This window comes from Marinilactibacillus sp. 15R, from assembly GCF_001895285.1.
In the GTDB taxonomy this organism is placed as follows: Bacteria; Bacillota; Bacilli; order Lactobacillales; family Carnobacteriaceae_A; genus Marinilactibacillus; species Marinilactibacillus piezotolerans.
In genome coordinates this window covers 1441784-1496131 of the sequence record NZ_CP017761.1, presented here as the reverse complement: position 1 = coordinate 1496131, position 54348 = coordinate 1441784, and the positions used below count along the sequence as shown (strand labels likewise).

The 54348-nt window shown below is 35.9% G+C and carries 83 protein-coding genes and 1 pseudogene (2 of these 84 only partly in view); 2 read left to right on the top strand and 82 right to left on the bottom strand.

The window, feature by feature from the left end; genetic code table 11:
* A protein-coding gene (locus tag BKP56_RS07425) for a DDE-type integrase/transposase/recombinase (RefSeq protein WP_072693377.1) crosses the window boundary here: on the top strand, window positions 1-972 show its 3' portion. 480 nt of this gene lie to the left of the window's left edge; only the last 972 of its 1452 coding nucleotides appear in the window; its start codon lies beyond the left edge, outside the window; the stop codon is at window positions 970-972.
* A gap of 400 nt (window positions 973-1372) precedes the next feature.
* On the opposite strand, the gene BKP56_RS07420 is transcribed toward BKP56_RS07425, so the two are convergent.
* The 24 genes from BKP56_RS07420 to BKP56_RS07305 form a co-directional block, all read right to left on the bottom strand.
* Window positions 1373-1657 carry a post-transcriptional regulator gene (locus tag BKP56_RS07420; protein WP_232226859.1) on the bottom strand — a complete coding sequence of 95 codons (285 nt, stop codon included), beginning with the start codon at window positions 1655-1657 and terminating at the stop codon, window positions 1373-1375.
* 38 nt (window positions 1658-1695) lie between these two features.
* Window positions 1696-2040 carry a preprotein translocase subunit YajC gene (yajC, locus tag BKP56_RS07415; protein WP_072694474.1) on the bottom strand — a complete coding sequence of 115 codons (345 nt, stop codon included), beginning with the start codon at window positions 2038-2040 and terminating at the stop codon, window positions 1696-1698.
* Window positions 2041-2231: 191 nt separating this feature from the next.
* Window positions 2232-3377, bottom strand: a complete 1146-nt coding sequence (tgt, locus tag BKP56_RS07410) for a tRNA guanosine(34) transglycosylase Tgt (RefSeq protein ID WP_072694473.1) — start codon at window positions 3375-3377, stop codon at window positions 2232-2234.
* 33 nt (window positions 3378-3410) lie between these two features.
* On the bottom strand, window positions 3411-4448 hold the full coding sequence (queA, locus tag BKP56_RS07405) for a tRNA preQ1(34) S-adenosylmethionine ribosyltransferase-isomerase QueA (protein WP_072694472.1): 1038 nt from the start codon (window positions 4446-4448) through the stop codon (window positions 3411-3413).
* A gap of 34 nt (window positions 4449-4482) precedes the next feature.
* The gene (ruvB, locus tag BKP56_RS07400; RefSeq protein WP_072694471.1) at window positions 4483-5502 is read right to left on the bottom strand and encodes a Holliday junction branch migration DNA helicase RuvB; all 1020 of its coding nucleotides are present in this window, start codon (window positions 5500-5502) and stop codon (window positions 4483-4485) included.
* A gap of 50 nt (window positions 5503-5552) precedes the next feature.
* Window positions 5553-6164: a Holliday junction branch migration protein RuvA gene (gene ruvA, locus BKP56_RS07395; RefSeq protein ID WP_072694470.1), complete on the bottom strand. Its 612-nt coding sequence runs from the start codon at window positions 6162-6164 to the stop codon at window positions 5553-5555.
* Between the two features lie 94 nt (window positions 6165-6258).
* Complete coding sequence (gene msrB, locus BKP56_RS07390) at window positions 6259-6699, bottom strand: peptide-methionine (R)-S-oxide reductase MsrB (RefSeq protein WP_072694469.1); 441 nt, start codon at window positions 6697-6699, stop codon at window positions 6259-6261.
* Window positions 6700-6774: 75 nt separating this feature from the next.
* A complete protein-coding gene (gene mutL, locus BKP56_RS07385; protein WP_072694468.1) occupies window positions 6775-8736 on the bottom strand; it encodes a DNA mismatch repair endonuclease MutL in 1962 nt (653 codons plus the stop codon).
* Between the two features lie 39 nt (window positions 8737-8775).
* The gene (gene mutS, locus BKP56_RS07380) at window positions 8776-11394 is read right to left on the bottom strand and encodes a DNA mismatch repair protein MutS (RefSeq protein ID WP_072694467.1); all 2619 of its coding nucleotides are present in this window, start codon (window positions 11392-11394) and stop codon (window positions 8776-8778) included.
* Between the two features lie 56 nt (window positions 11395-11450).
* Window positions 11451-12254, bottom strand: a complete 804-nt coding sequence (locus tag BKP56_RS07375) for a TIGR00282 family metallophosphoesterase (RefSeq protein WP_072694466.1) — start codon at window positions 12252-12254, stop codon at window positions 11451-11453.
* 399 nt (window positions 12255-12653) lie between these two features.
* Complete coding sequence (locus BKP56_RS07370) at window positions 12654-12896, bottom strand: hypothetical protein (protein WP_072694465.1); 243 nt, start codon at window positions 12894-12896, stop codon at window positions 12654-12656.
* Entirely contained in the window at window positions 12896-13075 is a 180-nt protein-coding gene (locus BKP56_RS07365; RefSeq protein WP_072694464.1) for a hypothetical protein, read from the bottom strand. Before BKP56_RS07365 ends, BKP56_RS07370 begins: the two co-directional genes overlap by 1 nt.
* A complete protein-coding gene (locus BKP56_RS07360) occupies window positions 13035-13583 on the bottom strand; it encodes an IbrB-like domain-containing protein (RefSeq protein WP_072694463.1) in 549 nt (182 codons plus the stop codon). The genes BKP56_RS07365 and BKP56_RS07360 overlap by 41 nt, the downstream gene beginning before the upstream one ends.
* A complete protein-coding gene (locus BKP56_RS07355; protein ID WP_198033934.1) occupies window positions 13580-14860 on the bottom strand; it encodes a phosphoadenosine phosphosulfate reductase in 1281 nt (426 codons plus the stop codon). The genes BKP56_RS07360 and BKP56_RS07355 overlap by 4 nt, the downstream gene beginning before the upstream one ends.
* Entirely contained in the window at window positions 14829-16016 is a 1188-nt protein-coding gene (locus BKP56_RS07350; RefSeq protein WP_083540509.1) for a helicase-related protein, read from the bottom strand. The genes BKP56_RS07355 and BKP56_RS07350 overlap by 32 nt, the downstream gene beginning before the upstream one ends.
* 59 nt (window positions 16017-16075) lie before the next feature.
* Window positions 16076-16459, bottom strand: coding sequence for a hypothetical protein (locus BKP56_RS07345; RefSeq protein ID WP_072694460.1), 384 nt, complete (start codon window positions 16457-16459; stop codon window positions 16076-16078).
* A gap of 9 nt (window positions 16460-16468) precedes the next feature.
* Window positions 16469-16975 carry a hypothetical protein gene (locus tag BKP56_RS07340; RefSeq protein WP_072694459.1) on the bottom strand — a complete coding sequence of 169 codons (507 nt, stop codon included), beginning with the start codon at window positions 16973-16975 and terminating at the stop codon, window positions 16469-16471.
* Between the two features lie 157 nt (window positions 16976-17132).
* Complete coding sequence (locus tag BKP56_RS07335) at window positions 17133-17450, bottom strand: helix-turn-helix domain-containing protein (protein ID WP_072696067.1); 318 nt, start codon at window positions 17448-17450, stop codon at window positions 17133-17135.
* A 31-nt stretch (window positions 17451-17481) separates the two neighbouring features.
* On the bottom strand, window positions 17482-17709 hold the full coding sequence (locus BKP56_RS07330) for a hypothetical protein (protein ID WP_072694458.1): 228 nt from the start codon (window positions 17707-17709) through the stop codon (window positions 17482-17484).
* Window positions 17710-17852: 143 nt separating this feature from the next.
* A complete protein-coding gene (locus BKP56_RS07325; RefSeq protein WP_072694457.1) occupies window positions 17853-18920 on the bottom strand; it encodes an N-acetylmuramoyl-L-alanine amidase in 1068 nt (355 codons plus the stop codon).
* Window positions 18920-19213 carry a phage holin gene (locus tag BKP56_RS07320; RefSeq protein WP_232226858.1) on the bottom strand — a complete coding sequence of 98 codons (294 nt, stop codon included), beginning with the start codon at window positions 19211-19213 and terminating at the stop codon, window positions 18920-18922. The genes BKP56_RS07325 and BKP56_RS07320 overlap by 1 nt, the downstream gene beginning before the upstream one ends.
* 28 nt (window positions 19214-19241) lie before the next feature.
* The gene (locus BKP56_RS07315) at window positions 19242-19925 is read right to left on the bottom strand and encodes an AP2 domain-containing protein (RefSeq protein ID WP_138473249.1); all 684 of its coding nucleotides are present in this window, start codon (window positions 19923-19925) and stop codon (window positions 19242-19244) included.
* 100 nt (window positions 19926-20025) lie between these two features.
* Entirely contained in the window at window positions 20026-20340 is a 315-nt protein-coding gene (locus BKP56_RS07310) for a hypothetical protein (protein WP_072694455.1), read from the bottom strand.
* Window positions 20337-20747 carry a hypothetical protein gene (locus BKP56_RS07305; protein ID WP_072694454.1) on the bottom strand — a complete coding sequence of 137 codons (411 nt, stop codon included), beginning with the start codon at window positions 20745-20747 and terminating at the stop codon, window positions 20337-20339. The genes BKP56_RS07310 and BKP56_RS07305 overlap by 4 nt, the downstream gene beginning before the upstream one ends.
* A 119-nt stretch (window positions 20748-20866) precedes the next feature.
* Between BKP56_RS07305 and BKP56_RS07300 the strand changes: the two genes are divergently transcribed.
* The gene (locus tag BKP56_RS07300) at window positions 20867-21094 is read left to right on the top strand and encodes a hypothetical protein (RefSeq protein ID WP_072694453.1); all 228 of its coding nucleotides are present in this window, start codon (window positions 20867-20869) and stop codon (window positions 21092-21094) included.
* Window positions 21095-21119: 25 nt separating this feature from the next.
* Here the strand turns inward: BKP56_RS07300 and BKP56_RS14130 are convergent, their stop codons facing one another.
* From BKP56_RS14130 to BKP56_RS07025, 58 genes and pseudogenes are all read right to left on the bottom strand, one after another.
* On the bottom strand, window positions 21120-21251 hold the full coding sequence (locus tag BKP56_RS14130; RefSeq protein ID WP_257786575.1) for a hypothetical protein: 132 nt from the start codon (window positions 21249-21251) through the stop codon (window positions 21120-21122).
* Between the two features lie 33 nt (window positions 21252-21284).
* Window positions 21285-21536, bottom strand: coding sequence for a hypothetical protein (locus BKP56_RS07295; RefSeq protein ID WP_072694452.1), 252 nt, complete (start codon window positions 21534-21536; stop codon window positions 21285-21287).
* Window positions 21536-21838 carry a hypothetical protein gene (locus BKP56_RS07290; protein ID WP_072694451.1) on the bottom strand — a complete coding sequence of 101 codons (303 nt, stop codon included), beginning with the start codon at window positions 21836-21838 and terminating at the stop codon, window positions 21536-21538. Before BKP56_RS07290 ends, BKP56_RS07295 begins: the two co-directional genes overlap by 1 nt.
* Entirely contained in the window at window positions 21835-25143 is a 3309-nt protein-coding gene (locus tag BKP56_RS07285; RefSeq protein ID WP_072694450.1) for a phage tail protein, read from the bottom strand. The genes BKP56_RS07290 and BKP56_RS07285 overlap by 4 nt, the downstream gene beginning before the upstream one ends.
* Window positions 25144-25158: 15 nt before the next feature.
* Complete coding sequence (locus tag BKP56_RS07280) at window positions 25159-26013, bottom strand: phage tail domain-containing protein (RefSeq protein ID WP_232226857.1); 855 nt, start codon at window positions 26011-26013, stop codon at window positions 25159-25161.
* 5 nt (window positions 26014-26018) lie between these two features.
* Window positions 26019-30014 (bottom strand): tape measure protein, encoded by a 3996-nt coding sequence (locus tag BKP56_RS07275; RefSeq protein WP_072694449.1) that lies wholly within the window; start codon window positions 30012-30014, stop codon window positions 26019-26021.
* Between the two features lie 11 nt (window positions 30015-30025).
* Window positions 30026-30289 carry a hypothetical protein gene (locus BKP56_RS07270; RefSeq protein WP_083540508.1) on the bottom strand — a complete coding sequence of 88 codons (264 nt, stop codon included), beginning with the start codon at window positions 30287-30289 and terminating at the stop codon, window positions 30026-30028.
* A gap of 50 nt (window positions 30290-30339) precedes the next feature.
* The gene (locus tag BKP56_RS07265) at window positions 30340-30813 is read right to left on the bottom strand and encodes a tail assembly chaperone (RefSeq protein ID WP_072694447.1); all 474 of its coding nucleotides are present in this window, start codon (window positions 30811-30813) and stop codon (window positions 30340-30342) included.
* Between the two features lie 63 nt (window positions 30814-30876).
* Complete coding sequence (locus tag BKP56_RS07260) at window positions 30877-31446, bottom strand: phage major tail protein, TP901-1 family (protein WP_072694446.1); 570 nt, start codon at window positions 31444-31446, stop codon at window positions 30877-30879.
* 18 nt (window positions 31447-31464) lie between these two features.
* On the bottom strand, window positions 31465-31797 hold the full coding sequence (locus BKP56_RS07255) for a hypothetical protein (RefSeq protein ID WP_072694445.1): 333 nt from the start codon (window positions 31795-31797) through the stop codon (window positions 31465-31467).
* Window positions 31798-31837: 40 nt separating this feature from the next.
* Window positions 31838-32179 (bottom strand): HK97-gp10 family putative phage morphogenesis protein, encoded by a 342-nt coding sequence (locus BKP56_RS07250; RefSeq protein ID WP_072694444.1) that lies wholly within the window; start codon window positions 32177-32179, stop codon window positions 31838-31840.
* Window positions 32176-32457: a hypothetical protein gene (locus BKP56_RS07245; protein ID WP_072694443.1), complete on the bottom strand. Its 282-nt coding sequence runs from the start codon at window positions 32455-32457 to the stop codon at window positions 32176-32178. The genes BKP56_RS07250 and BKP56_RS07245 overlap by 4 nt, the downstream gene beginning before the upstream one ends.
* A gap of 4 nt (window positions 32458-32461) precedes the next feature.
* The gene (locus BKP56_RS07240; RefSeq protein WP_072694442.1) at window positions 32462-32815 is read right to left on the bottom strand and encodes a phage head-tail connector protein; all 354 of its coding nucleotides are present in this window, start codon (window positions 32813-32815) and stop codon (window positions 32462-32464) included.
* 27 nt (window positions 32816-32842) lie between these two features.
* Window positions 32843-33910 carry a major capsid protein gene (locus BKP56_RS07235; protein WP_072694441.1) on the bottom strand — a complete coding sequence of 356 codons (1068 nt, stop codon included), beginning with the start codon at window positions 33908-33910 and terminating at the stop codon, window positions 32843-32845.
* An 18-nt stretch (window positions 33911-33928) separates the two neighbouring features.
* Complete coding sequence (locus BKP56_RS07230; RefSeq protein ID WP_072694440.1) at window positions 33929-34291, bottom strand: hypothetical protein; 363 nt, start codon at window positions 34289-34291, stop codon at window positions 33929-33931.
* Window positions 34292-34309: 18 nt separating this feature from the next.
* A complete protein-coding gene (locus BKP56_RS07225) occupies window positions 34310-34999 on the bottom strand; it encodes a capsid assembly scaffolding protein Gp46 family protein (protein WP_072694439.1) in 690 nt (229 codons plus the stop codon).
* 238 nt (window positions 35000-35237) lie between these two features.
* Window positions 35238-35444, bottom strand: coding sequence for a hypothetical protein (locus tag BKP56_RS07220; protein ID WP_072694438.1), 207 nt, complete (start codon window positions 35442-35444; stop codon window positions 35238-35240).
* A gap of 64 nt (window positions 35445-35508) precedes the next feature.
* On the bottom strand, window positions 35509-35724 hold the full coding sequence (locus tag BKP56_RS07215; RefSeq protein ID WP_072694437.1) for a hypothetical protein: 216 nt from the start codon (window positions 35722-35724) through the stop codon (window positions 35509-35511).
* A 15-nt stretch (window positions 35725-35739) separates the two neighbouring features.
* Window positions 35740-36693 carry a minor capsid protein gene (locus BKP56_RS07210; RefSeq protein ID WP_072694436.1) on the bottom strand — a complete coding sequence of 318 codons (954 nt, stop codon included), beginning with the start codon at window positions 36691-36693 and terminating at the stop codon, window positions 35740-35742.
* Window positions 36635-38215: a phage portal protein gene (locus tag BKP56_RS07205; RefSeq protein WP_072694435.1), complete on the bottom strand. Its 1581-nt coding sequence runs from the start codon at window positions 38213-38215 to the stop codon at window positions 36635-36637. The genes BKP56_RS07210 and BKP56_RS07205 overlap by 59 nt, the downstream gene beginning before the upstream one ends.
* A gap of 12 nt (window positions 38216-38227) precedes the next feature.
* Window positions 38228-39613, bottom strand: a complete 1386-nt coding sequence (locus tag BKP56_RS07200; RefSeq protein WP_072694434.1) for a terminase — start codon at window positions 39611-39613, stop codon at window positions 38228-38230.
* The gene (locus BKP56_RS07195; RefSeq protein ID WP_072694433.1) at window positions 39606-40046 is read right to left on the bottom strand and encodes a transposase; all 441 of its coding nucleotides are present in this window, start codon (window positions 40044-40046) and stop codon (window positions 39606-39608) included. Before BKP56_RS07195 ends, BKP56_RS07200 begins: the two co-directional genes overlap by 8 nt.
* 126 nt (window positions 40047-40172) lie before the next feature.
* Window positions 40173-40331: a hypothetical protein gene (locus BKP56_RS13795; protein ID WP_156849234.1), complete on the bottom strand. Its 159-nt coding sequence runs from the start codon at window positions 40329-40331 to the stop codon at window positions 40173-40175.
* Window positions 40332-40466: 135 nt separating this feature from the next.
* Window positions 40467-40877 carry a DUF722 domain-containing protein gene (locus BKP56_RS07190; RefSeq protein WP_072694432.1) on the bottom strand — a complete coding sequence of 137 codons (411 nt, stop codon included), beginning with the start codon at window positions 40875-40877 and terminating at the stop codon, window positions 40467-40469.
* 53 nt (window positions 40878-40930) lie between these two features.
* Complete coding sequence (locus tag BKP56_RS07185; RefSeq protein ID WP_083540507.1) at window positions 40931-41389, bottom strand: hypothetical protein; 459 nt, start codon at window positions 41387-41389, stop codon at window positions 40931-40933.
* A complete protein-coding gene (locus tag BKP56_RS07180) occupies window positions 41390-41671 on the bottom strand; it encodes a hypothetical protein (RefSeq protein ID WP_232226856.1) in 282 nt (93 codons plus the stop codon).
* Window positions 41661-42287, bottom strand: a complete 627-nt coding sequence (locus tag BKP56_RS07175; protein ID WP_072694431.1) for a helix-turn-helix domain-containing protein — start codon at window positions 42285-42287, stop codon at window positions 41661-41663. Before BKP56_RS07175 ends, BKP56_RS07180 begins: the two co-directional genes overlap by 11 nt.
* A 1-nt stretch (window position 42288) precedes the next feature.
* Window positions 42289-42576 (bottom strand): hypothetical protein, encoded by a 288-nt coding sequence (locus tag BKP56_RS07170; RefSeq protein WP_072694430.1) that lies wholly within the window; start codon window positions 42574-42576, stop codon window positions 42289-42291.
* Window positions 42573-42806: a hypothetical protein gene (locus tag BKP56_RS07165; RefSeq protein WP_156849233.1), complete on the bottom strand. Its 234-nt coding sequence runs from the start codon at window positions 42804-42806 to the stop codon at window positions 42573-42575. Before BKP56_RS07165 ends, BKP56_RS07170 begins: the two co-directional genes overlap by 4 nt.
* Before the next feature lie 45 nt (window positions 42807-42851).
* On the bottom strand, window positions 42852-43346 hold the full coding sequence (locus BKP56_RS07160; RefSeq protein WP_072694428.1) for a Holliday junction resolvase RecU: 495 nt from the start codon (window positions 43344-43346) through the stop codon (window positions 42852-42854).
* A gap of 206 nt (window positions 43347-43552) precedes the next feature.
* Window positions 43553-44041: a hypothetical protein gene (locus BKP56_RS07155; RefSeq protein WP_072694427.1), complete on the bottom strand. Its 489-nt coding sequence runs from the start codon at window positions 44039-44041 to the stop codon at window positions 43553-43555.
* A gap of 3 nt (window positions 44042-44044) precedes the next feature.
* Window positions 44045-44215: a hypothetical protein gene (locus BKP56_RS13900; RefSeq protein WP_198033932.1), complete on the bottom strand. Its 171-nt coding sequence runs from the start codon at window positions 44213-44215 to the stop codon at window positions 44045-44047.
* Entirely contained in the window at window positions 44212-44394 is a 183-nt protein-coding gene (locus BKP56_RS07150; protein ID WP_072694426.1) for a hypothetical protein, read from the bottom strand. Before BKP56_RS07150 ends, BKP56_RS13900 begins: the two co-directional genes overlap by 4 nt.
* Window positions 44391-44642, bottom strand: a complete 252-nt coding sequence (locus BKP56_RS07145) for a hypothetical protein (RefSeq protein ID WP_072694425.1) — start codon at window positions 44640-44642, stop codon at window positions 44391-44393. The genes BKP56_RS07150 and BKP56_RS07145 overlap by 4 nt, the downstream gene beginning before the upstream one ends.
* Before the next feature lie 2 nt (window positions 44643-44644).
* On the bottom strand, window positions 44645-44869 hold the full coding sequence (locus BKP56_RS07140) for a hypothetical protein (protein ID WP_072694424.1): 225 nt from the start codon (window positions 44867-44869) through the stop codon (window positions 44645-44647).
* Entirely contained in the window at window positions 44859-45089 is a 231-nt protein-coding gene (locus BKP56_RS07135; protein ID WP_072694423.1) for a hypothetical protein, read from the bottom strand. Before BKP56_RS07135 ends, BKP56_RS07140 begins: the two co-directional genes overlap by 11 nt.
* Complete coding sequence (locus BKP56_RS07130; protein ID WP_072694422.1) at window positions 45086-45316, bottom strand: hypothetical protein; 231 nt, start codon at window positions 45314-45316, stop codon at window positions 45086-45088. Before BKP56_RS07130 ends, BKP56_RS07135 begins: the two co-directional genes overlap by 4 nt.
* Window positions 45313-45522, bottom strand: a complete 210-nt coding sequence (locus BKP56_RS07125; RefSeq protein ID WP_072694421.1) for a hypothetical protein — start codon at window positions 45520-45522, stop codon at window positions 45313-45315. Before BKP56_RS07125 ends, BKP56_RS07130 begins: the two co-directional genes overlap by 4 nt.
* Window positions 45519-46490: an HNH endonuclease gene (locus tag BKP56_RS07120; RefSeq protein ID WP_083540506.1), complete on the bottom strand. Its 972-nt coding sequence runs from the start codon at window positions 46488-46490 to the stop codon at window positions 45519-45521. Before BKP56_RS07120 ends, BKP56_RS07125 begins: the two co-directional genes overlap by 4 nt.
* Window positions 46487-46741, bottom strand: coding sequence for a hypothetical protein (locus BKP56_RS07115; protein ID WP_072694420.1), 255 nt, complete (start codon window positions 46739-46741; stop codon window positions 46487-46489). The genes BKP56_RS07120 and BKP56_RS07115 overlap by 4 nt, the downstream gene beginning before the upstream one ends.
* Window positions 46738-46941, bottom strand: coding sequence for a hypothetical protein (locus BKP56_RS07110; protein WP_072694419.1), 204 nt, complete (start codon window positions 46939-46941; stop codon window positions 46738-46740). Before BKP56_RS07110 ends, BKP56_RS07115 begins: the two co-directional genes overlap by 4 nt.
* A gap of 2 nt (window positions 46942-46943) precedes the next feature.
* Window positions 46944-47165: a hypothetical protein gene (locus BKP56_RS07105; RefSeq protein WP_072694418.1), complete on the bottom strand. Its 222-nt coding sequence runs from the start codon at window positions 47163-47165 to the stop codon at window positions 46944-46946.
* 11 nt (window positions 47166-47176) lie between these two features.
* Entirely contained in the window at window positions 47177-48037 is an 861-nt protein-coding gene (locus tag BKP56_RS07100) for an ATP-binding protein (protein ID WP_072694417.1), read from the bottom strand.
* Window positions 48009-48749, bottom strand: coding sequence for a conserved phage C-terminal domain-containing protein (locus BKP56_RS07095; RefSeq protein ID WP_072694416.1), 741 nt, complete (start codon window positions 48747-48749; stop codon window positions 48009-48011). Before BKP56_RS07095 ends, BKP56_RS07100 begins: the two co-directional genes overlap by 29 nt.
* 3 nt (window positions 48750-48752) lie before the next feature.
* A complete protein-coding gene (locus BKP56_RS07090) occupies window positions 48753-49322 on the bottom strand; it encodes an NUMOD4 domain-containing protein (protein ID WP_072694415.1) in 570 nt (189 codons plus the stop codon).
* 34 nt (window positions 49323-49356) lie between these two features.
* Window positions 49357-49797 (bottom strand): single-stranded DNA-binding protein, encoded by a 441-nt coding sequence (locus BKP56_RS07085; protein WP_072694414.1) that lies wholly within the window; start codon window positions 49795-49797, stop codon window positions 49357-49359.
* Window positions 49790-50473: a putative HNHc nuclease gene (locus BKP56_RS07080; RefSeq protein ID WP_072694413.1), complete on the bottom strand. Its 684-nt coding sequence runs from the start codon at window positions 50471-50473 to the stop codon at window positions 49790-49792. Before BKP56_RS07080 ends, BKP56_RS07085 begins: the two co-directional genes overlap by 8 nt.
* Window positions 50474-50949: 476 nt before the next feature.
* Window positions 50950-51408, bottom strand: a pseudogene (locus BKP56_RS14010) (Sak single strand annealing protein); the annotation flags it as partial.
* Between the two features lie 13 nt (window positions 51409-51421).
* Window positions 51422-51907 carry a siphovirus Gp157 family protein gene (locus BKP56_RS07070; RefSeq protein WP_072694412.1) on the bottom strand — a complete coding sequence of 162 codons (486 nt, stop codon included), beginning with the start codon at window positions 51905-51907 and terminating at the stop codon, window positions 51422-51424.
* Between the two features lie 74 nt (window positions 51908-51981).
* On the bottom strand, window positions 51982-52221 hold the full coding sequence (locus BKP56_RS07065) for a hypothetical protein (protein ID WP_072694411.1): 240 nt from the start codon (window positions 52219-52221) through the stop codon (window positions 51982-51984).
* An 11-nt stretch (window positions 52222-52232) separates the two neighbouring features.
* Complete coding sequence (locus BKP56_RS07060) at window positions 52233-52607, bottom strand: hypothetical protein (protein ID WP_072694410.1); 375 nt, start codon at window positions 52605-52607, stop codon at window positions 52233-52235.
* Window positions 52607-52804 (bottom strand): hypothetical protein, encoded by a 198-nt coding sequence (locus BKP56_RS07055; protein WP_072694409.1) that lies wholly within the window; start codon window positions 52802-52804, stop codon window positions 52607-52609. The genes BKP56_RS07060 and BKP56_RS07055 overlap by 1 nt, the downstream gene beginning before the upstream one ends.
* Window positions 52801-53040 (bottom strand): hypothetical protein, encoded by a 240-nt coding sequence (locus BKP56_RS07050; protein ID WP_156849232.1) that lies wholly within the window; start codon window positions 53038-53040, stop codon window positions 52801-52803. Before BKP56_RS07050 ends, BKP56_RS07055 begins: the two co-directional genes overlap by 4 nt.
* Entirely contained in the window at window positions 53015-53236 is a 222-nt protein-coding gene (locus BKP56_RS07045; RefSeq protein ID WP_072694407.1) for a hypothetical protein, read from the bottom strand. Before BKP56_RS07045 ends, BKP56_RS07050 begins: the two co-directional genes overlap by 26 nt.
* Window positions 53236-53550 carry a hypothetical protein gene (locus tag BKP56_RS07040; protein ID WP_072694406.1) on the bottom strand — a complete coding sequence of 105 codons (315 nt, stop codon included), beginning with the start codon at window positions 53548-53550 and terminating at the stop codon, window positions 53236-53238. Before BKP56_RS07040 ends, BKP56_RS07045 begins: the two co-directional genes overlap by 1 nt.
* A 2-nt stretch (window positions 53551-53552) precedes the next feature.
* Entirely contained in the window at window positions 53553-53768 is a 216-nt protein-coding gene (locus BKP56_RS07035; RefSeq protein WP_072694405.1) for a hypothetical protein, read from the bottom strand.
* 3 nt (window positions 53769-53771) lie between these two features.
* Window positions 53772-54269, bottom strand: a complete 498-nt coding sequence (locus tag BKP56_RS07030; RefSeq protein ID WP_072694404.1) for an ORF6C domain-containing protein — start codon at window positions 54267-54269, stop codon at window positions 53772-53774.
* Window positions 54262-54348: the final stretch of a DUF3102 domain-containing protein gene (locus BKP56_RS07025; RefSeq protein ID WP_072694403.1), read on the bottom strand. It continues 855 nt past the right edge of the window; the window shows 87 of its 942 coding nt (coding positions 856-942); its start codon lies beyond the right edge, outside the window — the gene reads right to left on this strand; the stop codon is at window positions 54262-54264. Before BKP56_RS07025 ends, BKP56_RS07030 begins: the two co-directional genes overlap by 8 nt.

The window sequence follows — 54348 nt, the reverse complement described above, 5'->3', positions numbered from 1 at the left end:
GACATCTACAAGTGTAAAAACGACACTTGTCCTTATTATATTCAGGCGTTAAACCAGTTGAGTGAGGAGCAAAAGGAACTCTATACTGTCGCACCATACTACTTAAAGCTACGATACGTCTATCGTCAGTTTAATTTAAAACTCGAGGACATCAAGTCCTATGGACTGATTGAATCGCCAGTTGACTTAAGTCGCATTCATGCCTCACCTCGATTATTAGGTGAGATTTTGACCTACCACGTTAATTACGGCCTTCCTGCACCTAAGGTTGCCGCATTAATCTACGACATACACGGAGTAAAGATTGGTAGACAGACGATATTAAACTACGCGGCAGCAGCAGGGGCTCAACTTTACACCCTTACTCAACACTACCCCTATGATCTTTCTGATCAGATCTGTGGAGACGAGACCTACATCCGTGTCGGGAAAAAATGGCACTATATCTGTTACTTCTTCGATGCAAAGAATAAAATCATCTTATCCCAAAGAGTGTCTGAAAAACGCAATACTGAATTAGCAATCAGGGCCATTCACGATGTGCTCGACCACTATATAGCTAGCGAAATCCCTGAGGATTTAAACCTCATCGTTGACGGAAACCCCATTTACAAACTGGCACAACATTTCCTGGCCCAACACGGCCTGAACTTCGATATCACTCAAGTCATTGGTTTAACCAACGAGGACGAAGTATCTAGACAATATAGGCCCCTTAAACAAATCATCGAACGATTGAACCGGACTTACAAAGGCAATTACCGTGGTACCCATGGATTTAAATCTCAAAATGGTGCACGTGCTCATGTCGCTTGCTTTACTGCCTGCTTCAACTTTCTACGTCCACATCAGTCATTAGATGGCGAAGTTCCTGTGAGGATTCCATTCGTCCATGATGATGCAAAAACAATGCCCGACAAGTGGATCCGTTTATTATCTTTCGGGAACAGTGTTCTACAGTACACGGACTAATACTGTAGAAGTGATTTTACATATCTCGAAAAACTTCAAAAAAACGAAGTTTTTTAAACATGCCTTCTTATACTTCTCGTTGCTTTACTGGATCTGTTATAAAGCTGTTTAATCCAGACAATGATTGGATTATATTACCTTCATCGACAGAAATCATCATACGAGCAACGAGAAATTTGGGAAACATAATTTTTCATAGATTATTGGGAGTTACCACAATACAACTTTCTTAACTGATCATAAGATTGCTTATTATAATTTTATCGTTTAATTTATAAGTTTCTACTAATTATTATACTAGAAACATAAAGAAATGACGAACTACTTCCGTAAGGAACTCTTACATATCTCATTATACAAATAATAAAAGCAAGGAATGCGTAGGCATTCCTTGCTTTTATTACTTACCTAATATGTCGTTGAGTTCCATTTCATCTAATGAAGATACGTTATAAATCTGTGCTTCAAGTGAAGCAAAATTAAAGTAATCATTCACCTTGATTTCCATTATTGCCTTAACTTCTTCATGGTATCTTTCTGGGCGAGCGTGCTTCCACAAAAAAGTATTACAATACTTCCATAAGTCTTCAACCGTAACTTGATCATATCCATTTTTCAAAAACTCTTCTTGCTTCATTCTCAGCCAAGTCTCGTAATTAAAAAAAGCTTGTGTTTGATAGCCCAAAAAGATACCCTCCTTTGTTGATTAACTATTCAATTATTTTATTCTTCTTCACTGCTTGAATCAGGTGTATTTGTTCCTAATTCTTCCGTAGTCGTTGTGTTGTTAGAAACTGTCTCTGCTTTAGTAACAATACGTGCTATCGCACGTCGTTCAAAAGTTAGATAGATTCCTTCACAGTCAAGAACAACCGTTTTGTCATCTGCTGAGACTTCATCGATTACTCCATGAAGCCCACCAATTGTTACAACTGAATCCCCTTTTTGTAAAGAATTCAACATATTCTGTGCTTCTTTAGCACGTTTCTGCTGCGGTCTGACCATTAAAAAATAAGCGATACCTATGATAAACGCAAAAGGTAAAACTGTTCCAAATATTGCTTCCATTTTATTTTCCTCCATTATATCATTTCTATATTCGAGACAACTTAACTAGATTAGAATCTTCACTGAGTTAAAATCGAGTAACATTGATATCTTTCACTAGTTTATCTCATGTGTCTTTTAAGTGACTGTCCAATGACACTTATTACCTTATCAGATTTTGTAAGCGAATGCTACAAAAGATTGACGCGATTCTAAAAGTTTTTTGGATTAGGTTTATTATATCCGTATTCTTCAAAGAAGCTTTCTTTAAACTCTAATAAGTTATCTTCTCTAATTGCCTGGCGGACTTTTTTCATAAGATCAAGTAAAAAGTATAAGTTATGATAACTCGTTAAGCGAAGTCCAAACGTTTCGTCTGATTTAATTAAATGACGAATATAAGCTCTAGAATAGTTTCTACATGTATAGCAGTTGCAATTCTCATCCAGAGGTCTATAGTCTCTAGCATATTCAGCATTTTTTATGACAACTCTACCTTTGCTCGTCATCGTTGTTCCGTTACGTGCGATTCGAGTTGGAAGTACACAATCAAACATATCAATTCCTCTTATCACACCTTCGATCAAAGCATCCGGCGTTCCTACACCCATTAAGTATCTCGGTTTATTTTCAGGCAATAGAGGTGTAGTGAAATCCAGTACTCTATACATTTCTTTTTTTGGTTCTCCTACAGATAAGCCGCCAATCGAATACCCCGGAAAATCCATACTCACAAGATCTTTAGCAGATTGTTTTCTTAGATCTTCGAACCCAGCTCCTTGTACAATTCCAAATAACCCTTGTTTATTCAGTTTTTCATGTGCTTTCAAACCACGTTCGGCCCATCTTGATGTTCTTTCGACAGACTTTTTAACATAGTCGTAGCTTTCATCGAATGGAGGGCACTCATCAAAGCTCATCATGATATCAGAGCCTAGTTTGTTCTGGATCTGAATCGCTTTTTCCGGAGACAAAAACAATTTGGATCCATCCAGATGACTTCTAAAATGTACCCCTTCTTCTTTGATATCTCTCATATCTGACAACGAGAAGACTTGGAATCCTCCCGAATCAGTTAAAATCCCTCTGTCCCAATTCATAAATTCGTGTAACCCACCAGCTTCATCAACAATATCTTCACCGGGACGTAGCCATAGATGATACGTATTACTTAAAATAATGCCCGCACCCATTTCTTCAAGTTCTTCAGGAGCCATTGTTTTCACACTAGCTAATGTTCCTACTGGCATAAACATCGGTGTTTCAAATGTTCCATGGGGTGTTTCAATTTTACCTAATCTGGCACCCGTGTGTTTTTCTTTCTTTTCTAAATGATACTTTACTGGATGATCTATCATTGCAATCCTCAATTTCTATCAATTAATATTTGATTATTTTTTTAAAAACATAGCATCCCCAAAACTAAAGAAGCGATACTGTTCTTCTACTGCATGATTATAAGCTTCTAAAACAAATTCCCTTCCCGCAAATGCACTGACTAACATAATTAAAGTAGATTTGGGCAGATGGAAATTAGTTAAAAATGCATCCACAACTTTGAAGTTATAGCCTGGCGAAATAAAAATATCTGTCCAGCCACTATCTGCTTCAAGTTTGCCATCGAATTTTGTACCAATTGTCTCAAGGGTTCTTATGGATGTTGTTCCAACAGCAACAATTTTCCCATTATTTTCCCGGGTTTTATTTAACACTTGAGCTGCCTCTTCTGTTAATTGGTAAAACTCTTCATGCATCTTATGTTCTTCTAAGTTATCTACGTTTACCGGGCGGAATGTCCCAAGTCCAACATGCAAAGTCAGAAAAACAATTTGAACTCCTTTACTTTTCAATTTCGCCAATATATCTTGTGTAAAATGAAGTCCAGCAGTAGGGGCTGCTGCTGATCCATTTTCTTTTGCATATACAGTCTGATAGCGATCAGGGTCATCAAGTCTTTCTTTGATATAAGGAGGTAAAGGCATTTCACCTAAAGATTCTAATGTTTCCAGAAAAATTCCTTCATAGTCGAATTCTATTATTCTACCACCATGATCCAGTTCTTCCAGTACAGTTCCTATTAACCTGCCATCACCAAATTTGATTTTTGATCCTGCTTTTACTTTCTTTGCAGGTTTAGCAAGTGTTTCCCACTGATCTCCATCTATATTTTTCAAGAGTAACAATTCGATATGGGCACCCGTTTCCACTTTTTCTCCATGGAGTCTTGCAGGCAAAACTCGTGTATTGTTCATTACTAATGCATCCCCAGCATTAAGTTCATCCACAATATTTTCAAATTGTTTATCTTTTACTGATTGTCTAGTTTTAGACAAGACCATCATTCTTGAAGATGATCGATCTTTTAGTGGTGTCTGAGCAATCAATTCTTCTGGAAGATTAAAATCAAAATCGTCTGTTACTAATGTCACTATTCTCTCTCCTCTTTATCCATAAAAAAATATATTAATTCACCTTATTCTCATTCAAAGGAATATTGAAATGCTGATAAGCTTTCGCTGTTGCCACTCTGCCTCTGGGGGTGCGTTGGATAAATCCTTCTTTCAAAAGAAAAGGTTCAACCATATCTTCAATCGTGTCCATTTCTTCCCCAATATTGGCTGACAAGGTATTCAACCCTACTGGACCGCCATTATAAATTTCAATCATTGTTTTTAGTAATTTCTGATCGACTATATCTAATCCTTGGTGATCAACGCGGAGTAAATCAAGTGCTTTAGCAGCAATCTGTTCTGTGACAACTCCTTCACCAATAACTTCTGCGTAATCACGTACTCTCTTAAGTAAGCGATTCGCGATTCTAGGAGTTCCTCTAGACCTTCTGGCAACTTCAATAGCCCCGGTCTGATCAGTTTTAGTTTGCAAAACATCAGAGGTTCTTTCTACAATCTCTTTTAAATCAGACTCAGTGTAATATTCCATATGTGATAATATACCGAAACGATCTCTTAATGGAGCCGATAGATTTCCTGCTCTAGTCGTAGCACCAATCAATGTAAATGGTGGCAAAGGAAAGTGAACAGGATGAGCCGTTTCTCCCTGACCAATAATAATATCAATAAAATAATCTTCCATTGCCGAATACAGCATTTCTTCAACCACTCTAGGCAGACGATGAATCTCATCTATAAATAAAATGCCTCCTGGTTCTAAATCATTCAGTAAAGCAACTAGATCTCCTGGTTTTTCAATAGCAGGTCCACTTGTTGTACGAATCGTCGTATTCATTTCATTTGCAATCACCATCGCCATAGTTGTTTTCCCTAGTCCTGGCGGTCCATATAGTAGTACATGATCTAAGGCTTCTTCTCTATTTTTTGCAGCTTCTATATAAATCATCAGTTCATTTTTTATCTTATCCTGCCCAATATACTGATCAAAATATTGAGGTCTTAAAGTTTTTTCCAGAGACATCTCTGTCTCATTCATAATTTCTTCTGAACTCATTCTATTTTCATTCTCCATTCTTCCACCTCCATTACTTTTCTAACATAGATTTCCTGAATTTCTCTTAATTATTTCATTAGTAATCTTAATCCTTCCCGAATGTAAGCATCCGTTGTGGTTCGTTCCAGTTCTTCCAATGTTTTTTCAACTTTAGTCACTTCTCTCTTTGCATATCCAAGGGCATATAAAGCTTCTATTGCTTCTTGTAAAGAGAGATTACTCTGTTTTGAATCAATCCGTAAATCTTCTGATAACTGTCCAGTAAAGTTATCTATACCCAATTCTCCTAATTTCCCTTTTAAATCAAGAACAATCTGAGAAGCAGTCTTTTTACCGACTCCTGGAAATTTTTGTAAAAACTTTATATTTTCATGTTCTATTGCCTGAATCAATCCCATGTGATCTTCATTCGCCAAAATCGCTAAAGCACTTTTGGGTCCGATACCAGAAACGTTAATCAATTTCAAAAAAAGTCCTTTCTCTTCATAGGACTTGAATCCGAACAATCTCATATCATCTTGGGAAACATTTTGATAAAGATAGATCATTACTTCTTTTGAATGATAATCCGTATATCTAAAAGGATTTGCCATTAAAATATGATATCCAACCCCATAGGCTTCTACAACTAAGTAGCCAGGATAAATATGAGTTAGAATACCTTTTATGTATTCGTACATTTAAAAGCTCCTATTCTAATTTAAATTCCTTATTATTGTAACATAGAAAGACCCAGCCCGAAAAAACACTTTGGGCTGGGATGGTTTTTGAAAATCAATCAAATTCTGAAAGATACTCTTCATATCCTGCTTCTTTTAATTTTGATTTAGGAATGAACTTCATTGCAGCTGAATTAATACAGTAGCGCATGCCACCTTTTTCTTGCGGTCCATCATTAAATAAGTGTCCTAAGTGAGAATTTGCTTCGCTACTTCTAACTTCTACTCTTTCCATACCATAAGAAGTATCTCTTAGCTCTTTTATACCGCGTTTTTTTATTGGTTTGGAAAATGATGGCCATCCACATCCAGCATCATATTTATCATTAGAAGAAAATAAGGGTTCTCCACTTACGATATCAACGAAAATGCCATCTTCATAAAAATCATCGTACTCTCCAGTGAAGGCTCTTTCTGTTGCACTATTTTGAGTTACTTCATATTGTTCTTTAGTTAGTCGCTGTTTCAATTCCTCTTTTGAAAAATTTTCAGTCATTAAAACCCCTCCTATTCTTTCCTATTGTACCAATTTATAGTAAGGAATAAAAGTTTGTGCTTTATTAAATTTTGCTCAATGAGGGTCCTGGATTCGTTTAAACATCTTTTCCATGTCTTTATTGGTCATTTTAACAAGTACTGGCCTTCCATGGGGGCAATTGTAAGGATTTTCTGTATATTTCAAATCTTCTAAAAGTGTTCTGGCTTCATTGGGAGTTAAATAATGGTTTGCCTTGATGGACCGTTTGCAACTCATCATAATGGCTGTTGCCTCCCTGAATTTTGCTATAGAGATTTGATTGGTTTCAAGTAGAAAATCAATCATTTCTTTGACAATTTCTTCTTCTTGACCTGCCTTGAACCATGAAGGATGGCTTCTAACTAAAAAGCTGTTTTGTCCGAATTCTTCCAGAGAAACTCCGGCAGTCTCTAATTTTTTCAAATTTTCCCGAATCGTAATCGCATCATTAGCAGGATACTCCAAGACGATAGGTACTAATAGATTTTGTTGCGCAGTCCCATCTTTTTCGATTTCTTTTCTATAATATTCATATTTAATTCGTTCTTGGGCTGCATGTTGATCAATAATAAATAAGCCTTCTTCATTTTGAGCAAATAGATAAGTCCCATGCATTTGACCAACATAATCTAGAATCGGAAATGACTGATTGGCTTTTGATTCTTTCATTACCTTATTTGCTGTTTGTAAAGGTGATTCATCTAAATGTGTATGATTATCCTCAAAAGTTTGTCCATTCAATATATTAGCATTATTTTGATTAGTATTTGTATACCCCTCATAATTTTCAGACTCTAGGAATACAAAACTTGTTTCTTGACTCAAACTGTTTGGTTCACTTTGTCTGATTTCGTTATCTTTTTGCAGGTTTTCATTATATTGATTTTCATTTTTATAATCATCAGAGTCTATTGAGAAATCCGATTCATTTCTAGTATTACTATTATTCCAGTCAAACGATGTCTGAGTCGGTTTATCATTTTGATGACGTCTACTTGAATAAATATTTCCCAGTGCATCCGGTATTCGTTGTTCTGCACTCATTAGATCATTTACAGCTTTTTTGACTAATTCGCCTAATTCTTTTTCGTTACTGATTCGAACCTGTTGTTTTGTTGGATGAACATTCACATCCAACAACAATGGGTCCATTTCAATCTTTACGACTGCTAATGGATATCTACCCACCATTAATTTAGAAGAATAGCCGTCGACAATTGCCTGCGCCAGAGCGTAATTTCTTATATGCCTGCCATTTACAATGATGGTCATATAAGATTTACTTGCTCTTGTAGATTCCGGAAGTGATACATACCCATATACTTTAAAATCAAAACTGGTTGATTCAATCTTTTTCATTGTTTTGGCTGTCTCCACACCATATACACCTGCTATGGCTTGCCTTATATCTCCGTTACCGACCGTTTTCAATAAAGTATTTTCATCACTGAACAAGCGAAAACTAATTTCTGGATGTGCTAATGCTAAGCGATTGATTGTATCACTTATATGGGCTAATTCAGTTTTAATAGTCTTTACATACTTCAGTCTGGCTGGTGTATTAAAAAATAATTGTTCAACTTTTATCAAGGTTCCTCTTCTGGAAGAAGCGGGTTTACTTTCTACTAATTTTCCCCCTTCAAGTTTTATGTGTCTACCAGCTTTTCCTTCTTGAGCTGATTCAACTGTTACCATAGAAACAGAAGCTATACTCGGCAGTGCTTCTCCTCTAAAACCTAAAGTACGTATACGGAACAAGTCTTCATTGGAAATCAATTTGCTTGTGGCATGCCTTTCAAAAGCTTGCTCCACTTCATCTGAATGAATACCTTCTCCATTGTCAGTAACTTGAATCAATTTTAATCCTGCTTCTTCAACATGGATATCAATTTTTGTACTATTTGCATCTATTGAGTTTTCAACGAGTTCTTTGACTACAGATGCTGGTCGTTCAATAACTTCTCCTGCTGCTATTTGATTGGCTAATACAGAAGACATAATCTGGATTTTCGGCATAAGTATCCTCCTTTCTAAATGACTTTTAAAAAATATTCATTATTTTAATTTGTTTTGTAGTTCGTTCAACAAGTTAATTGCTTCTAGTGGTGTTAAATTCAAAATATTTGCTTTACGTAAAGCTTCAATAACGTTACCTTCAGTTTCTTGCATTTGAGCTCCAAATAAGGATAATTGTTCATCTACAGAAGAATTTTCCATTTCCAGATTTATTGCAGGTTCAGGAGTTGATTGTGATTCAATTTCTTTATTTTTAAATAGATTTTCTTCTTTTTGCTCTAGCTGAGATAAAATATCTGACGCTCGTCCAATTAAAGTATCAGGTAGTCCTGCAAGTTTTGCAACTTGCACACCATAACTTTTATCTGCTGGACCATCAAGCATTTTATGCAAGAAAACTAGTCGGCCATTTTCTTCTACAGCACCTACGTGGATATTTTTCAATTTAGGCAATCGTTGATCTAACACCGTCAATTCATGATAATGCGTCGAAAACAATGTTTTTGCACCAATTTTATTGTGAACATATTCTATGATGGCTTCAGCTAAAGCCATACCATCATATGTTGCTGTTCCCCGTCCAATCTCATCAAATAAAAGTAAGCTTTTAGATGTTGCATATTCTAAAGCATTATTTGTCTCCGTCATTTCAACCATAAATGTACTTTGTCCACCAATCAAATCATCCATGGCTCCAATACGTGTAAAGATACGATCAAAAATAGGCAGTTTGGCGTATTGACTCGGAACATAACACCCCATCTGTGCCATAATGACAGTTAAGGCTAACTGCCTCATATACGTGCTTTTACCAGACATATTTGGACCAGTAATCAGCAGCACATCCGTACCTTCTTCAAGGTTGACGTCATTTGGTACATAAACTTGTTCTCTCATGACTTTCTCAACAACAGGATGCCGTCCTTCTTTGAGTAAAATATCTTGTGATGCTGTATTAAATTCTGGCCTTACATAATTATACGTTTCACTAATAAAGGCAAAAGATTGCAAGCAATCTATTTCAGCAACAACTCTTGCTAATTTTTGAAGTCTTTTAATATGATGTTTCACTTGTTCTCTAATATTAACAAGAAGTTCATATTCTAGTGCTTTTGATTTTTCTTCTGCCTCTAGTATTAAAGATTCTTTTTCCTTTAATTCCGGGGTGCTGTATCGTTCAGCGTTGGTCAATGTCTGCTTTCTTTGATATCTAGCATCATCAATTTTATCAACATTCGCTTTGGTTACTTCAATGTAGTAACCAAATACTTTATTGAATCCGATTTTTAAATTTTTGACACCGGTTATTTCCCGTTCCTTTGCTTCTAAATTAGCAATCCATCTTTTTCCATTGACCATAGCATCTTTATATTCATCTAGTTTATCATGGAATCCAACTTTAATAATTTCTCCATCAGTAATGGATAGAGGTGGTTCCTCTTCAATAGCCTGATCAATAAGAGAAGCAATTTCTTCAACTGGATCTAATTCTTTTAATAAAGAATCCCATTCATGAGATGCATTCATCGAATTAATTATGTGAATAAGATTTGGTACTTGATTCAATGAATTTTTCAGTTGGATTAAATCGCGTGCATTCACAGTACCAAACGCTACTCTTCCGGCTAATCTTTCCAAATCATAAATACTGGTAAGCGTGTCCGTCAAATCTGTTCGCTCGAAAAAATGATCAATTAGTACGCCTACGATATTTAAACGATTTTCAATAGTCATTTTACTAATCAGAGGTTTCTCAAGCCATTGTCTGAGCATTCGACCACCCATCGCTGTTTTAGTTTCATCTAGCAACCATAACAATGTTCCCTTTTTGGAGCCATCCCTTAGAGAGATTGTTAATTCTAAGTTCCTCCGTGCTTCTTGTCCATAAATTAAATAATGAGAAGTTTCATATTCTTCAGCCGGTTGAAGATGATCTAAACTGCGCATTTGTGTATTCATTAGATAGATCAGTAACAAATCAAGTACAGGATAGAGAGATTTATTTGAACAATTTTCTTTTAGACTATTTAAATCTTTGTCTTCTAGGTTTTCTAGAGAACCCTCTGAAATAACTATACCTAATTCATCAGCTAGTTTTTGCTGGAAATTCTTCTCTTGATCAACTTTGAATAAGACTTCCTTTATTTTTAATGATTGAAGTTCTGTTTTCACTTCCTGTTCAGTACTCAATCTAGTTACTTTTAGTTCTCCAGTCGTCAAATCGGTATATGAAAATAGGTATTCCTGTTCGACTTTTAGAACTGCTGCGATGTAATTATTCTCCTTAGCATCTACAGAAGAGGTGTTCATGACCGTTCCCGGCGTAATGACTTGCACCACCTCTCTTTTGACCATACCTTTAGCTAATTTCGGGTCTTCTACTTGTTCACATATTGCGACCTTATGACCTAGTTCGATCAGCGTATCAATATATCTCTGAGCAGAATGATGTGGTACTCCACACATTGGGATTTGCTCTTCAGCATTCTTGTTTCTACTGGTTAAAGTTAATTCCAATATCTGAGCGACTTCGATGGCATCATTAAAGAACAATTCATAAAAGTCTCCTAATCTATAAAATAGATACACGTCTGGGTATTTTTCTTTAATTTCTAGATATTGAATCATCATCGGTGTATGTTTTGTCTTTTGAGGCATCTATCTCCTCACCCCTTTTACCATAAAATTACTAATCAAATTTCAGCTTTATTTATTTAATCATAAAACGGTGTATCGTCATCTATTCGAATTGATTCAATTACTTTTGTCTTACCAGTTACATTATCAAATTCTATGAAACAGCCATTTAGTTTTTTACGTCCGTTATCTGGTACTTCAAATCGGGCAGGAAGCTGCGTTAAAAACTTTTTGATTATAGCTTCTCTTTTCATCCCTAATATGCCATCGTAAAATCCAGTCATTCCCACGTCCGACATATAGCCAGTTCCAGAAGGAAGAATTCTCTGATCGTTTGTCTGTACATGGGTATGTGTACCGAGTACGGCAGAAGCGTGTCCATCCATATACCATCCCATAGCTTCTTTTTCACTCGTTGCTTCCCCATGAAAATCTATCAATATATGTGGGGTTCTTTTTTTTGCCTCTTCAACTAATTTCATACCAATTTGAAAAGGATCTTCAAAATCTCCCATAAAAACTCTTCCATGTAAATTGATTACGGCTAGTTCTTGTTGATTAATTTTAATATAGGCGATACCCTTACCTGGAACTCCAACTGATGAAGGATAATTTGCTGGTCGAATCAATTTTTTAGCATCATCTATGAAATCAAATATTTCTCTTTGATCCCAAGTGTGATTTCCCATTGTTACGGCATCTACTCCATTTTGCAAAAACTCTTTATAGATTTTTTCTGTAATACCTCTACCTCCAGCGGCATTTTCTCCATTCACTATTGTTGCTTGAGGCTTATATTTACTCTTTAATTTCGGTAAATATTCTCGAACCATTTCTTGGCCCACTGAGCCTACTACGTCGCCTATAAATAATACTTTCATTTAATATTCCTCTTCTCCGTTAGGTACTCCTTATTTTACCAGTATTACTACAGCAAAATCAAAGTGAATCTGGTAATTTGAGTATGTAAAAAGATGTACTCTCTTAGCACCTGTCATTAGCTGGCTGTCATTTAACCTTAATACAAAAAAACTAGAACAAATAACTCTGTCCTAGTTTCTTGATTATTTAATTATTTTGCATATTCAACGGCTCTTGTTTCGCGTATCACCGTTACTTTAATATGTCCAGGATAGTCCATATCTTAAATATCACTTTAGTTACAGATGTATACTAGTGATAATCGTTGATTTAAAAACGTTTATTATTATTTTTAATCTTATTTATATGTACCGATATGATAAAAAAGGGGCATTTTTGCCCCATATTTTGCCCCTTTTTTACATCGTATCATTTTGTTTATTTAGATACTTAAGCAAAAATGCAGCATCCACTAAATCATAAGTACCTTCTAAATTATCCTCTTGAAATTGATAATCTGTATATAACTTAGCGCCATTCTCTCGTTTGTAGTATGCCTTTACTTTAAAGTTTCCAAACTCTTCTATATCTGCTTTTAACTCTCGGATCAAGTCGCCACTATCGTAGCTATATTTAATCCCATCTTCTCCAATTATTGCCACTATATTTCTTCCTCTCTTATTTTTATGAGTTCTTTCAATTCTTCTAAATCATCTTTTGTAGCTTTATTTCTAATAAAAGACCTCGCTGTCGTTCGGTAGCTAAGGTAGTTTCTATGTTCTCTATTTTTCTTTGCATAGTTATCTTGTGCTTTCTTTTGTGCTTCTGTTAGTTTCCCCATCTATCTTCTCCTTAAATTCTATCCATGATTTACTAAATTCATGATTAGAGAATGCTTCTTTCAATCCGCTAACCTGTTTCAATCGGATCACTTCGTCTAGTTCCATTCCTAAATGTTTACATATAGCTATATCATCCCAACCTTGGCTACTTAAGTCAACAACAATCTCGCTCATGTTATTGATTTGGTGAGTTCCTCTGGCTCTGTTGTGGCGGATAGTGGAAGCCATGCGGTCTTTAATGTCTTTGTCGATCACAACAACCGGAACTTCATCCAATTTAAAATATTTAATCGCCACTGTATATCTGTGGAACCCATCTACGATTTCATATTCATCATTTTCTTTATCGTAGTATGCTACGAGTGGTTGAGTATACCCATCCTCTTCAATAGAGTGTTTGAGCAGTTTCATTTCTGGTGTTGCTACTTTGTTAGGGTTGTAGTTGTTTGCTCTCATTTTTTTTATAGGAATCATTTTTACATCCAATACAGGAAAATCTATTTTCATGATCTCACTTCTCTCTCGTAAAATTGTTTTAAGTGTTTGTCGTTTGTTGCATTAGGCGATAAAAGATTATCGTATTTAGAAACTAACTTTTTAAGCCGTTCTTCGTCTGATTTATTTTGTGAGAAACTTAATCGTTTCATGTAAAAATCATTTCTTTCTATTGCTCTCGCTATCCGTCTCCAGCTAATCACTTTCTTTTGAGATTCTTGTTTCTTGTCTGCTGCATCCGGGATATCAGCTAACTTTATACCTTCATTTTTTTCGTAAAATGCGATAAACTTATCTATTTTTTCGATATAGTGATCCATCAGCTCACTATTATATAAACCGATACTTTCTAAAAGGAAAATAGCGTATTGTTCCCAATTCAAATGTTCAGGTTTATTTGTTTTAATGTTACCTAAAGCAGAAGTACGAGCGTATATATTCCCAAAATTCACCCCGTTTACTCGTTCTAATAGTTTTTCCCAAGTTTCGTACTCTAATGCCATATACTGATCCAAACCATTGCGCTGATCGTCTCCAAACGGCTGGCACAGTCGTTGTTCGTTAAGTGCTAGACCATTCTTATACATCATCTCGTAAACTTGGTTATAGCTTAAATCTAGCTTACTCACAGCGCCCCATACATCTTCAGTGACCCAATCATATATAGGATAGAAGTTGGCTGCATCCAATTCTTTCGTTCGATCTTTAATTATGGTAGTCCACTGATTACCTTCTATAGTTTTCTTTTTATTACTTGCTATTGTTCTCCATCGGTTCAAACTTTCTTGCGACCGTATTCCGATTCCTGCACCGGTGTGTCCGTGTTTATCAGAATACCAACGTGCGAAATGGATAATGAACTCTTCGAATTCCATACCTTTGTAAAAAAACTCAAAAGGGTTATTATTCATATTAATCGAATCTACAGGAAGGTCACGGATCCATTTCTGTTTGTCGTTTTCGTCCCAACATATCCATTTAGGTTGCAGCTGTGTCACTGCGTTTCTTAAACTCATCGGTAATGCTATATGGTAAAATTCTCTAATATTAGATAATTCTTTCAACTCATAGATATGATCAATCGTGGCTTTGAATTGAGCTTCAAAGTCAATATAAAGTACATCAAATTCTTTATCTAATCTTTTAGCAACAATATTAGCTAACTGGATCATCACCGAGCTATCTTTTCCACCGCTGAAACTAAAATAAACACTATCAAAATGATTAAAAGCCCATTCAATTCTTTCTAAAGCAGAATCAAGCACGTTTTTTTCTAGATACTTTTTCATTTTCAAACACCTCTTTCACTTCTTCTATTAGCAAATCGCTTAACCCTTTTTTATTCGTCAAGTTATTTTCGATTAGATCGTATATTCCTAAATCACTAGTGAAATAGGTATATTTAATATCTCTTTCTTGACCTAATCGTTTGATCCTCGCTTGCGCTTGGTCTATTTTCCCGTAATCAAAAGTCAAACTAGAGAATGCGATTTGATTACAGAATTGTAAGTTTAATCCAAAAGCACCAACGCCATAGGTCATCAAAAGTGGTTTATCGCCTTTTTCGAATTTTTCTAATATAATCTGTCTGTCTTCCTTTTTTGTATCTCCAGTAATTACGTAACAATCATTTTTATAATTAATCTTTTCTACTTCTTCTAAAAAAGCGCAGTATACAATCGTTTGCCCATATAATTGTTTCCTTATATTTTTGCAGCGTTCTTTATCTGTAAAAACAACTTTTTGCATGCTTACTAGATGATGTAAAAAAGGTTCTTCTTCTCTGATAGATTCTAACAATTCTTCTTTTATACAAATATAATCTTCAAACGCATCCATGGAAGATTCTATCATTTCATATTCTGTTTTTACTTCTTTATCAAAATCTAAATAGGACCTAAAAATGTAAGGCTCAATTAATTTATATAAGACATCTATGTTCACTTGACTCAATTTATAAAATACATGCGGTTTTTGAAATTTCTTTTTATACTCCACTTTGGTAAAGAAAGTGTTTAAAAATTCCTGATCACTCATATTAATAATTTTAGGCGATAAAAAATACATTTGATTATAGATATCCCATTCATTTTTCGTGATCGGAGTACCATTCATAATTAATCTGTATTCGCTATATTGAGCTAAGTGGACAACTCTTGAAAAGCGTTTTGTTTTATCATTTTTAATAAATATAGATTCATCCGCAATCATAAATAGTTTACCTTTTGTCTTCTCTATTTTTTCTTTTAATTCTAAATACGTTTTATTGCTTGATGATAGAGTTTCATAAGCGATCACAATAAATTCTATTTTAAGATCCCATTTCTCAAGTTCTTCAATTAAATTATTTTTAGTCGAAAACGGGCAAAAGAAAACAGCTAATTCACTATCAGTAGATTCAATTAATTCTACAGCTACCCTCGTTTTTCCTGATCCTTGTTCCATAAATAAGGCGCCTACTTTTAGTTTTTTAAACTTACGGTAGGCATTTTCTTGTTTTTTTGTTAGCGTATCAATGATTCATCCACCTCTACTTTTTTAATTATGATTTTTTCAGGTTCTTTTTCTTTATAATAACTTTCAGAAGAATAAGGCGAACAACTACGAATAGACCCATCTGAATCTTTTAACGCTGCCACCATTTCCGAAACTTCTATGTGCAACTGCTTTTCTTCTCCGTTTTTATACTTCTTAATCAATTTGAAATCCCAACTATTAGGGAAACGGAAACTATAATAGTATCCTTTGCCGCCTTCCTCATTTATTAATGATTTAGGATGCCAAAACATCCAACCTTTATAATTGGATTTGTTTGGCATCTTAATCAACATCGCTTTATCTGTTTCATATTCAATATTCTGTTTATTAAAAAATAACATATCCCACATTTTCCCCACCTACCCCAATATATATTTATCTCCTGGTAATTTTATCCCTGATTTTTCTATTTCTTTTTTATAAACAGTATTATTTTTTACGATAATTTCATTTTCATATTTGTGTTCGTAGAATCCGCCACCAAACTCATATCCAGGTCTTTTGTGATCCGCTATTCTTACTTCTTCACCTTTATCATTTACAACGTATAATGATCTGCTTGCATTTGATTTTTCCACTTGGTAATTATTGATTTTTAATTCATTTATTAGCAAAGTATTTTCCGATACAGAATCAAATGATAATTCGCAATCAAACCCAATTGAATGACTGTTCAAGCTTGATTTATCTCTATTACTTATAAGTTCATGCGCTTTTTCCAACTCTTGATTTACTTCTTTCATATCCTCGTCTGTATAATCCATCCAATTAAATTCTTTTTCAAATTCCTCGTTTAAATCTGAGTGTAATAAATATCTTTCGTGTGAACTTTCTAAGTCGTATACTTCGTTTTTGAATTTTATCATTTTTATCTTCTCCTTTTCGTTGTTCCTCATCTCTATATTTAATATTATAGTGCATGTACTATAAAAATGCAAGTATTTTATCTAAAAAATATAAATAATTTAATCTGTTTTATAAAAATACCCTGCCATTAATTTAGCAGGGCGGGTAACAATTTAATCAGAATACATCAGTAATAAATAAAGAATAATCAATCAGCAACTTTACATAAACAGGCGCTTCTCTGCTACCGTTATCCCAATTCTCGACTGTCCGAACAGGTATACCATATAATCGGCTAAACGCTGCACGTGACAATTCTTTACGTTCTCTGGTCTCTTTTAATTCAGATGTAGCTAACTTGTAAATTTCTGGCAAATAATCAGCAGGATCATATTTTTCCATCCATTCTTGCCATCCTCTTTCTCCGATGTATAACTCAAGACTCTCATAATCGAGAGCCTCACTATATAAGTTTCTGAATAGTTCGAATTTCATTAAAACAACCAACTTTCTTTTTTTGATAATTTTAAAAGCAATTGCGAATATCAATTTCATCTAGTGATTTTAAATAATTTTCTTTGCTACCAAATTTATCAACAGTTTCTTTTTCTATTCTTTTTGTACGCTCTATTTGTTTTTGCTTGTATTCTAATTTTTCTTTTATATCTTCTTGTAATACCTCGAAATTATCTTCTGATAAGAGTTCTTCAATTTGTCTTTTCTCGTTTTCTAAAACTTCAATTCTGTTTTCCATTTTCATCTTCTCCTTTTTATGTATGTCCCTCATCTATATTTACATTATACACCCAATGAGTGGTTATGTAAAGTGTTTTATCTAAATAATTTAATTTATTTTTACGCAAATAAAAAAAGCCCCCGATTAAGAGGGCTTAAACATTATACTAATTGATTTACTCTTGCTCTTACTTTTTGATAAGTCGTATTATCAACGCCTAATGATTTTTGTCTTTGTACATTTCCGTTACCATGCTTGCCAGCAATAACCTCTCTTGCCATTTGATCAATAGATTTAGTGGGCTTGCCACCAGATAGTAATTGATTTACTTTAGCTTGTACCTTATCTGCGCTATATCCTGCTTTATTTAAGCGTTTTTCCCTGTCACTTCCGTTTCCCCATTTGCCATCAATAACCTCTTGAGCAATTGAATTTAGGGATTTAAGCGTAGGTTTAGCAGCTGATTTAACACCATAATGAGCATTTACTTTAGCGCTGACTTTATCGTATTCAGCTTGACTAATACCTAATGATTTTCTGCGAGTAGTATGACCATTTCCGTGTTTACCAGCAATGACTTCTTGAGCCATTTGATCGATTGTTTTCTTTTTAGGTTTAGCGGCTGGTTTAGTCGTTTCTACCGGCTTCGGTTTAGTGTCGTCACCTTTTACTTTCAGACCAAAGTATGCAGCGATTCCGTCAGCGATTGCCACGCCAGCATCTCGCAGTTTGTTGTCATCTCTTAAGGCTTTAATGTCGATATTAGAATCCATATAACCGCCTTCGGTTAGAATAGCCGGCATATTAGATTCTCGTACCATGTGGAAGTTTGCTTGTTTGATACCACGGTCTTTTAAGCCATATGCCTTGTGCAGTCGAGGTTGTACTTCTTTGGCTAGCTTCGTGCTTCCTGGTTGCTCTCCTAGATAAGTGTACGTCTCTGTGCCTGTATGCTGCCCCCATTTACCTGTTAGGGCGTTATGGTGGATAGAGACTAACACATCCGATTTTGCTGCATTCGCTTTGTTCGTACGTTCATTTAGAGGTATATCCCTTTTGCCTGTCGGATCATCCATGCGAACAACTTTTATACCTTCGTATTGTTTCAATCTAGCTATAGCTGCTAACACAACTTTATTATTAAAAGACCATTCGTGTTCTCCATCTGGCGTTCTTTTTCCCGGCGTGCCTAATCCATGTCCAGCGCCAATTGCTACTACTTTTGTCATTATTTATCATCCTTTCTAGGTTTTGTATAAGTCAACGCTTGTACACTGTCTCCAATACCTGCAGTAGTCGGGTCTTGAATTGCATTGTAAACAGAAACAATTACAATCATTAAAACGTACGGATTGCTAATTGCATCTATAATTAAATCCAACAAAATAGCCCAAGACGTTAAGTCTTGAGCCGTTAAACCTGCATATCCTAAAATTGGTACGAAAATACTAATAGCAATTTGTGCGATAAATTGCGGGTTGCGAAGTCTTACGCGCCAATTAATTTTTGTCAAAAGTAACACTCCTTTTTCTGTAATAAAAAAGCGCCCTTTAAAAGGCGCTTTCTACGTTATGATATTTTTCTTCCGCTTCTTTCCTAGCTTTTGTTGCCTCTTCAAAATCGTCATACGTTCCTAAGAAATGCTTTTCTCCATCAGCTTTTATTTCTGCCCACCATTTGTTGTCTTTTTTAGACCAACTAACGCCAATAACTCCTGTTTTGTTATTGCTGTACACGCCTCTGTTCCAAGATTGTTCTAAGTGCGTTGCCCATCTGCAATTATCCGGTGAGTAGTTTTTGTCATTGTCTATTCTCTCAATAGAATGATTTTCTGTAGGTTTCTTGCCCATGTCTTCTAGAAATTTTCCGAAATCATTTAACCATTCTTCACAAATTTTAATACCTCTTAAACCATAATTCGGATAACTTGTGTGGTTTTTGTTATAACATCTAGCTTTCATGCCTGTCCAAGAAAAATACTCTGGACATTCCTTTTGTTTCTCTTTGTACCATCGTTTCATGCCGTCTTTTTTCTTTTTGTGATTTTCGGAAGTCCACTCCGATAGATACTTTTTTCGGCATACTTTGCAATCGTTTCTAAAACCGCTCTTATTATCTTTCCTTTTGTGAAAGTGCTGGTCGTTTAACGGCTTTTCTAGTCCGCATTTTGTGCATGTTTTAGTTTTGATATTGATTACCTCCCTAGTGTAATCCCCATTTAATTTTATAGGCAAGGGAGTGGGTACTCCCCTTTCGGTGATCAACCTATCCTACCTTTATATTATAACACAAATGCTGTTGTTTTTTAGACTTTCCATTTAATTTTCATTTTGATTATCTCCTTTTCAATTTTTCAAGCAGTCTTTCAATTTCGTGTTTCGATTCCTCCAACTCCCACAAAACGTTGTCTAATTGCTTTTGTAGGAAATCTCTTTCTTTTTCCGTTTTCTTTCTCATGTATTTTTCGTCATCTAAGTCACTTTTCAACAGCTTAACAATTGAATCTAGTCGATTAATTTCTTTGTACGCTCGATCTAGTAGATCAATATCATGTTTCTCTTTATTCGTTACTCTGGTAAATACAACCGATACGAGCGTGCCTATGACTGTACTTCCTGCGGCTAACTGTACAAGCTCTGATAATGTCATTCACGGTAGTCCCCTTTAAAGGAGACAATTAAACATGACGCCCACGCTAAAAAGTTAAATAAATAACTAGGATGGGGATAGCCAGAACCAAAAGAGAATGTAACAGCTAGTACGAATAAAGCAAACCAAACGCCACTTAGCGACCATATACCTATTTTTCTTGCTAATGTGTTGTCTGTTAAGATTCCAATCAATTTGATTAATCCGCTTAACAATAGAGCAAAGCCGATTACTTTAACTGGTAAAGATTGAAAATAAGGCTCTGTATTCGCTATTAAATAGTCATTGACTCTTATTGTAAATTCGCCATAAGCTATACTAACTATAGCAACCAGCAACCCTAAAGGATGATAGAGTCTTTTTAACTTTGCTATCTTTATATCTTTCCTTAAATTTTTATCCGTCATTTCCACACTCCTTTCTGGGTAATTAAAAAGAGCAGCCTATTGGCTACTCCTTACTTGTGAAAATTAAACACTTGTTCCTGAAAACGTTTGATATACTCCTATTAGAGGAGGTGATACTTATGTCTAAACTAGATCCAAAACCAACTGCTCAAAACCCTTTGAAAGGTTGGAAAGATTTGAACAGTTTGTTACAGAGCAATTTCAAAGTAGCCGATAAGAATAACGCTCCAAAAGCAACTGTTGACATTTCTAAATATGAAATGTCTAAAGAAGAGATAATTTCTGTTGCTCAAAGTCAAGGATACAAAGTTACGGATTTAGGAAACGATTATTTGAAATTCGAGTAATCATCAAAGAGTCGCTAGTTTACCGCTAGCGACTTTCCTTTTTTGAAACAACTTCGCTTTCAATAGACTTGACATGTTGCTCTAAAGTTTTGATTGTCTCCATTAAAAAATTCACTTTTGCTTGTAACGCTTCTACTTTTAATTCTAATTCTTTCATCTTCATTCTCCTCTCAAATTAAAAGAGACAAGCTTATTCGCTTGTCCCTTCCGCTTGATTCGCTGCTAGTCTATCCTCTGTCTCCCATACCAGATTCTGAAATTCTCGTTGGTCATTTCGTATTTGAGTTTTATTTGCTTCATATAAATCAACATTTCGGATGGTAGGTCTGACTGCATTGCCATTACCTTCTACGGATACTAAGCAAGCAAAGGTCACTGCTACCTCTTCTCCAATTTTAGATTCTGCTTGTAGATTTACGTTTTCTTGTATATTTGCCAACATTATTTATCCTCTCCTTTTAGTATTGGTTGTAGCACTGATAATTGTCTTATAGATAATTCTAAATTCTCTAAGTCACTCTCTTCAAATGTCTCAAACGATACATCTTGTTCTTCATTGATTATCTCTGTACGTTCTTCTTCGTTGTCTACGTCCTTTAGAGCTTCAGACACCACCTTTAATTTATTCTCTAGTTCGACCTTCAACTTAAATAACTTAAATTTCAACTTACCTTTTATTGGCTGATCTAGTATTTCCATCAATACACCATTAATATTAGCTATTTCATAGTTTTTCATTCTCATTCTAATTCTCCTTTTAATTGTTTGAGTTCTGCTTCTAAAGCTTCGATTCTTTCTTCATTTGATTCAGCTTTTAAATAGGCTTTACTTGCTAAATTAACAACATTTTCATGCGCAAGTGTTAACTCTTGTAAACCATGCGTATTATGCATGATTTGATCTGAAGAATTAATCATCCATTTATCAGTTTCTTTATCGTATATACCTAAAGCACCTGCTTCTTGAGCAAGTAATCCAAAGTGTACGCCTTCAGGTTTATCTTTTTCTGTATATTCAAAAGTGACAAAGTTTAGTGATTTTATCATTTCTAAACTGGATTCTTTATAATCGTTAATATTCGTTTTAAATCTTGCATCAGATTGATTGGTAACCATATTACCATTCATATTTAAGTCTCTGAAGAGTACAGCGCTCCCTGAAGATGGTAGCCTTAATATTTCATAAAGCGTATCTCCGTCTATACTTAAATCTCCAATTTTCGTTCCCCATTTTCCACCCATCATAAGCCAGTTATCAGATGTGTTTCTAATTCTTGATCCAGATTTAGAACCTTGAGAATTTCTCAGAACTAATTCTGATATATCTTCTATTCTGCCTTGTTGCATGTTAACCTTATAAAAGAAATCTATGGACGGGAATCCAGTGACAGCCATAATTCTTCTGTAGTACCCTTGGTCAAGTGATCCGAACTCTACACCATTCCATGAAGCGAGTTGTATTCGTGCTAATGAAGGTTCGTATTGCAAGGTTCCTCCGACTGGATTGCTATCAGAAGAAAGTCTAAAACCACCATCACCTACATAAGTTCTAACGCTTCCGTTTTGTAGGTATAACCCACTAGCATCTAAAGCATAAGATGACCTAACCGAACCATCACTATTATTGATGATTGCACCAACACCGATAGGGTCAAAGTAGGACGTTAGCGTACCGCCATCCGTTAGTGAAGCACTCGTTCTAATATCCCCTTCTATTACTGTACTACCTATCATGCGCACAGAGGTCATACCATCTCCGCCTACTTCAATATCAAAGTCATTCGTGATTTTGGACCCGTTGATGTTAATACCTGTAATATTCCCGGATACGATTTCATCTGCGTTGATGTTGATAATATTGGCTACATTAGCATCAATTGTACCCGCAGTTATTTTATCTGCTGATAACCCTTCGATTATGGCACTTGTAATAAAGGCGCCTTCGGTGGCATCAATCACAACTTTATTTGCGCTTATCATAAATCTGTCGTTTGCATCAAATAAAATATTGCGTGAGTCAATTAAGAGTTGGCTGTATACATCTCCCTCAGAAACTTTAGCAAATATTTTGTCGTCAAGGATTGAAAATTGAGATTGTACATAGGTTGTATCTGCTATCTTTTCCCACTCATTCCAACTTGTGAACCTTCCTCGGCGCTCAAATGTGCCATCTGCTGATTTAAATATTTGGATAACATAACCACCACTACTGTCAGACCAAGGAATATTGGTAGTAAGCTGACCATAAGTTTGAGACCCAGGAGCACCTATTACATTTCTATATTTAAATTCTTCAACGACTTGCTTAGGATAGTTATCAAAATACCATTCAGGTGTTTGATTATCATTTCTAGTGTCCTTAATTGTTTTATCAGCCAATATTTCTGCTTCTGAAATGGTTCTAGCTTGTTCAGAAGTTACTCTTAAATCAATTAATCCAGATAGTTGAGTATACTTAGTTTCCAATCCATTCACAGGATCGCTCACAGTATCTTGTAAACCATTGATCGTTTGTTCAGTCAAACTTAATTGACCAGTAGAAGGATCAAACGCTGTATTTCTAAAGCCATCAATAAATTGTTCAGCTAATGTTAAACGTCCAGTAGGTCCGATTACGCTAGTTTCAAAATTCTCAATGGCATTATAGGCATTATAAGCATTCGATTCAGCTTGTTCGCTCAATGTTTTAACGTTGCCAAATGCTGTATCTAAATCCGTAAATCCACTGTTAGCGATCGTTTGTTGGAGTTGGTCGTATGAGTAGTCAGCTGTTGTTTTAACTTCTTCTAGGGCGGCTTGTTGTTCGGCGATTAATTCAGCATTTCTTTTGCTAACTCTGGTATCTGTTATAGGCTCCCATTCTGCTCCATTCCACACGTTCATAACTTTATCTTCGCCAATGATTTGATACCATGTATCTTTAAAACGAACTTCATAACCTAAAGTTAATGGATCGTCTTCTCCAAAATAATTGGTAGTCTTTCCATCAGCACTAACAACAGCATAATTAGCTCTTTCCAAAGCTAAATTAGCATTATCCAAAGCTTGATTAATTGTGTTTCTTAAGCCTGCAGAACCTATATTTTTCTGAGCTATCCCTAAAGAATTACATGTAATATCATGGTCAATGAGTTGTCCGTTAACATCATAATGACTTTCGTAATTAACGATACGGATTTTTTGCTCAAACCCTAAATCTTCATTCATAGCCATAATATAATCGCCTGTTCTAGGCTGTTCATATTCATATCCAGCTTTTGTTAAATCTTCCATTGTCAGTTGTACAGAAATAGAATAACTATTCTCAACATCAGATTGAAGTCGTTCTTCTAAGTTAGCTTTAACACTAAAACGTTCGTCAACCAAAGGTTCATCTTCTAATTCTCCATATAAATCAGCCAACGGACTACGATATACCGCTTCTAATCTACCTTGAGATTGGTCTTCGTCATTATTCCATGCACCAAATCCACGTTTATAAGTTACAAAGTCCTTTAAATTCTTTTCTAAACGCAATTCTTGCATGTTAAAGCCCTTTTTAACGATTGTAGATAGATCGGTTCCAACTTCTCTTAAAATGCGCACAACTCGATTGTTTACAACAAATTCAACCCCTGTACTTTTTATAAAATCATTAAATAAAGCGAGTCGATTGGTCATGCCGAATTCTTCTTTTTCAAAAGCTGGGATTGTAACTTCTAAATTATATTGATATCCACTTCCATTAAATATAAAATCCAGATAACGGACAGCCGTATTTGATCCGTTGAGAGTAGAATATACATTTTTCTTACTGAATTCATAAAAGAACTCATGAACTGCATCAAACTCTAATTGGGTTTCATTACCGCTATCTACTGGAACCGCAAAAGTTATCACGTAAAACTCATTATCAATTTCAAGTCTCCATCCACGATCAACACCATGAATAACCTCGTCATTTGTATAAACAGTACCAGATATTGATTTTTCGCCATTCACTCCGTGTCTGATAGAGTATTCCGTAACAGCACCGTGTCGATCACCCAAAATATCAATAAAATCTATCAAATCTTACCACCTCCTTTATTTGTAAAATTCAACAAAGTTTAAAATTTGAATTGTTCCTTGAAAATTCGTTGTGACAGGTATTTCTTTATCTAATCGTGGTTCTAATACAAAGTGTTCTCTATTTGTATAATTATTGACATTTGTACCATTTTTTGTTGTCTCAATTCCTTTTAATAAAAAGATATCTCCAGACTGAATATCTGTTTGACTAGAATAGCTGAAAGTTTTGCTCCCAATCATTAAAGTGAAAGTACCTGATTGCTGAGTATCCGCTACTAGTTTAATTGTCCAAGGATATTCCAATTGACTATTTTTCGCCGTGCCATCATAGCTAATTGAATCGCTATTAATTGATAATGTCTTTGGAATTGTTTCTCCAAAAGGCATTTCAGCAGTAATAAAGTAAAACGTAAATTTGAAAAACAATCCTTTGTCTGATTTGCCATTAAATTGAAAATTTAAATCTCCATCAGGTTGAACCTTGTATCGATATTTAAAGGGTTCATGTTCTATTTCTAAAAGGTTTAAATCATTCGTTGTTTCTCCAGGTATTTGATATTGATATAATTCGTCATTGATAGGAATCATTTTTGTAATGTAATACGGATCCAAATCAATTAGTAGAGCATTTAATTCATCTACTCTATTTTCATAATCCAAAAGGCTACTGGCATAAAAACTACCAGCAACCTTAATTGTTTTACTCACAAATTGAGCTCCTGCGTTAATAACACCGCTTCTATTTTTCACCGTACGTCTGTCGACCATCATGCTTGGGGAACTTGCTTCGATATCTTGGACAAGCAAATTATACTCAGATAATTTTATTTGTCCTGTATCTTTTTCAATTAATAAATCAATATTGATCACCTTCTTTAATTGAAGTATTCTTCTTTCATTTCTTCTCGTGCATTTTTACGTTTAATAGTCGTGTGAATCTTATCTCCATCAAAGTCATTATTGACTTCGAAAATAGCGTCTCTAGGTTCAGAGTTTCTAACTTCATCAGATAGATTTTCTAACCGACTAGTTACACCAGAACTTTCTATACTTGCACCCGTAGTAAGCGCTGCATTCATTTCATAATCTTGAGAAGTTACCGCTGAAGCCATTTGATAAGCTACTGACTTGATATTACTTATCCAACCTTGTAGACCAACCGCAAAACCTTCACCAGTAAACGAACCTAACTCTTTTGTCACTCTTGAAGGGGAATGAATATTCATAGCACTACGGATCGTTGAAGATACACTATATGCGATACTTCTAGCAGTTGCCATTATGCTTCCTCTAGTAGAAGCTAATCCAACTTTAAATCCTGCGCCCGCATTGTACCCGGCTGATTGAGCAGCGCCACGAGCGTTTCGCATGATAGATATCATAGAATTCATAGAAGAACGAGTCGTGTTGACCATTTGATTCAATTGAGATCTTGTTGTTGTATTCATACTTCTGAAACCTGAACTATTTTCAAATTTCATCTTATTCATTCCAGCAGTAAAAAGTGTAGACATTTCTTTACTGGCAGAACGAGTTATATTTTTCATCTGATTATAAACATTTTTCGTTATATCAGACATGCCTTTCATAGATGTTTCTACAGTATTTCGCATTGCTTTGTATGATTGTTCAGCTTGCTTGTTTGCGTCGCTAGTACCTTGATTAATAGCTGTTTTTTGTGCAGACATTTCTGTTTGTACAGAACTGGTCATTCCACTTAACGCACTAGTTGATTGAGATTCCATGGATTGATATTCACTGGATCCCGTTTTACTTGCTCCAGCTAAATTACTTGTCACGCTAGACAATTGGCTGCCTGTTTCGGATCCTACATTACTTGTCATATCTCCTAAGGTACCTGATACATTGCTAGACATAGCGGTATAATTGTCTAATCCAAGTTTCGAGATTTGGCTAGTATCGTTATTGACTTTGTTTAATTGATTACCCATTTCAGCGGACACATTACTACTCATTCCACTTAAAGATCCGCCAACATTCGTTGCAAGACTGCTGTAGTTTTGGCTACCAAATATATTGGCGTTTGAGCTTGCTGTAGTTAATGCGTTCGTCGCGTTATTTGCGTTTGTTGATACATTCGTTGCCATAGTAGAAGTTGCAGTCGTAGCACTGGTTGATAAGCTTTCAAATTGACCTTTAGTTGTTTCGGTTGATTCTCCACCTTTTCCAGTAACCCAATCAAACATTGATCCGAATCCTGACTTAATACCTTCCCAAGCTCCAGAAAGCACATTAGGTATAGCTTCCATAATTCCGGACCCTATGGCTTTGATGATATCCCATCCAGCTGCAAGTAGATTTGGCAACATTTGAATAATTCCAGCTATAAACTGACCAATCATGCCAATAGCTGACTCTATAATCATTGGTAAACTTTGTGCAATTCCTCCAATTAATTGAACAACTAAATCTATTCCGGCTGTTATAATTTGTGGCAATATTTGCACGATTCCATTGATCAATGTCATTACAATTTGCATACCAGCTGATATCAGCGTTGGTAAATTCTGGATAATTCCATTAAAAATGGTCATAACTAATTGAATAGCCATTTGTAAAATCATTGGTAAATTCTGAACTACAAATCCAACTAATGATTGTACAATCGCTACGGCTCCATTAAGCAATAAAGGAATATTGTCCATAATGCCTTGTACTAACGTCATTAAAGCGCTTATACCAATTGAAATGATTTGTGGTAACAATTGAGTTAGCCCATCAATCAAACTCATGATAATTTGAATACCGGTTTGTATAATATTTGGTAAATTTGATACGACTGAATTCACGAAATTAGTTAAAATTGTTTGGACAGAATCTACAATCATAGGAATATTTTGAATAATCCCTTGTACTACCGATAGAAGTAAATCCATGCCGATCATAACCAATTGTGGCAATGCTGATAATATCGAGTTTGCTAAAGTCGCTATGATTGTTAGAGCCGAGTTAATCAACGAACCAGCGTTTGCACCAATCCCACCAACTAAAGCACCTATAATTGAGATAGCGCTTTGAATGATAGTTGGTATGTTCGCTGTAATTGCTGTTGCTAATTGTTGGATTAATTGTGTCCCAGACTGAATCAATTGAGGAATTTGAGAAACGATTCCACTCACAAAGTCGGTAATAATTTGTGGACCTTTTTGTGTAACTGTATTTAGCATTTCAGTAATCTCATCACCGAACGCATTATTGACAATTCCTAAACCAGCAACGACTAATCCTAATATAGCAGCAGGTCCAATTGCAGATAAGGCTAACCCAGCGATTGAAGTAATGGATTTCGCCATCATCCCTGCTGCACTAACGCCAACTCCAGCAGATGACATCATTGCTCCACCAAATCCACCAACCAAGCCACTTAAACCACTAAATACAGAGCCAATTCCAGCAAATGCCCCGCCAACTACTCCAGCAGCTCCAATTGCTAAACTTCCTATTCCACCTAGGGCGACGCCTAGTGTTCCTATCATTCCAATCGCTTGAGGAATTAAAGGTAAAGCTAACAATTGAATAGCATTTACACTAGATAGATCGGCTAAAGTACTAATAATTCCAGGGACTACTGATTGAACAGCTCCTCCGAGTCGATCAATAGCAGCTTTGCCATTGTCTAGCATTTCAGCCATTTTAGGTAAGCCATTATTTTCTAAAGCTTCATCAATACTATCCATAATGCTAGCCATATTTCTAACTACAGCATTGCGTAAATTGGATAATGAAGTCCTGATACCTTCTGTTGCTGTTTTTGCTTGATCCGCAAACCCTTCAGTTTCTCCATTTAATTCAATTAATTTATCTTGGAAATCAGAAAAGGTAATTTCTCCACTTTGTAAAGCTTCATAAAAATCTTGAGTTGCACTATTCCCTGCAAACCCGAATGCTTCCGCTGTTTGGTTTAATGCGCCTGGCATTGTTTCTTGTAACGTCCGCCAAGACATCATATCCACTTTTCCAGTTGATAACATCTGTATATATTGCTGCATACCACGACTTGCATCAGCTGTAGTTGCACCTGAAGCTAAGAAAGCATTATTAAGCGCAAGAGCTGCATCTGTAGAGCCGCTTAAATCCCCCGTTACACTCGTTAAACGTTGAACATTCCCCGTGATATCATCAAGCGTTGTAGGTAGTCCCTCAATGCCTTCTTTAAGTTTATTAGTAGAATTTTGAGCTTCTTCTGAACTATAGCCCCACAACTCCATAATCCTTGGGAATTGATTCAATGTATCGAATCGGCTAATTGCACCATCTAGAGAACTAGTAATTGCGCTGATTCCTTTTTGCGCTAATGCAACAAGAGAAAACGCACTGGCTAACGCTGTTATACTTGACCTTAATCCACTGGATTGCCGATTTAAAGTTGAAAAGTTTTTACTAATCCCATTTAATCCGCTCGAAGCTTGTTTCGAGATATTTCTAAATCCATTACCAAGGTTTTGAGTCATTTGGTTAGCTACATATGTAGCTCGAGTCATAATCGGATCTAATGCTTTACCGACCGATTGAGAAGATCGGCTAGCAATAGAAGTCAATTGATTAAATCCGTTTCGGAATGGATCAGGTATTTTTTCGCCAATACGTGCAATCGTTCGTTGAATCGCCCCACCAGCTGTATTTAAGACATTCGCCATACTAGTAGTTGCTTGTTTCATTTGATTAGGCATTAATCTATTGATAACAGACATTGACGCCTGTACAGCTTTTGCCATAGCGTTTCCACCTTGTTGTGCTGCTTTTTGAGCGGCGTTAAAGGCGTTTCTAGTAACATCCTGAACCTCTTGCATAGCTCTTGTGTAATCAGACATATCAGCGCCGATTGTCGCACGAATAGAACCTGTATTCACTTTTTCTCACCTCACTCTTCAGAATTTTCGCTTTCTTTAGATTTAAATCTATTTTTAAAATAACCATTAACTTGTTGTACTTTTTGAGCTAATTTATTTTTTGTTCCATCTATATTTTTACGTTTAAATTGATCCAAGACATTTTGTTCTTCTTTTTTCTTGTTAAACAACTTGTTCACTTGAATTTTCTTGGCGTTCATCGTATATCTTAAATTGATTGCCATTTCAGCAAGCTTTTCTCTTTCATCTACTTGTTTAAGCATTAATCCTTTCAAAAGTGCCTCTAATTCCCAGTGGTAACAAGACATGATTAAATCAATATCTGTTAGCCCTTGTCTTGAGCACTGTGTGATGAGATCCGCTTCTCTAATCGTTCGGTCATTGCTTTGATTGCTCGAACTTGATCTTGAGATTCCTCTGTTTTCTTCTCTTTTAATAGATCGAGAGAGAATTTCATGTCTTGAATTTGCTTTTGGATTTTTGGCAAGAAAAAACCGCTGTTTAACATTTCATTTTCAATTTCTTTAAAGGTTTCTTCAAATCCGTGTTCCTCTGTATAATCAGAAACCGCATCAATTAAATCATTCTCAGTTAATTTATCTTTGCTAGCTAATTCAATCAAATTATGAATCGCGCTTTCTTTACGATCCATCATGTTATTAAAAAGATTTGCTGCTCCATCTTCTTGATTAACACCATTTTTATCTTTTGAACCCAACTTTTTGTTTGCTAAAAACAATAAACGATAATTAAATTTAATCTCTACATCTTTTCCTTTTACCTTGATTGTAATTGCCATTATTTATATTCTCCTCTTTGTATAAAATAAAATAGGGAGCCAAAGCCCCCTATCAATCATTAATTAAGGTGCTTCTGGGGCTGTTTCGATAGCATCGTAGTTACCAGTTGTTTCTCCTGGGTTTTGGTAATCGTACATGTTTTCAATTACCGCTACATCTTCATCCGTTAACGGGAATCTTCCATCTTGCAAACGTCCTACAATTTGAAGCGTGTAGGAAACTTCCACTAAGTCTTCTCCGTCTGAATATTCAATTTCTTCAGGTAATCCATACCCAAATTTTGCAGGATATGTTTTTTCTTCACCTTCCCCTTCAGCTGAATTTTCATCTACTACTACACGCCATACTTTTACGGACAACCCTTGCACTTTAGCTTGTTCAATAACTTGTGAAGCAGGATCAGAAGGTACAAAGTATTGTGTCAAATCAACTGATTGTTCATCTGTGGACTTTTGAATAATTCGACCTTGTTTAGTCTGTTCATCAATGTTATCTCCACCTAAAGTGGTTCCACCTTCTGTTTGGAAAGCAGGTAAAATCGCATCACTTCCTAATTCTGCTGTTACCGCTTGGATAAAATACCAAACTCGAAAGCCTTTTACTGGCGCTGCTGTTGTTTTGATTATTGCCATGTTTTATCTCTCCTTTTTTTAATAAATTAGTTCAGAAATACGAATAGGAATGTGATAAGTTTCTCTACCGATCGTGTTATCGATTAAGAGTTCGCTCGTCACATTCCTACGTCTTCCGATTAGTTTTTTTGCTTTATTTCTGATTTCTTCTGCTTCTACTTTACCTATATCGATTGATAGAAAAATATCTATTTGAAAAAGAGAATCATCTATTGCTCTACCAATTTTCGCGCTTGGCTGATCATCCGTAGATAACCCACCAAACACTATAAACGGTTCTAAAACCGATGAATCTGGTAGTTTTTGTTCAATCGGTATATTCAATTCGGCTAATCGATTCTGTAAATCCATTAGATATAAAACAGTTGGTGAGTAAATAAAATCACTCCCTTTATTTCATAATCTTGCTCAATCTCCTCATTAGTGTCCAGTATTCTTCTTGCAGAGCTGGATACATAAATGGTTGTGCTGCCATATATCTAGTTCCTAGTTCTTGGTAGATTGAATATTCAGCAGGAGAAACAACTTCATAAATCCAAGCGCTCACCATATCCGAATAGATATTCATAGACATCCAACCAGTATCCCAAGGTGCAAGCATTTTTGCTTTGCGTTCTACTCTTAACGAAGATAAAGCTAGTTCTCTTTGGACAGCTTTTTGAGTGTTTTCGCTTGTTTTACGCACTTGTCGATAAAATCGATTCATACCTTTCATTCTGTACTTAACTTTCATCCAATCACCACCACAGTGGCGTTTTCGTAAGGTATAATACCAGTTACAGAACGTATAGTATTTTTATACTTAACTTCATCTAAACCTTCGTATACCCCTTGCAAATGCAATTTAAAAGCCGAAAGATTATACTTACCAAAAAACCCCATTTGTTGTTCGTGTGTCAGCTTTCCGCGAGCACACGGAACAACAATGGGTACTTTTACTCTTTTAATTGATCCAAGAGCGTCTTTTTCTTCTTGATATTCATAGATTGTGACTCGATCGTTATAATTCATCTAATCACCACATTCTAATTACGCCACTGCGAGATTTATCAACTGGTTTTGTATCATTGAAGCTAACTAAAATATCCTCATACTCATTCAGATAACTTTCCCAATCAAAAGAAAGTCCTTCCTCGCTATGCTTTTTAGTTCCTTCCGCATTCAGTCTGTTAAACCTTTTGATTGATACATCACGGACAATCCATTCTAAGCCATCTGGCAATGCTGGTAATTTTTGATTTCTATATAAGTTGATTCGACTAAGAATACGTTGCTCACTTTCGTTAATGATCAAATCAATTAAGCTGTCCTGCAAATTGTCCGTAATGTTTTTTAGTAATTTAATTTCAGTTCTCATTTCCTCGCTCATAGATCATCTTCCCTTCTATGTTTGAGATTATTCTCCAGTTCCTGGATCAACTGGCTCTTCAGCTGCTAAGTCCGTTTGAAGCAAGTAAACCATGTTGGCACCTTCGAATGATGGTAAATTAATCATTGATACTCTCGTTTCAACGTTTACTGGATTTACTTTTTGTTCAGTTACTACAGCAACGCCTGTTTCCACAACTGCTACAGAAACACCCGGTGTATTACCATTCTGTAAATCAGATTCTGCCGGAGTTGTACCAAAAACAGTATTACCGACTGGTTGATTTGGAACGAATGTCACACGTCCATCTGGGAAGTATTTACGAACTTCGCCCGCATCATCAATGAATGTGTCATCAACCAAAGTAGCGTACAAGCCATATTCATCACGTAAATACTCAATTACTTGATTACGAGTTGGCTGGTTCGCTTTTACCCCAGTGATACGTTTAGCAGTTGATGCTGACTTGCGTAAATACCCATAAGTTTTGGAGTTCATAACCATTCCAGCAGGAGAAATCCCTTGTTCTGCCATTGCTTCGATTGCTGTATCAATATCTGCAATCGGATCTGCCTCTGTTGCAGACCAATCGGTTGCTGCTTGTCCTTGATTTTCTTCAGGCACGCCATAATCAAACTCACGGCGTACACCGTTTGAATTGATTTGGAGTTTACCCGTAGCCAATACCTGCATTCTCATTGCATGTGTACGAGCTTTAGCAGCAGAAATCAATGTCGCTTCATCATCATAAATGTTATCTACTACTGCATCTAATAACTCTTGATTATTTGTTTGTGCAATCATATTTAATTGTTGACGGTCTTCTTCTTTCACAAGCATTCCTTCATCAAAATAAGGCATGTTTTCAGAACTCAATTTGATAGACATACGATCACGTAAAGAAGCTTGAGTATCAAACGCAGAAGCTTTTAATACAACTGCACGCTTATTCGCTCCTTTTATAAAGTCTAATCGCAAACCTAATTGTTTACGCGCTGGAAATAATTGATCTCCAATGTTGGTTGAATCTGGTTTTGTAGCTTCATAATATCCTGATAAATTAGCCGCTGTGACTAAATCATAAATTTTTGGCATAGTTTATTTTCCCCTTTCTTATCCTTGTACGAATGTGATTTGATTTAATTTACTACGGACATTTGCTGAAATAGTCGCTTCGACTTTATCTGCCCATACGGTAGCGTGATAAACACATGACCCCGGTGCATCTCCGTCTGTTACATCAACGTCATATAGAAGAATACCGTCAATATCTCCTGAAGCTCCTGTTGTAGCTACTACATTTTGTTCACGATCCGTAAATACAGAAGCAGAAGCTCCTTTAATTAAAGTTCCCGCTGGCATGACTTTCTTTCCGTCTACTGCTGTAACATTTTCTGAATCAATCGTGACTGGCACAGCTTTATAAATGCCGTCATATAAAACATTTTTAGATGTTCCAAATTCTGTTGTATTCATCATTAATTCCTCCTATTTTTAGTTTCCGAATATCGGACCATTTTGTTTTTGTTTTCTCTTACCTACTCGTTCGCCATAGTTCTGAGTTGCAGTTCCATTTCCTCCACCAGCTCCGGGAGCTGATTGCTTCAATGATTCTTTAACTTCTGCAGCTACAGCTTCTTTAAATGCTTTCTCATATGCTCCGACAGCTTTTAACGCTTGTTCAGAGTCTCCAGATTGAGCGAATAAAGTAGCAAAACTGAACTCGTCATCACCTTCGCCAGCTAATACTGGCAATCCTTTTCGGATCATATCTTTTTCGATCTGCGTTTCGAGTTTCTGGCGTTTAAAATCAGCTTTTTCTTTCTCAAATTGAGTTTTTTGGTCTTCCCACTCTCTTTGTTTTCGATCGTCGTCACTCAGAGAAGAATAATCTTTCTCTTTCTTTAATGCTGCTTGAATGCGCTCATTGACCTGTTCTTCAGTTAGCAATCCTTTTGTAGCGTTCTTGATTGCTTTGTGATTGGCTTTGTTGATAGCGGCATCTAGTTCAGCTTGCGTCTTTGGAAGATCTACTTCACTTCCTCCATCTCCGCCGTTTTCCGATCCTTTGTCATCACCATCAGGGTTTGCATTGTCGTCTCCTCCATCTGGATCGGCAAAGAATTGCAGCTTCATTTTTAGTAAGTTGGTACTGTCTAAGTTTGATAAGATTTTTTCTTTCATTTTCTTTTCTCCCTCCACGCTAGTCTTTAACCTCAAATAAGGTAAATACGATTCGTTATACCCATGAAATTGGCTCGTCAGCCGCTTCTAGTGTACTCGGAATGTATTTACCTTACTCTTTATTAAAGCCACGCTAGTAAGTAGTATTTACGCATCTTTTATATCGTCATAAGCGTTATTGGACGATAAAAATAGCCGCTTACTCAGTGAGTAGCGACTTAATAAGGTTATTACTGTTTTAGTTATTGTCCAATATGATTTTCTTTCCCATTTCTAGTAGTCCTAACATTTTAGGCACATCCCCATCTGTAGTTGAATAGGAAGTGTAGACAAGCCCATCTTTAACGCTAACAACGACCAGTTCATCACTATCTTTTAATTCTTCTAAGCATTCCTTTACGGTATACCCACGTTCTTTCTTTTGCTTAGCTTCTGCAAACTCCACATTCACACCACCTTCACAAATGTACTCCGACTAGTCAGCCACTAGTTGGCAGATAATTGGACCACTATCCTTTCTGGGCTTCTGTCCGACCTTTCGAATGGTTGGGGGAATTCTTATCTGGTGGTTGGTCATAGGTTGCTTTCAAATATCTACGTGGATTCTTTTCAACTCCATTTAAAAACCAATTATGAATACCTAATCCAGTCGGTAAATGTTCAATCAGAAACATCAACAGCTCTGCATATCTAGTAAATTCAATAGTTACTACAATATTTCCCACTTGACCACTCCTATTCTATAACCAGTGTTCTTCCGTCAGTTCTGATTCGTCAGGAACATAAGTTGATCTGCAATTATAATGAGCCGGTAACTTCGGTTCTTCTCCAATTAAATAACTTTCATCTGCTTCGTAATATCCCATACAGATTTTAGTTGTCCTACTATCTACATGCACATGAATTTTAATTCTCTTCAATCCGAATGTATCTTGATATCTTTTTAAAGTCGCATTATTTACAACATGTGATCCATCAGTTCTAACTAGTGTTTCAGCACTCGAACGAGATACATTGAAATCCTTTCGTATCTCTCTCGCCATATCTTGCACACTGGATCCACTCACGAACCCTTTTTTCAGCGTATTGAATAGCTTATCTGCTAAATTATCCGTGTTTCCCCATAAATCTTCTGAATAATTATATCCGTTCCACGGTCTACTGATTAACTCCTGTAAGGCCGGACGATTCAAAGTAGAAGTTGAGAAAGACGGGTCGACAGATTGCAAATAAGCATATTCAGCTACCATTGATAGATAGTCAGAAAATATGCTTTGCAAGCCGAGCGTGTTCATTCTTCCTATCTCATCCATAATATCTAATCGCAAAGCATCTAACCTAGTTGCCTTGCTAGCTTGATATTGCTCATTCAGTCGATCTAACAGCCTTTGCGCTTCGTCATCAGACATGTTTTCAACTTCTTCAAAATATTTTTTAGCGTTCTTTTGATAATCAGACAAATCTTCGCGTCTTAGTCTAATTTGGGCTTCTTCAAACGATATGTTGTTGTCTGTAGCATATTTCCCGTAAAACTCATATAGTTTCTTCTGAACGTTGGTTGAAGCTTCAGAATAAATATCTTGTAATTCTTTAAAAACATCTAAGTCCTGTTCATCAATCCAACGAATGATCTCGTCATTCCTGTCCTTCCAGTATTTCGCGTGCTTCATCTGTTTCGGTAATTTCTTCGGCATTGTTGTCCTCCGTTCTTACTGGAAGCCTTGGTTCGAATGTATCGGGTTCTTCATCAGCTAATCTTCTTTTTTCTTCTGAGGGTTTAACACCAGTCACTTTTTCTAGTAGCTTAAATGCTGTTTCATCCGAAATCATTGGATAAATTTCCTTAATCAATTTAACGATCTCGCTATCTGATTTTGGCAGGTTAGGAGTAAATGTTATTTTTAATTTAGCAATATCGAAATCGCTAAAAACTCCGCCGTTTTCTGTATCGATTTTAGGATAGATATTGGAAATTAATCTATACCGTTGCCGTAATCCTTTTTCAAACAACGCTTGAGTAGATACTCGTTCCTGATCCAAGCCGATTAATTTATACTTCATTGCTTCTCCGGAATTATTCCCGCTAAACTTTTCATCGTTCATATCTGGTGTTGAAGTAAACTCATGAATATTCTTTTCAAGGCGGCTCTTATACGCTTCGGTTCCAGCTACATCGTATTGTTTATATAGATACTTAGCGTCTACGTTCCCGCTTTCTTCGCCTTCAGCATTCTTAGGTGGGCTCAAATGCATAAAACGTGCTTTACGCATTGTTTTCATGTATTCAATTTGCTTTTCAGCTGTATCAACGTCATCTGGGAAAGTCATATCTCCAAACAAAGCAAGGATAGCATCGGCTAAATCGGCCATATAGTTCGCTGTATCAGATTGAGCTGCATCATATAAATCAAACAAACTTAATTCTGATTCATAATCTCCCATACCCGCATCGTTATTCTTATGTTCTGTAATTTGAGGAAACTCAAATCCATGAATCTGTTCAGCTTTGAAATCGTTGTCTGGATCATCTTCTAATTTGTGTATACCTTCTTTATCTCTAACAAGGTGATATACCTTATTAGCTGCATAAACATCAATGTATAGGTCATCTTGATTAAAAGGGTCCGGGCTATAGTAATAAATACCACAAATTTGTTCACTATCTAGATTGTTTTCATAAATCGCGAAAGTACATGTGGGATCTAACCGTTTAACTACTAATTTCTCATTTTTGTTAAAGTATTGAATCTCAAAAGCTCGTCCAGTTCTGGACATATCTAACACAAGTGATCGATTCAAATTGTAAAAATCATTTTCTTTTGCGATTTTATCTAATACTTGATCGACTTCGCTGTCTTCCTCTTCGTCCATGTATTCCACCTGAATAGGGATCCCAACAAGATAGCCTCGCTTGAAATTAGAAATGACCTTTCCAAAATTATGAACAGCTCTCACATCAGACATATCTTCTTCTTTACGTCTTTGTTCGCCTTCCAAAATAGTATGGTTCGCACCTTCTGCATAATCAATTAACTCTTGTATTCTTGGTGCTTGTTTTTCTTGATGGTGTTGAATAAATTTCTCTAACAACTCATAATTCTTTTTAAATAAACTATCTAAGCCAGGCGCTCTATAAATCATTCTTGATTCACTGTGAAAACGTCTGAGCAATTTGTTTACTAGACCTTGTGAATTCTTAAAATTTTCAACTGGCATTGTCTCAACTCCTTAATAGCCGAATCCTTTTCGTAGGACATCGTAATTATTTTGTTTCTGTTTGTTTTGCTCCCCTATTTTGAAACGAATCGGTATCCATCCATATTGACTTGCATTAATTGTATGGTCATTTTTATCTTCTGGCTTATCTTTGCTCCATGACCATGTTGTAATCTCGTGTATATGATTATTGCAATGATCAACAACTAGATAATTAGGCAATTTCCCATCCGAACTCATCCAACCTAGCGTTAAGTTGATCCGATCTATAATCTCTACTGATTTATCAGAATTTGCAAAGTTATAAGAAAGACTCTTTCTGCGTTTCATTTTTTTTAATTCCGTAATAGTTGCTTGGTCAGCATTATCAATATAGACCGTTCTAGAAAATCCCCATTTGCTTCTGCAAGACTCAAGAAACGTTAACAACCTCAAAGCGATATCACTGGGGGCGAAAGGTTCTTTTTGATCTTTATTATTATTTACTTGTTCCTCAAGTACGATCAACTCCCCTTTATCCGTCAACCCTTGAAAGATGAACGCAATCGTATCATATGAGTTTGAAGAATAGGATGTATCCACTCCACAACTAAATGCTACATATTTCTTTTTCTTAGCCATTTGAACAGTAATGACATTGCTTGCATACTCAAAGTTACTGAAGATCAAACCTTCTGAGCGCCCTCTCAATCCTTGAATCTTATTCTTATACAGTTTCGTTCCTTTTGGCACAGAACCTATGATTTTCTGTTTCTTTTGTTCCGTCAAACCAGCATTATGCGCAAAAGAAAAGAACCAATGCACCCAATTAGGCTTTGGTTCTTCTTTTAGATATTCATTTATTTCAGCAGGTGCATCCTTTTCAAATTCTGGAAGCGGTCTGCTGTGATTAATATATTCATGATAAATCGGTAATTCAGGGTCATCAGGGTTTAATGTAGCCATAACAAAATCAGCACGCATAAATACTTCTCTTACGTATTCCATATCAGCTATGTTTATTTCATCTATATATAAGCCGCCATATTGACCACCTAACGCCTTTTTCCAACGTGCTTTATTGTCATATCCTAGAATATATATAATCTTTTCACCGTTGTTCGTTTGGTATTTGATATGAGGTAATGCATGATCCTTGCCGCCGTTTGAATAGTAAGTTATCAATTCTCCAAAAACATCAACGATTCCTAATTCTGATTGTATGATATTTTTTTCTATTGTCCCTAAATCCAATCCGCTAATGATATGCAACTTTCTGTTTGATTCAGCAACGCGGAACAAAAATTTAATGACTCCTAATGTAGTTTTCCCAGCGAAAGTCGTTCCTTCTAGAAATTCTACATCAGCATAATACTTCAGGAATTTCTTATACTTAGGTGATAGAACTAATTCAGTCATCCGGCTCACTCAATTGTTCAAGTATTGAGCCAAGTTTGTCGTGTTTAACAGTGGCGTCAACTTCTGTTTTGTCTCGCCATTCAGCAGGCTTTCTATTCTTCAACCAGAAGATTGCTGAAGTTGGATTTGGAGATACTTGCTTAGTCACTATCTTGGTAACTCTCATTCCTACATCAGTAAGCTCCTTGGTCACTTCCTCGTATTCGTATCCAGTAGCGCTTTTGAACAAAGCGTTCTCGACTTGCCGGTCAACAACTTCTTTTCCTCTTTTTAAGGCGTCAGATATGTCAGAATGTTTCTTTTTCCAATCATACAAAGTAGGACGTTGAATTCCTATGTTATGAGCTATTTGTTCATCAGTGAGACCATCGCGAGCCCACCCTTCTATTTTTAACAATCCTTCTTCTGTTAGCCATTCAGTGTACTTTGCCATGATCTCACCTTCTTTCTATATATACTCAAAACAGCCTACAAACGTGGAAGGTCGCCTGCAGACTGTTTTCAATATATTAACTTAATTTAGAATATATCCTCGTAATTTCTCGCATTTATTTACAAATTAATCAGTATACTCGATTGCAATTTGGATTGTTCTATAATCGTAATCGGTATCATATCCCTCTTCAACTCTAATTCTTTCTATACCTTTTTCGCTTTCGCACAGTTCAGTTAAGCCTTTTACAGTTCCTTTTAGCAACTCTTTATTTCTTTCATCCATCATTCATTCTCCTTTGTAATTCGACCGCCAGCAATCGCCAACGGTCGCTATGTCTGGTTTGCTACTTTCTAAGGAGGTGCATGCGCTTGTACAAGTACTGCACATTAATAGTATACCACGTGCAAAACATGCATTTCATGCAATTTCCCATCCTAATCTATCTGCCAACTGATCTAACAACTGTTTCCTTACTCTTATACAATGATTCTCTGTATATCCAACTCTCAACGCTATAACATCCCACGATTGCGGCTTCTTGCTCATATACCGCATTTGCAATATGATTCTTTGTGATTCATCTATCTCTTTCAAAAACTTCTCTATGGTCGCATATCGGCGTTTCATGGTAATTAAATCCCCGTCCATTTCCCACTTTTCTACAAGTCTACCAACTGGATCGCTATTCCCGTTTGATGTCTGCACTGCTGTTGTATTCCCGTCCGGAACTTGCGCAAACTCTAACTCTAGCTTGCGATTGGTTATCTCTTTCTTAAGTAGCGCATGGTCTCGTAGTTTCTGCTCTAACTTGTCGTATATACCTTTCATTCGGTCACTCCTCTTTATGCCTTAACTCATACTCACGCAACTCTATGCGTTATTTATTTTTTTTCATACCATTTTTTAGCGTCTCTCGACAAAGAGCGTATCATACTTTCCATCAGCATAACTTTATCTCCCATAGAAACTTTTTTTCTTTTCGCTTTACGTTCACAAATTAATCCACTGTAATCACTAACTAAGAATGTTCCTACACCTTGCATGCATAATTTTCTATACTTTTCGGTATCTTCAATCTGTTTTAGCAATTCATGAGGCATTACCAAATAGTTGAAATCTCCAATAAAAGTTAATTTCGATTTGCTCATGAAATCTGATTTACTAACTTTAACCTCGTAGCATCTGAATTCATTTTTAGTATCAAACGTCATATAATCTACACGTTCATATGGGAATACATTTATGCCTATAGTCACCTCCATGCACCCAAAAACTCCCATTACAGAAGTGTGCTTAAATAAAGCTTTCTCCACTCTCTCTGTTTCGTTAGTTTTAGGCAACTATTCTTCCTCCTTACGCCTTACCTCATACTCTCTCAATCTCGTTAACGTCTCTATACACTTATCTAAATCCTCGATACGGTCAATCTTATCTCGTTTCATGTATCTTTCTGCTATAGACTCCATAGCCGCTCTAAACTCATTAAACGGTCTAGTTAGATACCAACTTTCGTATAAGTCGATTTCTCCTTTGTTGTAGTGTCTAGGTTTTATGGCGTCTTTTATACCTATTATATCTTCGCTCGTAGATTCGTCTGCTACGTACAATTGGCTATCGTGCATTCATAGTCACATCCTTGTAATCAATTTCTAATAGCTCGCAAGTCTTCTTCAATACCTTTTCATTCCAAACTGCTTTCCCATTTTCATAATCCGAATACCTACTTTGGGATGCGCCTATTATTCTTGCAAACTCTCCTTGTTTATATCCGAACTCTATTCTTTTCTTTTTCAAAAACTCGCAATTTACTTGTTTTACCCTCTTTGTTTCTCTTTTTATTTCTATAATTTCTAATTCTAAAGCGTCACAGATAGCGATAATTTTATTCTTACTCGCTCTTAATCTGCCTGTTTCATACTGCTGATAAACTGTCCTTGCCATTCCTGCTATCGTAGCGACTTCATGCTGCGTTAAATTCTTCGCTGCACGATTACTTTTAATAACATCCCAATCCACATCTTCATAATCGTAGAATTGCTGTTTTCTATTGATGATTTTCACAACTTTAGGCAGTTTTTTTGATTTATTTTCATTCGGTTCTTTCATAATAGCAAGTTTTCTTAGCTTCTTAATCCTCGGATCATTCTTATCAATATGATTTAAATCTAACTTGCCTGTATTCGGATTGACTTGTACGAGTGACATTTCATAATCATAAAATTCTCTGCTTAGTACCATGTCATTCTTCCACCTCTAATCCTATTTTTTCAGCTTCTGCTTTCGTTAGATCAACGTCCATAGTTGCACCAATCACTAACACGTTTCCACCTGATGACAAACTACTTATATTTCCATTTTCAAATGCCTCATGAAACACTTTTGCTGATTCTAAAACGATAGATAAAGCTTCAACTTTATTTTTGTAGAATTGTTCGAGTGTCGTTTTTTCTTTCTTATGTTTCATGTACATTGCTTTATAGTTTTCTAATTCACGTTCCATCAAATCAATCGCTTCTTGTGCGTTCATTCAATTATCTCCTTTACTTCCATATCCGTAAATTTAGCTAACATTTCAGCTTCTTCTTTGTTCTCAAATTTAATAATGAATTTATCCGCCGCTGTAGTTATAATCTTTACTTTATCTGCATGTTCGTAATGATAATCATATCCACAAAGATAGAATCCCGGTTCTAGTGGGTCATGTAGCACATACTTCTCTTTCATGATTACACCTATCCTTTTCTGGTTGATTTCCATCAATCAACTATATTTGTTTGATTCTCACAACTGCTTTCGCTTCTTCTAAATAAATTCCAAATATCCTTTTTCGGTAGATACATGATACTCATCTAAATCCTCTTGATTAACTGACTTCTTGCCAATGTTATTCTTCATGTCTATCCATTTATCCCAAGGCACAGCATAAAACCATTTTGATTTAAAACTAATCAGCACAAACACTTTTGCGCCCAGTTGCATGTGAACTTCCAAATCATGAGCTTGTACTTCGTTTATCCTATCAAATGATATTCTTGTGCCTTCTGTATGTTTTGCTTCAAATACGATTGATTTACCGCTTTTAAGAGTGCCTGTGAAATCTGGCTGTGCTTTCTTTGTAAATACTGACTTAAACTGCCCTCTACCCAAGTTAGTCAACACTTTCATAGGTTCTGGAGTCTTTTGTATATGCGCTTTACCCATTTTCGAGTAATAAGCGCAGGTGCGTTCAATCAGCATTTCGAATTGTTCTCCGTTGCGTTTTGCTTTGAGTCCGCCGTAATTATTAGTTTTCTGCATTTGGTGCTCCTTTCGTCGTTCGTAGGTATGATACGACTGTAATATCTATGAACTTTTCCTTTCATAACTACATGATTTGGTTCGAAATCTCCGTCTAAAACTATATAATCATCTTTAACTCTTTTTACAGTGACGATGCTGTCGTCCTGATGTTTTTTTAATTTATCTCCCACTTCAAACTTGCTCATTTCGCTTCCCCCTCCAACTTAACTAACAACTTTGAACTTGCTTAATCTATCTTGTTTGACTACCTTCTGAACTTCATGCCATTGCCAAGGATGTATTTCTTCAACGTAGTAATGTACGACTAAATCTGTCGATTCATAACCGAAACTTTTAACACCTGATATTTTGTAGCAAAACTGCTCTATGTTATCTAAATGCGTTACGTAATAATCGCCTACGCCTAATACCTCTTCTTCTCTTTTGTTAACTTTTTCTACGTTGTATTTAATTTTTATCGTTTCATTAATTTCATATTCAGATGTTTGTGGTTTAACGTTAACATTTTGTAAAATGGCTCTTACTTTTACATAAGGCGCACCCGATCTATAATCTGTATACAGCTTTATGTCAAAAAGATGAATGATGATATACTTTTCATTTTCATGTTCAACCATTTCTCCAATTTTTATATCTGCTTGGAAACCCAATCTGTTAAGAGTCCATATGCCAAGCAAACCTTCATTTATCAATGTTCATCCCTCCAACTTAACCAACACCCGACCATTCTTCACTCTATTCTGATAAGTCGGTGTGCCGTAAAAAAATATCGTCTTCGCTTTAACGCCTAGTTGTTTTGCGCATTCTTCGATCGTGCCTATGCAGAGCAGGTCTTCTTTCTTGTAGACTGCGTATTCAACTTTCATTCGCCTACTCCTCTCAAAATCTGCTCCACTTCTTTATTCATCCTATAAATAGCGCCTGTCGTTTTTACCATTGCTAATTCTGAACTGATTACCTCTAACTTGTGATGTTCGATAGCTTCTTCAATTTTCGTGATTGCTTTATTTTGTGCGTCATAGAACAGTTTGTCTTGACTACTCATTCGCCTGCTCCTTCCTCAACCAATTCTCTATTGATCATAAATGTACTTTCATAAAGGTTCTTATCAACTAACACAAATGCTTTAATACTTCTACCTTTGTAATAAACTGACATTTTATTTATCCACGGCGTATTCTTAACAGTAGCTATTTCATTCGGTTTCAATTTGACCAGCTGATTAAATATATTTCGCTCTTCGTCGTCCATATAGTAATTTTTCAGGAGATAGTAGATTGCCGATTCTTTCATCCTTATCTACTCCCTCTAAGCTGATTTACACTACTCATCTTTCTTCTGCCATGCTTGCTTCGCTCCAGTAAACTATCCGCTTCTTCCTCTGTCATATAGCCTAAATACTGCCCGACGTCGTGTTTTTCTTTCAGCGCTAGCAATCCAGTGGTATAGTTGTAATATACGACTATGCCGGGCAAATCCGGTCTGATTGTTGATCTGTAGTAGTGATACTTAAGCTTCATAGTCCAAATACTCCTCGCTTTTGTATTCTATATATAGTCCGTTAAAATATGCCTTCGCTATTCTATCCGACCCGAACATACGCCCGTACTTCTTCGCTTCTGCTTTCGTGTCGTAATCTCCAACATAGCAAATTCCGTTAAATAATCGCCATTTTCCATTTGCTTGCAATTCTCTGATATGCTCTGTTGTCGGTGTCGGTCCTATGATCGTTACTGTCATTCGTCTGTCACCTCATAAATAACGGAATATGCGTCCGTATCGATTGTGTGACTAAAGCCATTGACCTCAACGGTATATATTTGTTTTTCGCCGAAGTCTCCTAATTGAAGCTGAAATTTTATCTCTTTTGTCATTTCAGCAACGACTGGAAAATTTGTTTCGTAGCCTTCTAAAATATAGACCAGTTTTCCTGTGTTATCATTTACAACTGCTATTGGTTTGCTCATTTTGACACCTCTTCCGCTTCTCCGCCGAACTTATCAATGTGAATATCTGCCATTTCTTTAGATTCGAAAGGATAAGCCTCTACTTTATTTCTCGTTAATCGAATCAATCCGTTAGAACCGACATCCGCCATTGGTTCATATAGATAACTATTACCTAATTTAACTACCCACTTTGGTTCTTTCTCAATCGCTTCTTGTGCGCTCATTCTGACACCTCTTCCGCGACATGCTTCCAAGCTTTCATGTTTACGATTGAAGAAATAGTTTGCCTAGCAACTCCATATTTTTCCGCCAACTCCATTTGAATACACCCTTCCCTGTATTCTTTTCTGATACTCGCTATATCCTCTTCTTTCAACTTCGCTAAAGGTTTTTCACTTCCCTTTACTGATACTTGCAAGTCATTTTCCCACGCATGACGTTTGTTTTCTTTACTTGTCACCCACTCCAAATTGCTTACTTCGTTATTTTCTTTATTTCCGTCTATATGATTAATTTCTGGTTTGTTTTCTGGGTTTGGTATAAAAGCTTCAGCAACCACTCTGTGAAGCCTTTTAGTTATATTTCCTTCACTTTTGTTTATTATTGCGACATTAACATAACCACTATTAGTTACTACAGGTTTCAATATTTTGCTTTTATAAATTTTTCCATTGCCGGCTTTATGTTTAACGCTTCTGACTCTACCTAAATTAGAAACTTCGTTGTAAAAACCCGTTATAGGTTGCCATACTTCGATATCATCTTCAATCAAAAAGCCGTTTAACCATGCACGAGCGAACGATTCTTCATTAGTCGAAACCCATTCTACATATTCATTAATTTCCCCTTGTTTGTAATCGGTGTGAATATAATAAAACACTTGCTGTAAAGTATATCCCGCTTCTTTATTGTCAGTTATATAATCCGCCACAAACTGAGGAACGAATGGTTTTTCTGGCTTTAACAAAAATAACTGTTTTAAATCATCTGGATCAATATAATCAAAATCATACTCATCTTCATGACACAAATGCTCGTCTATCCATTCCTGTGACAACTCCTCTACATGTTCGTCTAATTGGTCGATTAGATCACACACATCATCTATTCCTACGACCTCCCAGTCTGAAATATACGCTTCGGCTTTATCTGAATCACTGATTATTTTCTGTTTTAATTCTTCTTTATTCATTCCGCACTCTCCTTTAATAGTTTTTCTAAATCATCTACATAGACAATTTCTGTTTCATCTGGTATCCCGTCATAGCTCACTGATTTAGCGTGATTCCTTATCCATTCTTGTGACAATTTTTCTGGTTCGTCCATCAACTCCACCACTTCAATTGCTTGAGACAGCTTCACAACTCGAGTATTTTCATCTCTGTATTCTTTTGCCTGAGCGCTTAGTCTATTCAATCTTTTTATTCCGTTTTCTTTATTCATTCCGCACTCTCCTTTTTTAACAAATAATCAATTAGCATTTCGGAAGTTTCTTGTTTGTAATCATCCAGCGTTCCTTCGGATTCAATCAACTGATCCAATATCCCCAAAGCGCTAGTTAAATTCTCTTCTTTCTCATCCTCGCTTATCGGATGTTCAATGGTATTTAGTATTAATTCTTTAATTTCTAGTAGTTTTTCCATCTTCATTCCTCCTTCAAAACACTTTTCCAAGCAACTTTCACTTTTTCCCATAATTCTGGAGTGAAATTCATAGCACCATTCTCAAATATAAAAGCAACATTACTTTCTGAATGCTCAGCAATATAAGTGTTTCCTTCTATACAAAAACGTTTCTCCGACTCAAAACTTTCTATACATTTCATACGTTCTTTTTTAACTTCTTTTGATTTGTATGGTTGATTCATTCTTTCTCCTCCTAAAATTCAATCCGATTCCGTTTGTCTTTCGTCTTCTCAAATTTGATCAATGTACTCATATCCGCTCCAGCAAGCACTCTCGAACGTGTTCGGTCATCATAGATACTTTCAATTTGATCCGCTGTTAAATTAGTCGTGATGATTGTTGGTTTTTGATTGATCCGATTCTCTAAAATGTTATTGAGCAAGTCGAAATTATCGCTTGCTGCTACTTTCTGATTATTTTTAGATCCAACTTCCGCACCTAAATCATCAATCACTAACAAGTAAGCTTCATTGCATAAATTGACCAGATTACCTTTAACATCTTCTGACTCTGCTCCGCTTCTATAACTCGCTCTAAGCTCGTTTAACAGTTTATAAGCAGATACATAGAGACACTTTTGTTTCGGGCTTATATGCTCATTTACAGCCGATAAAATGCTATTTGCTAAATGACTCTTACCTGTTCCAACTTTCCCAGACAAAATTGTATTAAATACTTCTCCATCTATATAACGTTTAGCAATGACTCTTGCCATTTCTTTATTCTTTTTCGTTTCTTCGTCTGTCGTTTCATAATTATCAAAAGAAGCAGTTAGAATTTTCCGATCATTCAGCAAGCTTTTCTTAATATAATTTTCTGGTCTATCCGCTTCTTTGCGCTTTTCTAAAGTTGAATAGTGTTGCTTGGTTAACTCATCTGCTAACTCACGCTCTCTCTGCTGCGTTAACTCCTTTGCACAGACAGGACAAATCGCCCTGTCAGCAAAGTTGATGAGTTTAACTTTATGTTTCTCGCATGTTTCGTCTGTTTCTTCAAACGTGATTTCCGGAAGTGTGTTTCCGATACTAGAAAAGGTTGTCATATTCTGATCCACCGCTGCCACCTCCGTTGTTAGGACCGTTGTTCAAATAACTCTCAAACTTAGTACCGAATAAGGTCTCTGGTCTCAGATACTTATCCATCTTGCTGTCATTCAGCCAATCTCTTACTTGATTGTTTATAGCTGCTTTAAAGTCTTCTAGCTTGAATCCTTCATTCCATCTAGCTTTAATCAACTGTTTCGTTTTAGGCGTAGTGTGTTTATACTTCCGGTCTGCTTTCTGGTTTAGATAAGAAATGATTTCTTGATAAGGGATAGACACACCGTCTGGCTTGCCGGACATAGTATCTTTCCTATCCTTACCTAACCTATCCTTACCTAACCTATCCTTACCTGTGTCAACCGTTGGTATACCAGATGTCATACCAAGTTCATATTGTCCGTTTTCATTCTGCTTTAATTGTTTCTTTTCTTTTGTGTAAACTGTACTGTTATATCGGTCAGACCTTATATAATTGTGTATTTTCCAGTCTTTTATGACTACTACGCCACTTTCAAAAGGTATGATAAATTCTTTAGCCATTAGCAATTTAAAATCATCATCACTAGCGCCTACCATTCTTTTAATCGTCTTGGCGTTCCCAATAAATCCATCATCATCAGCGCTCATATTCAAATGAAAATATAAACATTGAGTAGACATTGGCATATCAAGGAAAATATCTGTTTCTGTTATGTTTTTACTGAACATTCTTCTATTTGCCATAAGTTAAAACTCCTTGTGTGTAAAAATCATATAATCTTCAGTTACGGCAGTTCCTTTTTTTAACAAATTACTAATGTAACCGTGACTTTTATTCAGGAATTTACTAGCTTCTGCTTTACTCCTAAAATAATGCATATTCTTTTCTTTAAAATTGTATAGAATTATAGGGTTTGCAGTTTTTATTAACCTGTTTTCAAAAGCGTGATTTTGATTTTCTGAATAAGTTACCCATTCTAAATTTTCAAGTCTGTTGTCTCGGAAATTTCCATTTTTATGATTTACACAAGGTTTATTTTCAGGGTTAGAAAGAAATGTTAAAGCTATTAATCTGTGTCCTAGAAACGTTTTTGGTTTCCCGTTTTTCCATAGATCATATCTTTTATCTCCTCTCCCTACAGGACCTTTAGGATTTTTTTCTTTTAATATTCTTGATTTCCAAATTCTCTTTTGTGGTTTTCCGCTTATGATTCTATAAGTTATTTTGTCTTCTTTCGTTCTTATCCTTCCTAAAGAACTTGCTTGATACAAATTTTCATATCCCGGAATATCTTTCCAAATTTCTGTTATATTCATATTTTTCCTTTCCCCCTAGGTATCTCACTAGGGTCTAATCAAAAGGGAGGTCATCATCATCAATCGTAATCGGATCATCATTCTTCTCGAACGGATCATGATCAAAATCAGGTGACTTTTTGTTGTTCTGGTTGTTCTCTGAATGCTGATTGCTGTTCTTACTTTCAAGAAATTGAACACTTTCGCAAACAACTTCTGTTACATAAACCTTTTTACCGTCATTGTTTGTATAGTTACGTGTTTGAATACGTCCAACCACTCCAAATAATGAACCTTTTCTCAAGTTGTTAGCGATAAGCTCAGCTGTTTTTCTCCATGCTACACAGTTTACAAAGTCTGTTTCTCGCTCTCCTTGTGCGTTTTTAAATGTTCTGTCTACAGCTAGATTGAAAGAAATTACCGCTGTTCCTGATCCTGTATACTTCAATTCTGGTTCAGCTGTTAAGCGACCTGTTAATACGACGTTGTTAATCATTTTCATTCTCCTTTTTGCTTATGACTCCTAATTCAATTAGGTCTGATTTTGATAGCTTGATAGGTTTGACATGATATTTCTCGCAAAACTCTTCTAACCCCATTGTGTGCGCTTCTTGATGCGCTTCTCTTGATAGCCGCATATACTTAGATTTCAAATGATCAAACTTATTACGGTTATTTCCCATAGAAACCAAATTGACTGCGTGGTGTAAGTCCGCTCCTGGTTTTCCTGTTACCCAACATATTTTTTTCATTGTCAGTGCATACAGCATTTTGCTGGTATCAGTCGTTAAATAAAATTGTTGTTTCCTAAAGGGGATATCTTCTTTTATGCAAAATAGAATCGTAAATTCAATCAAGTGGCTAGCTGTTGTCTTTTTCATTTGATTGGTGGCTAGCGAAGGATATTCAGGCAATCCTTCTTGTTTCATAAATAAAAATTTTATCCAACTGACAACCACTTCTTGCGGGTATCCCGTTTTATCTTCTATATCTCCACACAGAGCGTAAAAGTGCTTCCTCTGCAAGTCTGTAATACTGTCTTTCTCGAACACATCCACATAAACGTAATATCTGCCGTCTACAGCTTGTTTCTTTACTTCTTTGATATCTAATTCATCAAAGAGTTTAACGGTCAGCACGTCGCCTTTTTGCCCGATTATTTCGCCTCTCATATACTCACTTCTTTTTATTTGTCATCGAATAGAGATTCTTTGTTTTTAGCTTGCACTTTAGACATAGCTGCTTGAACAACTTTAGTCGCATGAATCAAATTCTCTTTAGTAATATCTTCGAATTTCTCAGCTTTAGCTTGACCTAATCCCCAGTTTTGAACCTTTTCAATTCCTTTGTTATCTGCATTTCCTGTAATCGTTGCGTATTCAATGAGTTTGTTTTTATACTCTTCTATTTCATCTTCTGTGGCTTTTACAACAGGTTTTGTTTTTTTGGTATCATCTTTTGTTTTTAAAAGTTTAATGGCTTCTTTAATCTCTTTGTCTGTTTTCTCATTTTTATCAAGCCAATTGATATAACTCATATCATTTTCAAATAACTCTCCAAGGCTCATGCCTTTATTTTTGCCGAATCCTAAAACAATTTTTGCAGCTGTTTCTTTAGTCAATGGCGGTTTTACAAAGTTTCCTTCTTCATTTTCTGGTATATCTTCGCCTGCATAGATGTATAAACCCAAGCCGTGCATAGCTAAGTTTTTGACTAGACAACGCATGATCGTTTTATTGATATCAAACATAGTCGCTGCTTCAACTCTTTTATCTATATAGTCCCCAGTCCATTTTCTATCTTTATAATCTTTCACTTTGTAAGTGTAGGGCTCATGCTTCATGGCTTTATTAGCGCCGTCCATAACAGGTAGCCACATCTCATGCGTGCTATCTTCAATCGTGACAGTAGTAAACACCATGTAGCCTGTGAGTTCGTCATAAACGTATGGCTTATCATTATCAAACTTCTTAATCGTGTAGCTTGCGTTTGGATATCTCTTTTTGATTTCCGCCCATGCGTATGCCCAAGAAAGATAAGTTAAGCCATTCTTCTTTTCTGTTCTTCCGTTAACGTCCAATTGGTACAGTTCTTCAAAATAAGTCATTGCCTTTCACTCCTTATCTGATTCTTAATGATTCAGTCTGCTTAATTTCTACACCTTCAAGCTCTTCTTCCGTCTCTTTCAAATGCTTGAGTAATGCTTTTTTATCCAACTTAGGCGCTTGCTCTTCGTAGAATCTGCTAGGAATGTTATCTTCTTTGAGAACCGATAAACTAGGCGCATTCTTTTGAATATTAAAGCTGAATAGGTCTGTTTTAAATTTCTTCTTATCGGTCAGCAGCATGCTGTCTTGGAGAGATTCTTTCATGCGTTTAGCGTTGTTCGTGATTGCTTTCTTGCGTTCTGTCAGTCGCTTGATTTCTTTGTCTAAACCGTCTGAAGTGTTGTCTAGTTCTTTGATGACTTTTGCATAACCGTCTGCTTTCACTTCGATATCATCATCTATTCCTGCAAGTGCTTCTTCTAATTGTTCAGCATCTAGCATTTCAGCTACTTCCAATATATTTCTGTAGCGGTCTGTTAATTCATATAATGTAGACATTTGCACATTTCCCCTTTTCGTTATATAATTCAGTTATCCATTTATCTTTGACGTCTCTTCCAAGGCGTCTTTTTTTATGCCTTCTCGACAAAAGTGACATCCATTTCCGAAAAATCTTTCTCGACTATTCTATAAGGAACCTCTCCATTTTTTATTTGGTACTTTGCGTTTTCTATTGCATCATCTGTATCTGTAGCTGTAATCGTGGCTTGTACCTGCATTGGCACCCATGCACAAATGGTATAGTCATATTCAACAGGTTCTTCTTGGTCTGGATGTGGCATTGAGTTGTCTATGATTCTGTTATCTTTCATTGATATTACTCCTATCCCAAATAGTATTTTTTATAAGTTACCGTTTCCGTGGTGTAGTCCAATCGGTCATAATTAATATTTTTATCTTTCAAAATCTGAACCAATTGTCTTTTAATCTTGTACAAATCTATAAGCGAAAATGAATCGCATTCTCCTCCGATCCAACACTCCATAGTTATTTCTCCATTACCTTTGCATCTGCTACTCCAACCTTCCGGATATATTTTCACTCGAAATGTATCAACATGACCGGAATAACCAGCAAACACATCTGTGTCACAACTATTTGTAATTAATGCAGCGATAGCTGTTATTTCTCCAGCTAATTTTGCACGTTGTAACGTTATGTCTTTATGCATTGAGTCTTGTCTGTTTACTTTTTCCATTACATAGCACCCGCTTCCTGATAACTTTCCATTACTCCCACCAACCACCATCTAAACTTGATCTTCTCTTCATCCGTAAACTCATAATCCTTTTCGATTTCTTCTCTCGCTGCTTTCCAAGTCATGCCGTTATAAATCATTCGGTGCCATTCAGATTTAGCACATTCCATTAAGACTTTTCTATTTCCTTCGCTCAATCTGCCCACTCCTTCCAAGTCATTGTTAGATAGATAAACGGTAACGACATAATTGGTAACTCTGCGCCTAGACTGACACGGTCAATGCCTAACATAGCGTTCCGCTCAATTCGATATTGGTATATCCAAATACTTACAAGCAAACACACAAGCAATATGATCAAAAACCAGATATGATCTGTTGCCCATTTCTCTATTTTTTTCATGTCATCACCACATTTCGTTTTCGTCAGCATCCACAATCAGCTGTCTTTCTCGCTCGAACTTTTCAACGGTAAATCTGATTAACGCTGCTGTATAGGATTCTTTTTCATTTACGGATAAGTCGTATTTGTCTAGGATATCTACGCTTAATTTAATCGCTGGTAACAGTCCGCCGTGCTTATATTTAAGATATTCCTGTTCCATTTCGTTGATTATATTTTGATCCATCATTCCGCTCCTTCTTGTGATTGGTAAACTTGTCTCAATCGTGGTAATTCCTCTTTGAAACTGATACTGCGTGTGCCCGCTTCGAGTAAGTCTTTATTTTCAAAGTAAAATGCAAACGCCATAATGTCGTAGAGTGTGTACATACCTTCATTGTCAATAAAAGGTTTGTGCGGATAGAATGCTTTAGGATGTTTACCTGCATACTCTCTAAAGCTTTTTAAAAATCTAGTCGGATCTTTATATCCGAATATCCGTGCAATATCTTTGCGTGTGGCATACTGCTGCGTTTTCGTTACTGCTTGTATGAGTTGCATGATTACCGTCCTTTCTTTAGTTTTTCTATCTCTTTATTTTGATTCCCGATTATCTTAGCTAGTCTTTGCTGTGAAATCGTCAGATCATATACTTGTTTAGCTAACTCGTTGCTTAGACCAGCCAATTCATTAATTGTTTCTTCCATTACATCTTCACGTGATTTATTCGGATCTTTATTTTTAAATCTGTCTTTTATGTTGACTATTTTTGGACCCAAATTTTATGCCTCCAATAATTCTTTTTGAACTGCTGTCATACGAATCTCTCTAGGTTTAAATTGACTGAGTGTAATTGAATCTAAATAGTTAATAGCGGTTTGAAATTCGATTCTTTTAATCGAGGTGTAACGTGGAACTTCGAATCTATTTTTTAAATAACGATAAATTACTTGAATAATTTGCCCGTATTTTTTAGCGAATAAGTCGTGATTTTGTTTATCAAGATTCTCTTTATCAAAATATTCAAGAGTCATCTTTTTTGCTTTAACACCAATGATTGATTTAATGGTTTGTTGTTCTTCATAATTAACCGTTATACTATCTCTAATTTCTTGAACATCTTGTTTTATTTCGCTTTTGATATCTACGATCTCGTTCTTAGTTTCTGAGATAACTTCAATAACTTTTTGCAATGCTTTACTTTGATCGTCTTGTCTTTGCAAAGTAAATTTCAACGCTTCTAGTTCATTGTTTTTTCGAGGCAGTTTTGTCTTATTCATTAATAATCTCTCCTTCTATAATCGTTTGATCTTCTATTTGTCTTTTTAAATCATTTAAAAACCGTTCTGTTCGTTCAAT

Excerpts from the sequence above, each read along its gene's own strand:
- BKP56_RS07365 (WP_072694464.1), bottom strand. The coding sequence starts at position 13,075 with ATGGGGAAACTAACAGAAGCACAAAAGAAAGCACAAGATAACTATGCA.
- BKP56_RS07090 (WP_072694415.1), bottom strand. The coding sequence starts at position 49,322 with ATGAATATAACAGAAATTTGGAAAGATATTCCGGGATATGAAAATTTG.
- BKP56_RS07240 (WP_072694442.1), bottom strand. The coding sequence starts at position 32,815 with ATGAGCGAGGAAATGAGAACTGAAATTAAATTACTAAAAAACATTACG.
- BKP56_RS07295 (WP_072694452.1), bottom strand. The coding sequence starts at position 21,536 with ATGTTGGCAAATATACAAGAAAACGTAAATCTACAAGCAGAATCTAAA.
- BKP56_RS07200 (WP_072694434.1), bottom strand. The coding sequence starts at position 39,613 with ATGACTGAATTAGTTCTATCACCTAAGTATAAGAAATTCCTGAAGTAT.
- BKP56_RS07070 (WP_072694412.1), bottom strand. The coding sequence starts at position 51,907 with ATGTCTACATTATATGAATTAACAGACCGCTACAGAAATATATTGGAA.
- BKP56_RS07340 (WP_072694459.1), bottom strand. The coding sequence starts at position 16,975 with ATGATAAAATTCAAAAACGAAGTATACGACTTAGAAAGTTCACACGAA.
- mutS (WP_072694467.1), bottom strand. The coding sequence starts at position 11,394 with ATGCCTCAAAAGACAAAACATACACCGATGATGATTCAATATCTAGAA.
- BKP56_RS07150 (WP_072694426.1), bottom strand. The coding sequence starts at position 44,394 with ATGAGTAGTCAAGACAAACTGTTCTATGACGCACAAAATAAAGCAATC.
- yajC (WP_072694474.1), bottom strand. The coding sequence starts at position 2,040 with ATGGAAGCAATATTTGGAACAGTTTTACCTTTTGCGTTTATCATAGGT.
- BKP56_RS07165 (WP_156849233.1), bottom strand. The coding sequence starts at position 42,806 with ATGGAAATCAACCAGAAAAGGATAGGTGTAATCATGAAAGAGAAGTAT.
- BKP56_RS07300 (WP_072694453.1), top strand. The coding sequence starts at position 20,867 with ATGTCTAAACTAGATCCAAAACCAACTGCTCAAAACCCTTTGAAAGGT.
- BKP56_RS07170 (WP_072694430.1), bottom strand. The coding sequence starts at position 42,576 with ATGAACGCACAAGAAGCGATTGATTTGATGGAACGTGAATTAGAAAAC.
- BKP56_RS07225 (WP_072694439.1), bottom strand. The coding sequence starts at position 34,999 with ATGAAAGAAAAAATCTTATCAAACTTAGACAGTACCAACTTACTAAAA.
- BKP56_RS07160 (WP_072694428.1), bottom strand. The coding sequence starts at position 43,346 with ATGCAGAAAACTAATAATTACGGCGGACTCAAAGCAAAACGCAACGGA.
- BKP56_RS07060 (WP_072694410.1), bottom strand. The coding sequence starts at position 52,607 with ATGGAAAAAGTAAACAGACAAGACTCAATGCATAAAGACATAACGTTA.
- BKP56_RS07345 (WP_072694460.1), bottom strand. The coding sequence starts at position 16,459 with ATGTGGGATATGTTATTTTTTAATAAACAGAATATTGAATATGAAACA.
- BKP56_RS07195 (WP_072694433.1), bottom strand. The coding sequence starts at position 40,046 with ATGGCAAAGTACACTGAATGGCTAACAGAAGAAGGATTGTTAAAAATA.
- BKP56_RS07095 (WP_072694416.1), bottom strand. The coding sequence starts at position 48,749 with ATGGCAAATAGAAGAATGTTCAGTAAAAACATAACAGAAACAGATATT.
- ruvB (WP_072694471.1), bottom strand. The coding sequence starts at position 5,502 with ATGGAGAATGAAAATAGAATGAGTTCAGAAGAAATTATGAATGAGACA.
- BKP56_RS07255 (WP_072694445.1), bottom strand. The coding sequence starts at position 31,797 with ATGGATTTACAGAATCGATTAGCCGAATTGAATATACCGATTGAACAA.
- BKP56_RS07050 (WP_156849232.1), bottom strand. The coding sequence starts at position 53,040 with ATGCTGACGAAAACGAAATGTGGTGATGACATGAAAAAAATAGAGAAA.
- BKP56_RS07175 (WP_072694431.1), bottom strand. The coding sequence starts at position 42,287 with ATGGTACTAAGCAGAGAATTTTATGATTATGAAATGTCACTCGTACAA.
- BKP56_RS07250 (WP_072694444.1), bottom strand. The coding sequence starts at position 32,179 with ATGAAAGTTAAGTACAGAATGAAAGGTATGAATCGATTTTATCGACAA.
- BKP56_RS14130 (WP_257786575.1), bottom strand. The coding sequence starts at position 21,251 with ATGAAAGAATTAGAATTAAAAGTAGAAGCGTTACAAGCAAAAGTGAAT.
- BKP56_RS07045 (WP_072694407.1), bottom strand. The coding sequence starts at position 53,236 with ATGGATCAAAATATAATCAACGAAATGGAACAGGAATATCTTAAATAT.
- BKP56_RS07305 (WP_072694454.1), bottom strand. The coding sequence starts at position 20,747 with ATGACGGATAAAAATTTAAGGAAAGATATAAAGATAGCAAAGTTAAAA.
- BKP56_RS07080 (WP_072694413.1), bottom strand. The coding sequence starts at position 50,473 with ATGAGAGGCGAAATAATCGGGCAAAAAGGCGACGTGCTGACCGTTAAA.
- msrB (WP_072694469.1), bottom strand. The coding sequence starts at position 6,699 with ATGACTGAAAATTTTTCAAAAGAGGAATTGAAACAGCGACTAACTAAA.
- BKP56_RS07135 (WP_072694423.1), bottom strand. The coding sequence starts at position 45,089 with ATGACAGTAACGATCATAGGACCGACACCGACAACAGAGCATATCAGA.
- BKP56_RS07325 (WP_072694457.1), bottom strand. The coding sequence starts at position 18,920 with ATGACAAAAGTAGTAGCAATTGGCGCTGGACATGGATTAGGCACGCCG.
- BKP56_RS07375 (WP_072694466.1), bottom strand. The coding sequence starts at position 12,254 with ATGAAAGTATTATTTATAGGCGACGTAGTAGGCTCAGTGGGCCAAGAA.
- BKP56_RS07140 (WP_072694424.1), bottom strand. The coding sequence starts at position 44,869 with ATGAAGCTTAAGTATCACTACTACAGATCAACAATCAGACCGGATTTG.
- BKP56_RS07145 (WP_072694425.1), bottom strand. The coding sequence starts at position 44,642 with ATGAAAGAATCGGCAATCTACTATCTCCTGAAAAATTACTATATGGAC.
- tgt (WP_072694473.1), bottom strand. The coding sequence starts at position 3,377 with ATGATAGATCATCCAGTAAAGTATCATTTAGAAAAGAAAGAAAAACAC.
- BKP56_RS07130 (WP_072694422.1), bottom strand. The coding sequence starts at position 45,316 with ATGAGCAAACCAATAGCAGTTGTAAATGATAACACAGGAAAACTGGTC.
- BKP56_RS07360 (WP_072694463.1), bottom strand. The coding sequence starts at position 13,583 with ATGAAAATAGATTTTCCTGTATTGGATGTAAAAATGATTCCTATAAAA.
- BKP56_RS07205 (WP_072694435.1), bottom strand. The coding sequence starts at position 38,215 with ATGCCAGTTGAAAATTTTAAGAATTCACAAGGTCTAGTAAACAAATTG.
- BKP56_RS07230 (WP_072694440.1), bottom strand. The coding sequence starts at position 34,291 with ATGAATACAACAGAATTTGGAACATCTAAAAATGTTTTATATGACGGC.
- BKP56_RS07110 (WP_072694419.1), bottom strand. The coding sequence starts at position 46,941 with ATGGAAAAACTACTAGAAATTAAAGAATTAATACTAAATACCATTGAA.
- BKP56_RS07310 (WP_072694455.1), bottom strand. The coding sequence starts at position 20,340 with ATGACATTATCAGAGCTTGTACAGTTAGCCGCAGGAAGTACAGTCATA.
- BKP56_RS07260 (WP_072694446.1), bottom strand. The coding sequence starts at position 31,446 with ATGGCAATAATCAAAACAACAGCAGCGCCAGTAAAAGGCTTTCGAGTT.
- BKP56_RS07210 (WP_072694436.1), bottom strand. The coding sequence starts at position 36,693 with ATGCCGAAGAAATTACCGAAACAGATGAAGCACGCGAAATACTGGAAG.
- BKP56_RS07350 (WP_083540509.1), bottom strand. The coding sequence starts at position 16,016 with ATGGAACAAGGATCAGGAAAAACGAGGGTAGCTGTAGAATTAATTGAA.
- BKP56_RS07115 (WP_072694420.1), bottom strand. The coding sequence starts at position 46,741 with ATGAATAAAGAAAACGGAATAAAAAGATTGAATAGACTAAGCGCTCAG.
- BKP56_RS13795 (WP_156849234.1), bottom strand. The coding sequence starts at position 40,331 with ATGGATGAAAGAAATAAAGAGTTGCTAAAAGGAACTGTAAAAGGCTTA.
- BKP56_RS07065 (WP_072694411.1), bottom strand. The coding sequence starts at position 52,221 with ATGAAAGATAACAGAATCATAGACAACTCAATGCCACATCCAGACCAA.
- BKP56_RS07265 (WP_072694447.1), bottom strand. The coding sequence starts at position 30,813 with ATGGCAATTACAATCAAGGTAAAAGGAAAAGATGTAGAGATTAAATTT.
- BKP56_RS07190 (WP_072694432.1), bottom strand. The coding sequence starts at position 40,877 with ATGAAAGGTATATACGACAAGTTAGAGCAGAAACTACGAGACCATGCG.
- BKP56_RS07125 (WP_072694421.1), bottom strand. The coding sequence starts at position 45,522 with ATGAGCGCACAAGAAGCGATTGAGAAAGAACCAAAGTGGGTAGTTAAA.
- BKP56_RS07330 (WP_072694458.1), bottom strand. The coding sequence starts at position 17,709 with ATGGAAAACAGAATTGAAGTTTTAGAAAACGAGAAAAGACAAATTGAA.
- BKP56_RS07180 (WP_232226856.1), bottom strand. The coding sequence starts at position 41,671 with ATGCACGATAGCCAATTGTACGTAGCAGACGAATCTACGAGCGAAGAT.
- BKP56_RS07335 (WP_072696067.1), bottom strand. The coding sequence starts at position 17,450 with ATGAAATTCGAACTATTCAGAAACTTATATAGTGAGGCTCTCGATTAT.
- BKP56_RS07290 (WP_072694451.1), bottom strand. The coding sequence starts at position 21,838 with ATGAGAATGAAAAACTATGAAATAGCTAATATTAATGGTGTATTGATG.
- BKP56_RS07245 (WP_072694443.1), bottom strand. The coding sequence starts at position 32,457 with ATGAATTATAACGATCGAGTCACAATCTATGAATATCAAGAAGAAAAA.
- BKP56_RS07235 (WP_072694441.1), bottom strand. The coding sequence starts at position 33,910 with ATGCCAAAAATTTATGATTTAGTCACAGCGGCTAATTTATCAGGATAT.
- BKP56_RS07355 (WP_198033934.1), bottom strand. The coding sequence starts at position 14,860 with ATGAAAAAGTATCTAGAAAAAAACGTGCTTGATTCTGCTTTAGAAAGA.
- BKP56_RS07030 (WP_072694404.1), bottom strand. The coding sequence starts at position 54,269 with ATGAATAAGACAAAACTGCCTCGAAAAAACAATGAACTAGAAGCGTTG.
- BKP56_RS07040 (WP_072694406.1), bottom strand. The coding sequence starts at position 53,550 with ATGCAACTCATACAAGCAGTAACGAAAACGCAGCAGTATGCCACACGC.
- BKP56_RS07085 (WP_072694414.1), bottom strand. The coding sequence starts at position 49,797 with ATGATTAACAACGTCGTATTAACAGGTCGCTTAACAGCTGAACCAGAA.
- BKP56_RS07105 (WP_072694418.1), bottom strand. The coding sequence starts at position 47,165 with ATGAATCAACCATACAAATCAAAAGAAGTTAAAAAAGAACGTATGAAA.
- BKP56_RS07120 (WP_083540506.1), bottom strand. The coding sequence starts at position 46,490 with ATGAATAAAGAAGAATTAAAACAGAAAATAATCAGTGATTCAGATAAA.
- ruvA (WP_072694470.1), bottom strand. The coding sequence starts at position 6,164 with ATGTACGAATACATAAAAGGTATTCTAACTCATATTTATCCTGGCTAC.
- BKP56_RS13900 (WP_198033932.1), bottom strand. The coding sequence starts at position 44,215 with ATGAAAGTTGAATACGCAGTCTACAAGAAAGAAGACCTGCTCTGCATA.
- mutL (WP_072694468.1), bottom strand. The coding sequence starts at position 8,736 with ATGCCGAAAATCCAGATTATGTCTTCTGTATTAGCCAATCAAATAGCA.